General features: G+C 63.0%; 54 protein-coding genes and 1 pseudogene (1 of these 55 cut by a window edge). 32 read left to right on the top strand and 23 right to left on the bottom strand.

The genetic code is table 11. The annotated features are described in order from the left end of the window. The 9 genes and pseudogenes from IRZ77_RS09475 to dapA all read left to right on the top strand — a co-directional run. Positions 1-812, top strand: the 3' portion of a protein-coding gene (locus IRZ77_RS09475; protein ID WP_135002071.1) for a 5-oxoprolinase subunit B family protein. Its footprint begins 76 nt before the window's first position; 812 of the gene's 888 nt are visible here — the last part of the coding sequence; its start codon lies beyond the left edge, outside the window; its stop codon occupies positions 810-812. Continuing rightward, positions 809-1,780: a 5-oxoprolinase subunit C family protein gene (locus tag IRZ77_RS09470; protein ID WP_046613930.1), complete on the top strand. Its 972-nt coding sequence runs from the start codon at positions 809-811 to the stop codon at positions 1,778-1,780. Before IRZ77_RS09475 ends, IRZ77_RS09470 begins: the two co-directional genes overlap by 4 nt. A 220-nt stretch (positions 1,781-2,000) precedes the next feature. After that, on the top strand, positions 2,001-2,873 hold the full coding sequence (icmH, locus tag IRZ77_RS09465; protein ID WP_196173385.1) for a type IVB secretion system protein IcmH/DotU: 873 nt from the start codon (positions 2,001-2,003) through the stop codon (positions 2,871-2,873). A 14-nt stretch (positions 2,874-2,887) separates the two neighbouring features. Further along, a complete protein-coding gene (locus IRZ77_RS09460; protein WP_196173384.1) occupies positions 2,888-4,966 on the top strand; it encodes a type VI secretion system Vgr family protein in 2,079 nt (692 codons plus the stop codon). Beyond that, a complete protein-coding gene (locus IRZ77_RS09455) occupies positions 4,966-5,889 on the top strand; it encodes a hypothetical protein (RefSeq protein WP_108480497.1) in 924 nt (307 codons plus the stop codon). The genes IRZ77_RS09460 and IRZ77_RS09455 overlap by 1 nt, the downstream gene beginning before the upstream one ends. Then, a pseudogene (locus IRZ77_RS09450) lies at positions 5,886-6,179 on the top strand (toxin VasX); the annotation flags it as partial. The gene IRZ77_RS09455 and the pseudogene IRZ77_RS09450, both read left to right, overlap by 4 nt. A gap of 124 nt (positions 6,180-6,303) precedes the next feature. Then, positions 6,304-7,122, top strand: a complete 819-nt coding sequence (locus tag IRZ77_RS26925) for a DUF6708 domain-containing protein (RefSeq protein ID WP_230386316.1) — start codon at positions 6,304-6,306, stop codon at positions 7,120-7,122. Next, complete coding sequence (locus IRZ77_RS09440; RefSeq protein ID WP_196173383.1) at positions 7,119-7,376, top strand: PAAR domain-containing protein; 258 nt, start codon at positions 7,119-7,121, stop codon at positions 7,374-7,376. Before IRZ77_RS26925 ends, IRZ77_RS09440 begins: the two co-directional genes overlap by 4 nt. Positions 7,377-7,763: 387 nt before the next feature. Then, a complete protein-coding gene (dapA, locus tag IRZ77_RS09435; protein ID WP_108479772.1) occupies positions 7,764-8,630 on the top strand; it encodes a 4-hydroxy-tetrahydrodipicolinate synthase in 867 nt (288 codons plus the stop codon). A gap of 201 nt (positions 8,631-8,831) precedes the next feature. On the opposite strand, the gene IRZ77_RS09430 is transcribed toward dapA, so the two are convergent. Beyond that, complete coding sequence (locus tag IRZ77_RS09430) at positions 8,832-10,508, bottom strand: M24 family metallopeptidase (protein ID WP_196173382.1); 1,677 nt, start codon at positions 10,506-10,508, stop codon at positions 8,832-8,834. Between the two features lie 78 nt (positions 10,509-10,586). Here IRZ77_RS09430 and pdxR point away from each other — a divergent pair, with 78 nt between their 5' ends. Continuing rightward, positions 10,587-12,086: a MocR-like pyridoxine biosynthesis transcription factor PdxR gene (gene pdxR, locus IRZ77_RS09425; RefSeq protein ID WP_196173380.1), complete on the top strand. Its 1,500-nt coding sequence runs from the start codon at positions 10,587-10,589 to the stop codon at positions 12,084-12,086. A 275-nt stretch (positions 12,087-12,361) separates the two neighbouring features. Here pdxR and IRZ77_RS09420 read toward each other — a convergent pair whose 3' ends face one another. Then, complete coding sequence (locus tag IRZ77_RS09420) at positions 12,362-13,606, bottom strand: DUF1835 domain-containing protein (RefSeq protein ID WP_196173378.1); 1,245 nt, start codon at positions 13,604-13,606, stop codon at positions 12,362-12,364. A 189-nt stretch (positions 13,607-13,795) separates the two neighbouring features. Continuing rightward, positions 13,796-14,128, bottom strand: a complete 333-nt coding sequence (locus IRZ77_RS09415; RefSeq protein ID WP_230386317.1) for a tetratricopeptide repeat protein — start codon at positions 14,126-14,128, stop codon at positions 13,796-13,798. 321 nt (positions 14,129-14,449) lie between these two features. Between IRZ77_RS09415 and IRZ77_RS09410 the strand changes: the two genes are divergently transcribed. Further along, positions 14,450-16,075 carry a methyl-accepting chemotaxis protein gene (locus IRZ77_RS09410; RefSeq protein WP_046613919.1) on the top strand — a complete coding sequence of 542 codons (1,626 nt, stop codon included), beginning with the start codon at positions 14,450-14,452 and terminating at the stop codon, positions 16,073-16,075. A 112-nt stretch (positions 16,076-16,187) separates the two neighbouring features. Here IRZ77_RS09410 and IRZ77_RS09405 read toward each other — a convergent pair whose 3' ends face one another. The 5 genes from IRZ77_RS09405 to IRZ77_RS09385 all read right to left on the bottom strand — a co-directional run bounded on the left by IRZ77_RS09405 (position 16,188) and on the right by IRZ77_RS09385 (position 21,778). Next, entirely contained in the window at positions 16,188-16,508 is a 321-nt protein-coding gene (locus IRZ77_RS09405; RefSeq protein ID WP_015270018.1) for a hypothetical protein, read from the bottom strand. Positions 16,509-16,643: 135 nt separating this feature from the next. Next, entirely contained in the window at positions 16,644-17,135 is a 492-nt protein-coding gene (locus IRZ77_RS26920; protein WP_230386318.1) for a hypothetical protein, read from the bottom strand. A gap of 105 nt (positions 17,136-17,240) precedes the next feature. Next, a complete protein-coding gene (locus tag IRZ77_RS09395; RefSeq protein ID WP_230386324.1) occupies positions 17,241-19,082 on the bottom strand; it encodes a potassium transporter Kup in 1,842 nt (613 codons plus the stop codon). A gap of 316 nt (positions 19,083-19,398) precedes the next feature. Then, on the bottom strand, positions 19,399-20,625 hold the full coding sequence (locus IRZ77_RS09390; RefSeq protein ID WP_046613917.1) for an MFS transporter: 1,227 nt from the start codon (positions 20,623-20,625) through the stop codon (positions 19,399-19,401). Positions 20,626-20,902: 277 nt separating this feature from the next. After that, a complete protein-coding gene (locus tag IRZ77_RS09385; protein WP_153671024.1) occupies positions 20,903-21,778 on the bottom strand; it encodes a universal stress protein in 876 nt (291 codons plus the stop codon). Positions 21,779-21,816: 38 nt separating this feature from the next. On the opposite strand from IRZ77_RS09385, the gene IRZ77_RS09380 reads away from it, so the two are divergent. Beyond that, positions 21,817-22,254, top strand: coding sequence for an MAPEG family protein (locus IRZ77_RS09380; protein ID WP_230388096.1), 438 nt, complete (start codon positions 21,817-21,819; stop codon positions 22,252-22,254). 211 nt (positions 22,255-22,465) lie between these two features. Here the strand turns inward: IRZ77_RS09380 and IRZ77_RS09375 are convergent, their stop codons facing one another. Then, entirely contained in the window at positions 22,466-22,843 is a 378-nt protein-coding gene (locus IRZ77_RS09375; RefSeq protein WP_085598299.1) for a termination factor Rho, read from the bottom strand. Between the two features lie 289 nt (positions 22,844-23,132). Here IRZ77_RS09375 and pstS point away from each other — a divergent pair, with 289 nt between their 5' ends. The 11 genes from pstS (at position 23,133) to IRZ77_RS09320 (ending at position 33,498) form a co-directional block, all read left to right on the top strand. Beyond that, positions 23,133-24,164, top strand: coding sequence for a phosphate ABC transporter substrate-binding protein PstS (gene pstS / locus IRZ77_RS09370; protein ID WP_046613914.1), 1,032 nt, complete (start codon positions 23,133-23,135; stop codon positions 24,162-24,164). 72 nt (positions 24,165-24,236) lie between these two features. Then, the gene (pstC, locus tag IRZ77_RS09365) at positions 24,237-25,202 is read left to right on the top strand and encodes a phosphate ABC transporter permease subunit PstC (RefSeq protein WP_013972145.1); all 966 of its coding nucleotides are present in this window, start codon (positions 24,237-24,239) and stop codon (positions 25,200-25,202) included. Then, positions 25,202-26,095 carry a phosphate ABC transporter permease PstA gene (gene pstA / locus IRZ77_RS09360; protein ID WP_196173450.1) on the top strand — a complete coding sequence of 298 codons (894 nt, stop codon included), beginning with the start codon at positions 25,202-25,204 and terminating at the stop codon, positions 26,093-26,095. Before pstC ends, pstA begins: the two co-directional genes overlap by 1 nt. Before the next feature lie 75 nt (positions 26,096-26,170). Beyond that, complete coding sequence (gene pstB / locus IRZ77_RS09355; RefSeq protein ID WP_031324478.1) at positions 26,171-26,932, top strand: phosphate ABC transporter ATP-binding protein PstB; 762 nt, start codon at positions 26,171-26,173, stop codon at positions 26,930-26,932. A 93-nt stretch (positions 26,933-27,025) separates the two neighbouring features. After that, positions 27,026-27,724 carry a hypothetical protein gene (locus tag IRZ77_RS09350; RefSeq protein ID WP_196173372.1) on the top strand — a complete coding sequence of 233 codons (699 nt, stop codon included), beginning with the start codon at positions 27,026-27,028 and terminating at the stop codon, positions 27,722-27,724. Then, positions 27,724-28,323, top strand: coding sequence for a hypothetical protein (locus IRZ77_RS09345; protein WP_046613911.1), 600 nt, complete (start codon positions 27,724-27,726; stop codon positions 28,321-28,323). Before IRZ77_RS09350 ends, IRZ77_RS09345 begins: the two co-directional genes overlap by 1 nt. A 159-nt stretch (positions 28,324-28,482) precedes the next feature. Further along, positions 28,483-29,037 (top strand): helix-turn-helix domain-containing protein, encoded by a 555-nt coding sequence (locus tag IRZ77_RS09340; RefSeq protein WP_015270026.1) that lies wholly within the window; start codon positions 28,483-28,485, stop codon positions 29,035-29,037. A 27-nt stretch (positions 29,038-29,064) separates the two neighbouring features. Further along, entirely contained in the window at positions 29,065-30,411 is a 1,347-nt protein-coding gene (locus IRZ77_RS09335; RefSeq protein WP_046613910.1) for a glutamine synthetase family protein, read from the top strand. An 83-nt stretch (positions 30,412-30,494) separates the two neighbouring features. Further along, on the top strand, positions 30,495-31,268 hold the full coding sequence (locus tag IRZ77_RS09330; protein ID WP_196173369.1) for a gamma-glutamyl-gamma-aminobutyrate hydrolase family protein: 774 nt from the start codon (positions 30,495-30,497) through the stop codon (positions 31,266-31,268). A gap of 69 nt (positions 31,269-31,337) precedes the next feature. Next, positions 31,338-32,696: an aspartate aminotransferase family protein gene (locus tag IRZ77_RS09325; RefSeq protein ID WP_196173367.1), complete on the top strand. Its 1,359-nt coding sequence runs from the start codon at positions 31,338-31,340 to the stop codon at positions 32,694-32,696. Between the two features lie 247 nt (positions 32,697-32,943). Further along, on the top strand, positions 32,944-33,498 hold the full coding sequence (locus tag IRZ77_RS09320; protein ID WP_046613907.1) for a helix-turn-helix domain-containing protein: 555 nt from the start codon (positions 32,944-32,946) through the stop codon (positions 33,496-33,498). Positions 33,499-33,529: 31 nt separating this feature from the next. Here the strand turns inward: IRZ77_RS09320 and IRZ77_RS09315 are convergent, their stop codons facing one another. After that, the gene (locus tag IRZ77_RS09315; protein ID WP_196173448.1) at positions 33,530-34,300 is read right to left on the bottom strand and encodes an SDR family NAD(P)-dependent oxidoreductase; all 771 of its coding nucleotides are present in this window, start codon (positions 34,298-34,300) and stop codon (positions 33,530-33,532) included. Between the two features lie 158 nt (positions 34,301-34,458). Between IRZ77_RS09315 and IRZ77_RS09310 the strand changes: the two genes are divergently transcribed. Genes IRZ77_RS09310 through IRZ77_RS27085 form a run of 3 tightly spaced genes read left to right on the top strand, consistent with a single transcriptional unit; the run spans position 34,459 to position 36,730 of the window. Further along, positions 34,459-34,980 (top strand): chalcone isomerase family protein, encoded by a 522-nt coding sequence (locus IRZ77_RS09310; RefSeq protein ID WP_085598999.1) that lies wholly within the window; start codon positions 34,459-34,461, stop codon positions 34,978-34,980. A gap of 44 nt (positions 34,981-35,024) precedes the next feature. After that, a complete protein-coding gene (locus IRZ77_RS09305) occupies positions 35,025-36,551 on the top strand; it encodes a cryptochrome/photolyase family protein (protein WP_196173365.1) in 1,527 nt (508 codons plus the stop codon). Next, positions 36,548-36,730 (top strand): DUF2256 domain-containing protein, encoded by a 183-nt coding sequence (locus IRZ77_RS27085; protein WP_075045543.1) that lies wholly within the window; start codon positions 36,548-36,550, stop codon positions 36,728-36,730. The genes IRZ77_RS09305 and IRZ77_RS27085 overlap by 4 nt, the downstream gene beginning before the upstream one ends. Here the strand turns inward: IRZ77_RS27085 and IRZ77_RS09295 are convergent. From IRZ77_RS09295 to IRZ77_RS09265, 7 genes are all read right to left on the bottom strand, one after another. Further along, positions 36,668-37,156, bottom strand: coding sequence for a DUF2878 domain-containing protein (locus IRZ77_RS09295; protein WP_046613904.1), 489 nt, complete (start codon positions 37,154-37,156; stop codon positions 36,668-36,670). The genes IRZ77_RS27085 and IRZ77_RS09295 overlap by 63 nt on opposite strands. Further along, positions 37,156-38,418, bottom strand: a complete 1,263-nt coding sequence (locus IRZ77_RS09290) for an SAM-dependent methyltransferase (RefSeq protein WP_046613903.1) — start codon at positions 38,416-38,418, stop codon at positions 37,156-37,158. The genes IRZ77_RS09295 and IRZ77_RS09290 overlap by 1 nt, the downstream gene beginning before the upstream one ends. Further along, positions 38,393-39,202, bottom strand: a complete 810-nt coding sequence (locus IRZ77_RS09285) for a DUF1365 domain-containing protein (RefSeq protein ID WP_196173362.1) — start codon at positions 39,200-39,202, stop codon at positions 38,393-38,395. The genes IRZ77_RS09290 and IRZ77_RS09285 overlap by 26 nt, the downstream gene beginning before the upstream one ends. Continuing rightward, positions 39,199-40,446, bottom strand: coding sequence for an NAD(P)/FAD-dependent oxidoreductase (locus IRZ77_RS09280; RefSeq protein ID WP_196173360.1), 1,248 nt, complete (start codon positions 40,444-40,446; stop codon positions 39,199-39,201). The genes IRZ77_RS09285 and IRZ77_RS09280 overlap by 4 nt, the downstream gene beginning before the upstream one ends. Positions 40,447-40,452: 6 nt before the next feature. Then, positions 40,453-41,205, bottom strand: a complete 753-nt coding sequence (locus IRZ77_RS09275; RefSeq protein WP_046613900.1) for an SDR family NAD(P)-dependent oxidoreductase — start codon at positions 41,203-41,205, stop codon at positions 40,453-40,455. Then, positions 41,202-41,624 (bottom strand): nuclear transport factor 2 family protein, encoded by a 423-nt coding sequence (locus IRZ77_RS09270; protein ID WP_046613899.1) that lies wholly within the window; start codon positions 41,622-41,624, stop codon positions 41,202-41,204. Before IRZ77_RS09270 ends, IRZ77_RS09275 begins: the two co-directional genes overlap by 4 nt. A 102-nt stretch (positions 41,625-41,726) precedes the next feature. Further along, positions 41,727-42,173 carry a PAS domain S-box protein gene (locus tag IRZ77_RS09265; protein WP_046613898.1) on the bottom strand — a complete coding sequence of 149 codons (447 nt, stop codon included), beginning with the start codon at positions 42,171-42,173 and terminating at the stop codon, positions 41,727-41,729. 153 nt (positions 42,174-42,326) lie between these two features. Between IRZ77_RS09265 and IRZ77_RS09260 the strand changes: the two genes are divergently transcribed. The 4 genes from IRZ77_RS09260 (at position 42,327) to IRZ77_RS09245 (ending at position 47,921) form a co-directional block, all read left to right on the top strand. Beyond that, entirely contained in the window at positions 42,327-43,214 is an 888-nt protein-coding gene (locus tag IRZ77_RS09260; RefSeq protein ID WP_046613897.1) for a MerR family transcriptional regulator, read from the top strand. A 217-nt stretch (positions 43,215-43,431) separates the two neighbouring features. Next, positions 43,432-44,616, top strand: a complete 1,185-nt coding sequence (locus tag IRZ77_RS09255) for a porin (RefSeq protein ID WP_046613896.1) — start codon at positions 43,432-43,434, stop codon at positions 44,614-44,616. Positions 44,617-44,890: 274 nt separating this feature from the next. Beyond that, positions 44,891-46,054, top strand: coding sequence for a nitric oxide-sensing protein NosP (gene nosP / locus IRZ77_RS09250; RefSeq protein WP_046613895.1), 1,164 nt, complete (start codon positions 44,891-44,893; stop codon positions 46,052-46,054). Beyond that, positions 46,023-47,921 carry a PAS domain-containing hybrid sensor histidine kinase/response regulator gene (locus IRZ77_RS09245; protein ID WP_135002051.1) on the top strand — a complete coding sequence of 633 codons (1,899 nt, stop codon included), beginning with the start codon at positions 46,023-46,025 and terminating at the stop codon, positions 47,919-47,921. Before nosP ends, IRZ77_RS09245 begins: the two co-directional genes overlap by 32 nt. Positions 47,922-48,027: 106 nt before the next feature. Here the strand turns inward: IRZ77_RS09245 and IRZ77_RS09240 are convergent, their stop codons facing one another. From IRZ77_RS09240 to IRZ77_RS09215, 6 genes are all read right to left on the bottom strand, one after another. Continuing rightward, positions 48,028-48,693, bottom strand: a complete 666-nt coding sequence (locus tag IRZ77_RS09240) for a response regulator (RefSeq protein WP_196173358.1) — start codon at positions 48,691-48,693, stop codon at positions 48,028-48,030. A gap of 57 nt (positions 48,694-48,750) precedes the next feature. Next, on the bottom strand, positions 48,751-49,311 hold the full coding sequence (locus IRZ77_RS09235; RefSeq protein WP_196173356.1) for a PQQ-dependent catabolism-associated CXXCW motif protein: 561 nt from the start codon (positions 49,309-49,311) through the stop codon (positions 48,751-48,753). Between the two features lie 304 nt (positions 49,312-49,615). Then, entirely contained in the window at positions 49,616-50,407 is a 792-nt protein-coding gene (locus IRZ77_RS09230; protein ID WP_013972167.1) for an ABC transporter permease, read from the bottom strand. Further along, positions 50,404-51,144: an ABC transporter ATP-binding protein gene (locus IRZ77_RS09225; protein WP_046613891.1), complete on the bottom strand. Its 741-nt coding sequence runs from the start codon at positions 51,142-51,144 to the stop codon at positions 50,404-50,406. The genes IRZ77_RS09230 and IRZ77_RS09225 overlap by 4 nt, the downstream gene beginning before the upstream one ends. Continuing rightward, entirely contained in the window at positions 51,141-52,130 is a 990-nt protein-coding gene (locus IRZ77_RS09220; protein ID WP_196173354.1) for a YVTN family beta-propeller repeat protein, read from the bottom strand. Before IRZ77_RS09220 ends, IRZ77_RS09225 begins: the two co-directional genes overlap by 4 nt. 30 nt (positions 52,131-52,160) lie before the next feature. Continuing rightward, on the bottom strand, positions 52,161-53,354 hold the full coding sequence (locus IRZ77_RS09215; protein WP_108480988.1) for an ABC transporter substrate-binding protein: 1,194 nt from the start codon (positions 53,352-53,354) through the stop codon (positions 52,161-52,163). A 151-nt stretch (positions 53,355-53,505) separates the two neighbouring features. Between IRZ77_RS09215 and IRZ77_RS09210 the strand changes: the two genes are divergently transcribed. Together IRZ77_RS09210 and IRZ77_RS09205 are read left to right on the top strand one after the other, a co-directional pair. Then, on the top strand, positions 53,506-54,780 hold the full coding sequence (locus IRZ77_RS09210) for a HAMP domain-containing sensor histidine kinase (protein WP_046613888.1): 1,275 nt from the start codon (positions 53,506-53,508) through the stop codon (positions 54,778-54,780). Next, a complete protein-coding gene (locus IRZ77_RS09205) occupies positions 54,780-55,418 on the top strand; it encodes a response regulator (protein WP_196173353.1) in 639 nt (212 codons plus the stop codon). The genes IRZ77_RS09210 and IRZ77_RS09205 overlap by 1 nt, the downstream gene beginning before the upstream one ends. The last annotated feature ends 140 nt before the right edge of the window (positions 55,419-55,558 follow it).

The following is a 55,558-nucleotide window of genomic DNA, read 5'->3' as shown; positions in this document are numbered from 1 at the left end:
AGAGCATGTCGCTGCAGGCCTTTTTCAAGGGCATGGCCGTCACCCGCGCGGTGGAGCGGCTGGCCCTGGACGGGGTGCTGGATGTGTGCCTGGCCAACGCCTCGTTCCAGATCCGCTTCGACCCGGACCGTATCGCGCCGCAGGCGCTGCTGGAGGCGGTGCGCGGTGCCGAAGCGCAGGCGGTGGCCGAGCGCTCGTTGCAGACGCGGATCATCGAGATTCCAGTGCTGTACAACGACCCCTGGACCCATGAAACGCTGATGCGTTTTCGTGACCGCCATCAGGACCCGGGCAGCACCGACCTGGAGTACGCCGCGCGGATCAACGGCCTGACCGATGTCGAGGCGTTCATTGCCGCGCACAGCGGCGCGCCGTGGTTCGTGTCGATGGTCGGGTTCGTTGCCGGCCTGCCGTTCATGTTCCAGATGGTCGAGCGCGAGCGGCAACTGCAGGTGCCCAAGTACCTGCGCCCACGTACGGACACCCCCAAGCTCACCCTTGGCCATGGTGGCTGTTTCGGTTGCATCTATTCGGTGCGCGGGGCAGGCGGCTACCAGATGTTCGGCGTCACCCCGGCACCGATCTACGACCCGCAGCAGACACTGAACTACCTGAAGGAGCACATGGTGTTCTTCCGCCCGGGAGACATCGTGCAGTTCAAGCCAATCGACCGCCGCACCTACGACCAGGCGGTGGCGGATGTCGAGGAAGGCCGCTTCGACCTGCGCATTCGCCCGGTGGAATTCTCCCTGGATGCGTTCCTCGCCGACCCGGTCGGCTATCCACGGACCCTGCAGGAGGTGCTGGCATGATCAAGGTACTCAAACCCGGCCTGGCTACTTCGGTGCAGGACCTGGGCCGTGAAGGCTACTACCACCTGGGCATCCCGCCGTCCGGCGCCCTCGACCAGTACGCCCTGAGGGCGGCCAACCACCTGGTGGGCAACCCGGCCGGCGCCGCCGGCCTCGAATGTGCCCTGGTGGGGCCGGAGCTGGAGTTCCAGCAGGATACGCTGGTGGCGGTTTGCGGTGCGCAGATGCCGGCCTTGCTCGATGGCCGTGAGCAACGCCCGGATACGGCGTTTGCCGTACGTGCCGGGCAGGTGTTGCGTTTCGGCTTCCCTACCGCAGGTGCCCGGGCCTACCTGGCGGTGGCCGGCGGTATCGATGTACCCGAGGTGCTCGGCAGCCGTTCCACCTATGCGTTGGGTGCATTGGGTGGCTTGCATGGGCGCAAGCTGATGGCGGGTGACCTGTTGCCGGTCGGCGTACCCAGCGGCAAGACCCGTGCCGGCGCGAGCCTGCCCATGGCCCTGCGCCAGGCCTTGGGCGGCGAGGTGGTGCTACGGGTGGTGCCGGGGCTGTATTTTCACCGCCTGACCAAGGCTGCCGCGCAAAGCTTTTTCACCGAAGCCTGGACGGTAGGCTCCGAGGCCGACCGTATCGGCTATCGCTACAAGGGCGGCAGTGCCCTGAGCTTCCAGCCACGTGAGCAGCCGTTCGGGGCCGGCTCGGACCCGTCGAACATCGTCGACAGCTGCTACCCGATCGGTTCGATCCAGGTACCCGCGGGGTTGGAGCCGATCATCCTGCACCGTGACGCGGTGTCGGGTGGCGGCTACGCCATGATCGGCACGGTAATCAGTGCCGACCTGGACCTGATCGGGCAGATGCAGCCCAACCAGCAGGCGCGGTTCCTGGAAGTCAGTCTGGAGGACGCACTGGAAGCCCGGCGCTCCTACAAGAAGAAGCTGGGCTTTCTGGCCAGGTTGTTTGGCTGATTGATCTTTTGCAGCGCTGCGCCACCCACGCAAAGGCTGGCGCGGTCGTTGCGCGGGCGGCCTTGTATCGCGAAAGGGCCCCAGATACCGGCATCACAGCGTTCAGACAAGCCAAAAGGAGACAATTCCTACAGCGTTTTGGGACGCCCCACGCTCCTCGAAGAATTGATTCCCCGATAGTGTTCATGTCTTCAGCCTACTGGAAGACAAGGACCTCTTCATGCCCGGCCCATCTGCTGTTCATCCTGGAAAATTCCAGGCCGCCAACGCTGCCCATGACGTAACCGAAAGCAGCCTGCATGCCATGCTCGATGTCCCGGCGGGCTCCGATTCACTCTATCTGCCCGGTCAAGGCAGGCGCGCAGATCACGAGGGTTATCCGGCCGACCCGGGCTTCCAGCTACGCGGCGGCTTCGCCAACCTGATGCTCGACGCGGCCAACCCGCTGTTCGGCCTGGTCATTCGACTGCGTACGCTGGATGACCTGCCCAACATCGAACAGGTGCACAAGGCCCTGCAGACCCAGGTCAGCGCCATCCGCGAGGAAATACAGCAGCACGGTTATTCCGCCGTGCACCTGGAAGTCTATTCCTATGCCTTGTGCCTTTATCTGGACGAGGCCGTGATGAGCCGCCCCTGGGGGAACAATTCGTGCTGGAGCCACGAACCGCTGCTCAGCATCTTCCACGACGAAACCCAGGGCGGCGAGAAGATCTTCGTGTTGCTGGAGCGGTTGATGCAGTCGCCCGAGGAGTTCCAGGATGTGCTGGAGTTCCTGTACTTCTGCTTCTGTCTGGGCCTGAAGGGCAAGTACGCCCTGGACCCGAAGTGCGATGAAATCATCAATGCCCTGATTTCGCGCATGCACAAGGTCATTCGTGAACTGCGCGGCCCCACGCCGGAATTCCCGGGCGATCCCTATACCAACGTGGTCCACCGTCCCTACCGCATGCGGCGCCGGGAATGGCCCTGGTGGAGCCCGTTGGTGATCTCCGCCATCGCCATGGTCTGCGCCTACTGCTTCTACAGCTACCGCCTGAACTTGATCACCGCCGAGGTGCTGGAATCGCTCAACGGCATCTTGCAGCAGTAGCGGGAGGGATACGCATGCCTAGCCAATCCGACTTGCGCTTCACCTTCCAGCCGCTGGCTGGCCAGATTGACTTCGAGGTGGTTTCGTTCGAACTCGACGAAATGATCAGCTCACCGTTTCAGCTGAAACTGGAATTGATCAGTTTTGAAGACGAGGTCGACTTCGGCCAGTTGCTCGACAAACCGGTGCTGTTCACGATCTGGCGCGGTGAGCGCCCCCTGCGCTATGTGCACGGCCTGGTCAGCAGCTTCAGCCAGGGTGAGACAGGGTTCTGTCGCACCCGTTACCGCGCCTTGGTCGAGCCCGTGCTGGCCCGTGCCGGCTTGCGTTCGAACTGGCGCATCTTCCAGCACAAGACCGTGCCGCAGATCCTTGAATTGATGCTCAAGCGCCAGGGCATTGCCCGTTTCGAAATCAAGAGCATGGGCGAGCATCAGGTGCGCGAGTTCTGCGTACAGGCCGGTGAAACGGACCTCGACTTCATCGCCCGCCTGGCGGGTGAAGAGGGTTTTGTCTATCGCTTCGAACACACGCCGAAACACCACCAGCTGGTCATCACCGACCGACTTCTGGCACTGGGGCAGATCAGCCGAAGCGCGCTCAAGGCCGACGACGCAGATGAAGACTTCTTCGACGAAGACGACATCGGCCCCGATCAGGTGCTGTACCGCGCCAACAGCGGTGGCGACCAGGCCAGGCCTTGCCTGCGCCGCCTGCGCTACAGCGAGCAGGTGCGCACCGCACGCCAGGTGCAGCGGGACTACACCTTCACCAACCCGCAGTACCGGCAGGAACATCGCGCAGGTGACAGTAGCATCACCCATCAGTCCCGGGACTATGAGCGCTTCGACTACCCCGGCCGCTACAAGCGCGATGCGGTCGGAGTGCCCTTCACCGCCACCCGCCTGACGGGCCTGCGCCATGACGCCCGTATTGCCGAAGTCGAGGGTGACGATGTACGGCTGCAACCAGGCCTGAGCTTCACCCTTGTCGAACACCCGCGCAACGACCTCAACGCCCATTGGCGCGTGATGCGCGTGCATCACCAGGGCAGCCAGTTCACCAGCCTGCAAGAAGAAGCTGCCGAAGCTGCACAAGGAACGCGCTATTCGCAGGAAGCCGTGCTGGTGCCTGGCCGGATCGAATGGCGTCCGGCACCATTGCCCAAGCCACGCATCGACGGCCCGCACATGGCCACGGTCGTCGGGCCACCCGGGGAAGAGATCTACTGCGACGAGTGGGGCCGGGTCAAGGTGAGCTTCCCCTGGGACCGGGAGAGCGAGAACAACGAGTTCAGCTCCTGCTGGGTGCGCGTGTCGCAAGGTTGGGCAGGCGGCAGCTGGGGGGCGATGGCCATCCCGCGCATCGGCCAGGATGTGATCATCCAGTACGTCAACGCCGACCCCGACCAGCCGATGATCACCGGGCGTACCTATTGCGGCGACCAGCTGCCGCCCTACGACCTGCCCGAACACAAGACCCGTATGACCATCAAGAGCCAGACCCACAAGGGCGATGGTTTCAACGAGTTGCGTTTCGAGGACGAGCTTGGCAAGGAAGAAGTGTTCATCCATGCCCAGCGGGACCAGAACAATGTAGTCGGCAATGATGAGACCACGCGGGTGGGACGTAATCGTGTCGAGCAGGTCGGCAATGATGAGCACTTGAACATCGGCCATGACTTCCGCCAGGAAACCGGGGGTGACCATACCCAGCTCATTGGGCAAACCTGCAACGTAGACATCAAGCATGACTTTATCGAGAAAGTAGGCAACGACCGTAGCGAATCAACAGGGGCCAATCACCAGGCCGTTGTCGGAAAGGATGCCGAGCTTGTCGTCAAAGGTGCGCAAAAGGTCACCGTCGGGCAGGGCATTGAGCAACATACGACGATCTATCAGCTGCGCGCCAGTGAGCGCATCGAGTTCAGAACTGCGGGCGGCAGCATTGTGCTGGATGAGCAGGGCATCACCATCAACGGGCTCAAGCTCGACCTGCTAGGGCAAACCAGCGCGGCTGCGTCCGGGGCTGGAAACAGCCAGCCACTCTCGCTTGTGCCTGATACCAGCAAAAAGTGCGAGGCCAAGGTCTGATGCGCACTGACAACCTGGCCAGGCTCATCGAAAGCCATCATGGGGCGCACCTGTACTGCCATGTGCTGATAGACCCGCTTGCGACTGCTCACAATGGCGACCACGCCGTGCTTGCCCAGTTGCGCAATGCCCTGGGTGAGCATGCATTGACCCGTGTGCACCGGGACGACCTGGCCCATGCCCCTCAACTGCATCCCGTACTGGCCTGCCTGGCTTCGCCCGGCACGGTCCCCAGTCGCTGCCTGCTGGAACTCACGGCCCGAGCAGCGCAAAAGGCGTTGCTTCAGCAACGGCGTTACCTGTGTGGCTGGCTGTTCAGTGAGGCGCCTTCGGTCGCTGTCGCGTCCCATCTCACGGCCTTGTGTCGGCTACCCGATTCCCATCGGGAGTTTGGCTGCTACCCGGTCTACGAACCCGTCCGTCTGGAGTTGCTCGCAGCGGTGTTCGAGCGGCTCGAACAAGGCCCATGGTGGCCGATCAGTGACTGGTTGTTCCTGAGTAGCGGGGGGCGGTTGGCAAGCCTGAAAGGGCAGGGCGGGCAGCGACACCCTTTGCCGGCACCTGCGCGGCGAATTCAGGATGACGTGGGGCTGATCGAGCGTGTGCTGGCTATCTGGCGAGTGTTGCGGGCGGGTTCGCGCCGCGTCAATCAGTGCCAGATCCCACCTTTTGCAGCGGTGCGCGCTTCGAACCATATCGATGATGCACGCCGGTTGGGCTTGAGCGAGACGGAGGACATCGTGGCTTTCGCTCTCCATCACCTGTGCATTCACCCAAGGCTGCATACCGTACCTGTGGTCGGCGAAATGATCGACGCAGCGGCCAGAGGCCAGGCGCCTCTCGCCGCGTTGCTTGCCCGCTACTCCGAGGCGCAATGGCGCCACCTGATCGAATGCCTGCCGAAATCCGAGAGTCGCTCATGACCATCAGTCAACGTATCGCCCTCGCGATCGCCGAAGCCGGGCTCCCGCACGACCAGTGCATGTCCTGCGAGCGCCAGGGCCTGCCGATCCTGCCGCTGCGCCGCGCCCTGGTGCCGGATACCCGCCCCGAGTGTGTTTTCACCGTCGCGGATAACCGGCATATCTCGACAATGATCGGCTTGCGCACCTTGCGTATGGGCTACCTGTATGTCCTGCTCGACCAGCAGGTCTGGCATGCCTATGCCGTCAGCGAGCAGGGCCACCTGCGCCGCTTCAACCCTTACGAGCCGCCTCGGACGGTAATGACCGGTCCCAATTGGCTATCTCAGGCCTTATAGAACTCATGCCGACAATTGGAGCGCACTCCATTGTCGCAGCAACATTGCTGGTGATGTACATGTAACCGGAGGGCAAATGACGACGCATGAGCCAAGAGTGCTAATGAGACGTGCGCCAGCCTGGCGCTACGATCTACCGAGCGCCCACGAAGCACCCACATCTCTCTTGAATTTGAACGATATTAATCCGCCGCCAAACCATGCTGATGATGTATACATGGAGTTGCCTCGATCTACAGTCCGTCTACGAGGTGTATTGGCCTTGCTTGGCATTCCGACGCTGCTGTTCTTGTTTTTTGTAGCTGGACAAGTGTATTGGGGGCTCATTGATTACAGTCAGGCCTTCGATTGGATTATGAAGCTAATCTTGATACTCGGGCCTCTAATCTGCGTATGGGTCGTCTTTTCATTTGTCCGGCTAGACTTGGCACTTCCACGAGACGAACCAATACGTTTTAATCGCTTGCGTCGAAAGATCTATGTTTATCAATTCAGATGCAGCTACCTCTTCCTGTTCAGCCGCAAACACTGGGGCGTCAAACCTGTCGCCTACAATTGGGACGACGTAACCGCCGAAGTCTACCGAGTCTACGCCCCCGGCTACGGTGGGCTGATCGAAAACGTCATGCTGTCGGTTCGCAACCCGGACACCGACGAAGTCATCGACCGCGTGTTATTCACCCACGACCTCTACCACGGAGAAGCCTACTGGGCTATCGCCCGGCTATTCATGCAGCAAGGCCCCGAAGCCCTGCCGAAATTCGTGCACCCACCCCGCGACTGGAACGATGACGATGGCCTCAGCCACATGCACTGCCTGGCGCCGAAGGTTGATTGGCCTCAGGAAATGGACCGTGAATCGCGTACTGGGCCATCAGAAGGAGAAGCTCAATGAACCCTGTCGTACTTGTAGGTCATCGACATGTCTGCCCGCTACATGGCACCAACCAGGTAGAAAGCGGCAGTGCCACGTACACCTTCAATGGCAGGGCGGTTGCCAGGGTGGGGGATCGGACCACGTGCGGCGCCGTGATCGAAAGTGGGGCTGAGCATTTCCTGATCGAAGGCGCGGCCGTGGCGCGTAAAGGTGACAGGACGGATCACGGGGGGGGGCTGGACGAGGGCGATGCCGGGTGGCTGCTGGATTGATCAAATGCCTCTTGTGCAAGATCGGACCTGCAGGGTACGTGCACCGCTTGTGAATTCACTTCCCTGGGCAAAAGCGCAGCCCAATGGGTTGGCGATCTCGGTGTTGACACCGGGTACGCCGCGCCACCATTATCCAGCCATATCCACGCAACGGGCTTGCCGGCATGTCCATTTCCAACCACGCCATTTTCGCTTCGGGCTTCATCGCCCAGGCAGGCGCGTGCGTTGCCGTTGCCAAGAAATCCAAGAAACAGCCGCTCATCTGACCGAGGCGCGCTGTCTCGTCAGGTGGGCTGACGAGACAGAAGGCGCCAGGTATCCCTGCCAGACCACTTCGACTCTTCGCCCTGCTGACGCTGACTTTCGGTCAACATCAGGAGTTTTTGCATGTCGAATTTCCGTGGTATCTGGATCGCCCTCGTCACACCAATGCGCGCCAATGAAATCGACTTCGCCGCCCTGGAAAAGCTGGTGAAGAAGCTGCTCGAAGATGGTGTGGCCGGTTTTGTGGTATGCGGTACCACGGGCGAGGCTGCGGCGCTGTCCAAGGCCGAGCAACTGGCCATGCTGGATGCCGTGCTGGCCTGGGTGGAGCCGGGCAGGGTGGTGATGGGCCTGTCGGGCTACAACCTGCGCGAGCTGTTGGCCTTCCAGGCTGAAATCCAGCGGCGCGACATTGGCGGGCTGCTGGTCCCTGCACCGTGCTACATCCGGCCTTCGCAGGCCGGCATCGAGGCGTTCTTCAGCACCGTGGCGGATGCCGCCAGCGTGCCGGTGATCGTCTACGACATCCCCTACCGCACCGGGGTACGCATCGAGCGTGAAACCCTGCGCCGCATCGTGCGCCACCCGCGCATCGCGGCGGTGAAGGACTGCAGCGGCGACAGCGAGACCACCATGGCCCTGATCCAGGACGGCCACGCCCAGGTGCTGGCCGGTGAGGACGCGCAGATCTTCAACAACCTGTGCCTGGGTGGTGCAGGGGCCATTTCGGCTTCGGCGCATGTACGCGCCGCCCTGTACGTGCGCATGCTGCAGCAGGTCGACCATGGCGACTGGTTAGCCGCGCGCGGCACGTTCTACCAGTTGCTGCCGTGGATGAAGATGGCCTTTGCCGAGCCGAACCCGGCTGTGGTCAAGGCGGCCTTGCAGCTACAGGGGCTGATGAGCGACGAACTGCGCGAGCCCATGCAGCCGTGCACCGAGATGACCCGGGGCAAGCTGCAAGGCGTGCTGGATTCGCTCGGTGCTTGAGATAGAAGGGCATATGACTCATTGAATCAGCAGGGCCCCTGTGGGAGCGGCTTTAGCCGCGAACACCGGCGCAGCCGGTGCCATGCAGCGCGTTGAATTCTTCGCGGCTAAAGCCGCTCCCACAGGGTATGCGGATCGCTTGCGAATTCCGTTCTCTACTCGACAGCGCAGCCCAAAGGGCTAGCCAGGGCCTTGCTGAATCTATGAGAGCGGCCTGGCCTCGCCAATCAGGATGTCTTCGAAAAACGCTCCGACCGGCTCGCTAGGGTGGCACAGCTGGATCTCCAGCACCCACACCACTTCGCTCGGGACGATTTCCACCTCGGCCAGTTTGTCCTGCCCATACAGCACGTGCGGGAAGTCGGCGATGCGATGCCCGGCCAGATTGCGCTCCAGCTGCCAGCCTTTTGCCTGGGCACTGCGCTCGGCGAAGTCGTACAGCTCGCGCCCGGTCAGGCCATGGCCCCAGGCCTGGCGGGTTTCGTCGAACACTTCATGCAGTGCCTTGACGCAGGCGTGGTGCAGCTCGTGTTGGCCGAACACGAAGGTGTCGCCATAGTCGCCCTCATAGCCATCCCATACCGGGCCGACATCGACCACGACGATATCCGTGTTACGTAATACACGTTGCGGATCAATGCCTTGGCGTGGCGTGCGCACGGTGTCGTCGCCAAAGCGGATGTAGGTCGGGTGCCAGGTGTGCGATGCGCCCATCGCCTGCAAGGTTTGCGCGGCCATCTCCAGCGCCTGGGCGGTGGTCATGCCGACTTTCAGCTGGCTGGCGATAGCCGTCACGGCCCGTACCGACTGCTCGCGGGCAGCGAGCATGCCGTCCAGCGAGTAGCGCGGGCCGACTTTTTCCAGCTCCGGGTGCAATGGGCTGGCTGTTGACGCCTCGGGCGCCTGTGCGCCGCTGGCAACGAAAGCCTCCGCGACAAAACGATGGGGCTGCAGGCCTGCTGCTAGGCACTGCTCGCGAACCTGGCTGATCATCGTGACATTGCCGCAGGCATAGACCTGGGTGTCGGCCCAGCGATGGGCCTGGGCCAGCGCCACCTGCTGCACGCGCGCCTGGTCCGACAGCACCGGGTGCCAGCGAAAGTGAGCGTGTGCACGGCTGGCCTTCTCGAGAAACTCACGGTCATAGAAGTCGGCGTCCGATCTGCCGCCCCAGTACAACGTGACCTCGGCATCACCTGCCAGGGCGGTCAGCAGCAATGGCTTGATGCCGGCGTAACCTGTGCCAGTGGCGAACAGCACCAGGGGCCGCTGGTCCTCGTGCTGCCAGGTGCAGGCGCCCACCGGCCCTTCAAGTTTCAAGGTGTCACCTGCTTGCAGGGTTGGCAGCAGGCGTTCGGTAAACAGGCCGCCGCTTACCTTGCGGATGTGAAACACCAGTTGCCCTTGGTCCTGGGCAGGGAGGTTGGCTATGGAAAAACAGCGGCTATCACCGTTGTCGAGCCGAAAGCGTACGTACTGGCCAGCCCTTGCCGCCAACGGCTGTGCAGGCTGCAGCACCAGTTCGATGATATCGGCGCTCAGTTCGCGTTTGCCATGAACCTGCGCGTGGATTTCCAGCGCCTGGGTTTCCAGGGACCAGCCGGGGATCTCCAGGCGCATGTCGCTGCAGGCATGGCTCTGGCACAGCAACATTTCGTCGGCGGCGAGGGGGTAGCAGGGCGCGGGCATGTCTGCCGTCCGCTGCTTGTGCCGATACTGCCCTGCCACCACCTTGACCTTGCAAGACCCGCAGGCGCCGCGGCGGCAGGAGAAGGGCACCGGCAGGCCGCTGGCGAGCATGGCATCGAGCAGCAGCTCCTGGCTGGCGTCGAAGGTTTTGCCCGAGGGCGACAATTCAATCACGTGGCGGTTCTGCATGGGCACCTCGGGGCAAGTGGAGGTTCGATTGTTGCTATAGTCCAGGACCAGTAGAACCTCCAGTTTCGGTTAATTCACATGGTCCAGCTTCGCAAATGGCAGCCACTGCTCAAGCTCGACGGGGCGCAGCCGCAGGCTTCGTACAGGCAGATCGTCGAGGGTCTGGTAGCCGCGATCTCCGAGGGCCGCCTGCGCCCCGGCACGCCGTTGCCCGGCACGCGGGAAATGGCGCAACTGCTGAACGTCAACCGCAAGACGGTGATCCTCGCCTACGAGGAAGCCGAGACCAAAGGCTGGCTGGAAAGCGTGCAGCGCCGTGGCACCTTCGTCAGTCGGCAGCTGGCGGCTGGTACGCTGGCCGAGCCCGATGCAGCGCAGCCCTTTGCCCTGGTGCTACAGGAGGAGCCTGCCGTTGCCTACTTCGCGGCCAACGAACAGGCTGCCGCGCAGCAGAATCGGCCGGGTGCGCTGTTCTTCGACAACGGCGCCTGTGACCACCGCCTGCTGCCGCAGACCGTTCTGCACCGTTATTACCGTAATGCCTTGCGCAACAGCTTTGCCGCCAACACCGTGCGCCATGGCAGCGCGTGCAGCAGCCACTCCCTGCGCAGCGCCTTGGCCGACATGCTGCGGAACAATCGCAGCCTGAACGTTGGCGCCGAGCATATCTGCCTGACCCAGGGCGTGCAGATGTCGCTGTACCTGGTGGCCAGCGTGCTGCTCAAGCCCGGTGACGTTGTGCTGGTCGAACGCCTGAGCTATCCGCCCGCGTGGGAGATCTTCCGCCAGCTGGGCGCCCGGCTGGTGACTGTGGAGCTGGATGACGAGGGCTGCCGGGTCGAGCAGATCGATGCACTTTGCCGGCTGCACCAGGTGCGCATGCTGTACATCACTCCCCATCACCAGTTCCCGACCACGGTCAGCCTGCCTGCCGGGCGCCGGCAGCAGTTGCTGGAGCTGGCGCGGCAGCACGCCTTTTGCGTGGTCGAGGAAGACTACGACCATGAGTACCACTTCGCCGGTCGGCCTTACCTGCCGTTGGCCAGCGACCGTCAGCAGCGGCACGTGATCTACATTGGCTCATTGTCCAAGTCCCTGGGCAGTACGTTCCGTTGCAGTTTCATCGTGGCGCCGGCGGAGGTGGCCGCGGCGCTCGAACGCAGGGCGACGCTGACCCTGGGGCAGGGCGATGCGGTGATGCAGCAGATGCTGGCGGACTTGATCAATGATGGCGAGCTGAAGAAGCACTTGCGTCGGGTTAACCGGGAGTATCGCCGACGTCGAGATACCCTGTTGGCTTGCTTGCGCGATGCCTTTGGCGAGCAGGTAACCGTGCGCGAGCCGGAAGGTGGGCTGGCGCTGTGGGTGAGGTTTGCTGACGGAATCGATGTGGATCAGTTGGTTGGCAAGGCGTTGGAGTTGGATCTGGTGGTACGCAGTGGTCGGCAGTTTTCGCCGTTTGGTCATGCCGAAAATGCCTTGCGCCTTGGTTTCGCCTCGCTGGACATGGATGAAATCCGGCTGGCTACACAACGTTTGGCGCAAGCGGCGAAGGCAATTGCAACATCGGTCCCGTAGGCGCGACGGTGTTGCTCAAGCTCTGAAAGCTAGATCGCCCAGCCCTTTGGGCTGCACTGTCGAGTAAAGAACTGAATTCGCAAGCGGTCCGCGTACCCTGTGGGAGCGGCTTCAGCCGCGAAGAATCCAACGCGCTGCATGGCACCGGCTGCGCCGTTGTTCGCGGCTAAAGCCGCTCCCACAGGATCCCTGCTAATGCAATGAGTGATGGGCAGTTCCATGAGAGCTGACTTGCCGGTGCCATCCACCGCTTTACCTGATCAGGCTCGAGCGGGCTATTTGCGCTGCCATACTTCGCCCTGTTCGCTGACCACCCAGGGCTTGTCCGCGGCATTGATAAGCACTCCACCCACCCATCGCTGCGCAGGGTTGTGGTCAAGCCAATGCGCCTGCCCCGCGAGCAGCTGCTCGGCAAGAGCGGTCAGCCGCAACGGCCGTTGTGCCCAAGACTCGCCCGGGCCTTCCAGCAGCAGCGGGTGCGGTGCATGGATCAGGGGCTGCAGCAAAACATGGAACATCATGTCGCCCAGGTAAGGCAGGGGTTCATCCTGCATCATCAACTGGGCAAACACACGTCCGGCCGGCAGCTCGCCGCGTGACTCCAGAACGCGTAATAGCAGGCGCTCGGTGAGGCTCAAACCGTCGTTCGCCCCCGGCAGCTCCTGAAGTTGCCGCGCAAGGGCCCGGCCCAGCAACGGCAAGGCGGCATGCTGGATGTCCGCCAGGGCAGCCCAGGCCCTTGGGTCAGGCGCGGTATAGGCCGCCCATGTCTGCCGGGCCAGGGCCAGCACGTCCTCACCCAGCGCGCGACGTTGTGGCCATAGCCAGGCGAGCAGGTCCGGGGCCAGCTGGCCGATACCGATGAAGCGCTCGACGCCAGGTACTTGGGTGATTTCGATCAGCTCCAAGCGGCGCGGCAGGCTGGGCAGGCTGGCGAGTACGCGGATCAGGAACAGCTGGTCGTAAGCGTCACCCTCGCACCACAGCACGATCTTGCTGTCGCTGTTCAACCCGGCCAGGGCGGTGCGTTGCGCCGCTAGGCGTTGCTCGACGTCCTGGATGCTCAGGTTGAACGCCTGCTGTATGTAAGCGGCCCGAACCTGCCAATACTGTTCCTCGGGCAGTGCGCAGACGGGCCCCATGACCATGGGGTCGTCGAACATCTGGAACGCACCGGCAAAACCGGCCGTGCGCAAGCTTTGGGCGATGTCGTTGCCGCAGCGCCAATGCTGCACGGCTGCTTCGTCATCGGCGGTGAAGCCAGGGTGGCGTGCCGCGAAAGCGACGGCATCGGCATGGGCCTTGAGCTTGGGCCAGCTGGCAAAGCCGGCCTGGCGGGCCACCAGCCATTGGGTATCGGCAAGCCGGTAGTCAGGGCCGGACAGGCCGAGCGCGCGCAGCTGCTCGCGGGTGTCGTCGGCCTCGTCGTTTTTCAGGGCGGTGAGCAAGCGTTTGGCACGTTTGCGCAAGGCGGGCAGGTCGAGCAGGCCGTGGTGGCGGGATGCATTGATGGCGGGCATGCCAACTCCTCTGGGGCTCGGTCCGCCGACAAACCGGGAGCTGGTATGGAAATATGATGACGCATGGCTCGGGAAACCCCTTGGCGCGGACCGCAGGCGCAGCCAGCGCCCTGGCGCCGACTTTACCGGGTAATGCGCGTGGGTGCAAAGCAGGTCGATGGTGGGCTGACGCGCAGCGTCTGATCACCGTCAGTGTGCAGCCGTCGGCAGCATGCCGGAGCCTTGGGCCTTGTGCGCGGCTTCTATCAACTGCAGGTTGCGGCTGCGCAGGGCGTGATTGTTGCCCACCCGCAGGTTGGAGCGCAGCGCCAGCGTTTCGGCCTGTTCATACTGCCCTTGCTGCAGGCGCAAAACGCCAAGGTAGTGCAGCGTTGCCGGGTTGTTCGGCTGAATGTGCAGCGCGCGCTCCAGGGTGGCCGCCGCCTTGTCCAGTTGGCCGTCGGCATACTGTTGCGAGGCGGTTTCGATCAGCACGGTCGAGGCATTGTTGCTGCGTGCGGGCGCGTAGCGTTCACCAGCCAATGCGCCCTGTGCCGTGATTGTGCTGAATAACAGGAGCAAGGTCGACAGAACAGGTGTGCTGGGCATCGGCGGCAGACTCGGCAGGGCTTGGGCAAGCCCTTGGCTTGAGGGCGAGGGGATGTTATCGACCGAGTCCGAGCGTTGAAGTTCCCGCCTGGTCGATTTGTTGCCTGTAGCCCGGTCTTTGCCTCGACAACATCTGTTCGGTTACCGCCCAAAACCGCACTCCGGCGCCTCAAGCCTGGGGCAGTACCTCCGATAGCAGCACACCCACCGTCGAATCATCGACCAGAAGTGGTGCCAACAAGGAGTACTGCCCGCATGCTTGCCAACCTGAAGATCCGCACCGGAATGTTCTGGGTGCTGTCGCTGTTCAGCGTGACCCTGCTGTTTTCCACCGTCAGTGCCTGGCGGGCTGCGGTGGGTAGCGACCAGCAGATCAACGAACTGGACCAGACCGCGCACCAGTCGGACCGGTTGAACAATGCGTTGCTGATGGCGATTCGCGCCAGCGCCAATGTATCTTCAGGCTTCATCGAGCAGTTGGGTGGCCATGAGGAAAGTGCCAGCAAGCGCATGGCGATGTCGGTCGAGCTGAACGACAAGAGCCAGAAGCTGGTGGACGAGTTTGTCGAAAACGCCCGCGAGCCTGGGCTGCACGCGCTGGCAACCGCCCTGCAGGCCACCTATGGAGAGTACGCCAAGGCGGTCGCGGGGCAGCGTGAGGCAACCCGTCAACGTTCGCTCGAGCAGTATTTCAAGGTCAATACCGACGCCGGTAACGCCATGGGCCGGCTGCAGGCTTTGCGCCAGCAACTGGTAGGGGCATTGAGTGAGCGCGGTCAGCAGATCATGCTGGAATCCGACCGGCGCCTGGCGCGTGCGCAATTGCTGAGCCTGGGGCTGTTGGGCGTGACGCTGTTGTTGGCGGTGCTGTGCTGGGCCTTTGTTGCCCAGCGCGTGCTGCACCCGCTGCGCGAAGCAGGGCGGCACTTCCAGCGCATTGCCGGTGGCGACCTGAGCGTGCCGGTGCAGGGGCAGGGCGGTAACGAGATCGGCCAGCTGTTCCATGAACTTGAACGCATGCAGCAGAGCCAGCGCGACACCCTGGGGCAGATCAGCAGCTGTGCCAGGCAACTGGACGCAGCTGCCGCGGCGTTGAATACCGTCACCGAGGAAAGTGCCAACAACCTGCGCCAGCAGGGCCAGGAGCTTGAGCAGGCCGCCACCGCCGTCACCGAAATGACCACGGCCGTGGAGGAGGTCGCGCGCAATGCCATCACCACCTCGCAGACCACCAGCGAATCCAACCAGCTGGCAGCGCAAAGCCGGCGGCAAGTCAGCGACAACATCGACGGCACCGAGGCCATGACTCGGGAAATCCAGGCCAGCAGCGCTCATCTGGAGCAACTGGTCGGGCAGGTGCGGGATATCGGCAAGGTGCTGGAAGTGATTCGCTCGGTGTCCGAGCAAACCAACCTTCTGGCGCTCAATGCCGCCATCGAGGCCGCCCGTGCCGGCGAAGCCGGGCGCGGCTTTGCGGTGGTGGCCGATGAAGTGCGTACGTTGGCGTACCGCACGCAACAGTCGACCCAGGAAATCGAGCAGATGATCGGGCGCGTGCAGGCGGGTACCGAAGCGGCCGTGGCCTCGATGCAGGCCAGTACCAGCCGCGCCCAGTCGACACTGGACGTGACCCTGGCTTCGGGGCAGGTGCTGGAGGGTATCTACAGTGCGATCGGCGAGATCAACGAGCGTAACCTGGTGATTGCCAGCGCAGCCGAAGAGCAGGCCCAGGTGGCGCGAGAGGTGGACCGCAACCTGCTGAACATTCGCGAGCTGTCGACATCCTCGGCAGCGGGGGCGCAGCAGACCAGTGAGGCGAGCAAGGCGTTGTCGGGGTTGGTGGGGGAGATGACGGCGTTGGTAGGGCGGTTCAGGGTCTGAGGTCTGGCGGGCACCAGACTGCAGGCGCGGGCGAGCCCCCGAACACCGGCGCAGCCGGTGCCATCCACCAACCGCATCGTCCGGTTCGCGGGCACGCCATGTGCGCTTTCAGTTATCGATCATGCTTCGAAGAGGAGCGCCCGGCCTTGTTGTGTTCCTTGGAATGGGCAATACCGGACCGGGTAGTGCCACGGCCGTTGTCATCATTGCGCAGGCTGCCATAGTGATTGCCGCTCTCGCCATGGTTGCGGGTGGCCTTGCCGGCATGATCACTCTCGTAGCCGGCGCCATTACCATTGAACCCACCTTTGCCGCCGCCATTGCCATTACCTTTGGCATATGCGGAACCAATCGGCGAGACATCGGCAGGCAACAATGCAGTTGCGCCGAGCGCCAGGGCACAAGTAAAGACGGCTACCAGGGTTTTTTTCATGTTTGTTTCGCCTCCAGAAGGCGCAGGGGGGAGCTTGAGTGCGGATACGACATAAGGTTGCCTTTTAAGTTCCGCGGTGCGCAGCCGTTCGACGAAGCGGCTGCCAGGCCCATTCAGTACCTGGCAGCCTTCAGTTCATCGATCATTCTTGGAGGAGTTTTGTACCGCGCCGCTCAGCCCCTTGGCATTATGGTCACCGGGCGTAGTCCCCGAGATAGCGGTAGATTTCGTCAAGCCGCGAGTATCCTTGGACTGGGCAATACCTGAGGTGGTAGTCCCATGGCCGTTGTCCTGGTTACGTGAGCTCCCATAATGATTGCCGCTCACACCATGATCGCGCGTAGCCTTGCCGGCGTGGTCACCCGCGAGGCCCGCACCATTGCCAGTGCCATTGTGCCCACCCATGCCGGCGCCATGTCCACCGCCATTGCCGCCGCCGTGGCCACCACCACCGTGGCCGCCACCGCCACCGCCACCGCCACCGCCACCGCCACCGCCACCGCCACCACCACCGCCACCACCGCCCTTGGCATACGCAGACCCCATCGGCGAGATATCGGCAGGTAACAATGCCGTTGCGCCGAATGCCAGAGCACACGCAAAGACGGCCACCAGGGTTTTTCTCATGTTGTTTCGCCTCCAACGGCGCGGGTAGAGCTCAGGTGCTGGTAAGACATGCGGCGGCCTTGCAAGTTCTGTCGCCCTGACAGAAGGATCGTGGCTCCTGACTGCTCATATCTCGACCTGCGTGCCAAGCTCGATCACCCGGTTCAGTGGCAGCTTGAAGTACTTCAGGTTGCTGTTGGCATTCTTCAGCAAGAAGGCAAACAAGTGCTCCCGCCAGCGAGCCATGCCCATCTGCCTGCCTGCAATGACCGTTTCGCGGCTGAGGAAATAAGTGGTGCGCATGGGGCCGAACTCAAGGTCGGCACGTTGGCAGCGGCTTAACGCCAACGGCACATCGGGCTCCTCCATGAAACCGAAATGCAGGTTCACGCGGAAGAAACCGTCCCCAAAAGCCTCGACCCCAAAGCGCTTGCCAGCGCTGACCCGTGGCTCGTCCTCGAACACGACAGTCAACAGCACCACTTGTTCATGCAGTACCTGGTTATGCAGCAGGTTATGCAGCAAGGCGTGAGGCACCGCCTCGGGCCTGGCGGACAGGAACACGGCAGTGCCGCCCACGCGGTGAGGCGGCTGGGCTTTGAGGCTGGTAATGAACAGCTCCAGCGGTAGCGAGCTTTCGTCCAGCCGTTCGACGATCATCCGCCGCCCGCGCTTCCAGGTAGTCATCAGGGTGAACAGCGCCAGGCCCGCGATCACCGGAAATGCGCCGCCCTGTAGAATCTTCGGCGCATTGGCGGCGAAATACAGGCTGTCGACCAGCAGGAACGCCAGCAGCATCGGCACCGCCAGCCAGCGTGGTGCCTTCCACAGCAACAGCACCACTGCCGAGGCCAGCAGCGTGGTGATCAGCATCGTCCCGGTCACGGCTACGCCGTAGGCTGCCGCAAGCGCCCCGGACGACTCGAAGCCGACCACCAGCAGCACCACGCCAACCATCAGCGCCCAGTTCACCATGCCGATGTAGATCTGCCCTTGTTCCTCGCTGGAGGTGTGCTGGATGAACATGCGCGGTACGTAACCCAGCTGGATGGCTTGGCGCGTCAACGAGAACGCACCGGAGATCACGGCCTGGGAGGCGATGATGGTGGCCAGCGTGGCCAGCCCGACCATGGGCAGCAGGGCCCATTCGGGCGCCAGCAGGTAAAACGGGTTGCGCACTGCCTGCGGGTCGCCGAGGATCAGCGCGCCCTGGCCGAAGTAGTTCAGCACCAAGCCGGGCAGCACCAGCAGGAACCAGGCCCGGGCGATGGGTTTGCGGCCGAAGTGACCCATGTCTGCATAGAGTGCTTCGGCGCCGGTCAACGCCAGCACCACCGCGCCCAGAATCGCCACCCCCATGCCTGGGTGCAGCACGAAGAACTTTACCGCCCAGAGCGGGTTGAGTGCCTGCAGCACCTCCGGCCGCTGGACGATGCCGTGCAGGCCAAGCGCACCCAGCACGACGAACCACAGCACCATGATCGGCCCGAATAGAATGCCGATGCGCGCGGTGCCGTGCTTCTGGATCAGGAACAGCGCCACCAGCACCACCACCGACAGAGGAACGACCCAATGTTCGATACCGTCGAAGGCCAATTGCAGCCCCTCCACGGCCGATAGCACGGAAATCGCCGGCGTGATCATGCTGTCACCGTAGAACAGCGCAGCGCCGAACAGGCCGAGCAGCACCAGTATCCTGCCCAGTCGCTGGTAGGGAGCCGCTGCGCGATGCGCCAGGGCAGTCAGGGCCATGATGCCACCTTCGCCCTGGTTGTCGGCGCGCAGGATGAACAGTACGTACTTGAGCGATACCACCCAGAGCAACGACCAGAACACCAGTGACAGTACGCCGAGTACACCGGCAGTGTTGGCCTGCACACCGTAGTGCCCGGCGAACACTTCCTTGAGGGTGTACAGCGGGCTGGTGCCGATGTCGCCATACACTACGCCGACAGCGGCGACGAGCATGCCGATGGGGTTGGACTTGCCGGGAAGAGACTGATTTGCGATGACGGTGGACTGGCTCACGAAGGGCTTCTCTGGACTGGCGGGTAGAAAATGCATGCCATCCCTGAGCATCGCGCGCCCAGTATTCCTTCTGCGTGTTGGCTCAGCCGTAAAAAGAGCGTAAAAAAATCAGCCAGCGCCCCAATACCTGTCAGTCAAGCAATTCGGGAACCGCTTTGCCGCCCATCGTCGGCAAGCCAGCTCCCACAGGTACAGCGCAGACTTCAAGAGTACTTACGCGGGCTCTGTGGGAGCTGGCTTGCCGGCGATGGGGTACTCAGCCAGGTTGCGCCGCCAGGCTGTTGCTGACATTACGGCCCAACACCAGCACCGTAGCGAAACCGCAGCCCACCAGGGCCGTGGCCAGGCTCAACAGCACCGAGCTGCCCAGCTGGTCGACGATCCGCCCGCCGAAGAACGAGCCCAGCGCAATGATCACCTGGAACATTGCAACGAACAGCGGCATGCCACGTTCGACATCCTTGGGCGCGACGACGAACATCCAGATACTGGCGCAGGCCGGGAATGCGCCGAAGGCGAAGCCCCACAACCCGATCAGCATCGCCGCACCGGTCATGCCGGTAGCGAAGTGAGGGAACAGGGCGGTGCTGCTGCCAATCATCAACGCTACCAGCAGCAGGGTGTGACGTACGCTGCGGTTGGCGGCGAAACCGGCGAAGATATTGCCGAATACCCCGGCCACGCCATAAAGCAGCAGCAACGAGCCAATGGTCGGCCCATCGAAGCCGGAGCTTTGTTTGAAGAAAGGGGCGACATAGGTGTACGCGGCAAAGTGCGCCAGACCGATCAGCAACACGGCGATCAGGCCAACCCGCGCCTGTGGGTTGATGAACAGGGCTGGCAGGTCGCTGATGCGAATGGCCTTGTCCGGGTTGAGCCGCGGTAGCAACAGGATCTGCGCCAGCAGCACCGGTACGCCCAGCAGCGCGGTTACCAGGAAGGTCATGCGCCAGCCCAGCAGGCCGCTCAACCAGGTGCCTACCGGCACGCCCAGCACGGTGGCCAGGGTTACGCCGACCATGATGATGGAGGTGGCCTGGGCTACGCCCACGCCCCTGGGCGCCAGGCGACCGCTGAGGGCAATGGCTGTCGCCCAGAAACCGCCGATACTCACGCCCAGCAGCACGCGGCCGAACAGCAGCAGGTTGAAGTCACTGGCGTACGCCACTACCGCGTTGGCGATGATCATGATCAGTGTCAGCCCGATCAGCAGATAGCGACGGTCCAGAGCGCCAATCCCCACTGACAGCAGTGGGGCGGCGAGGGCGGCCATGATGCCGGGCAGGGTGACCATCAGGCCGGCGTGGCCTGCACTGATGCCCAGGTCGCTGGCGACATCGTTGAGTACGCCAACCGGCAGGAACTCGCTGGTCACCAGGGCGAAGGCGCCGACGGCGACCGAAAGGATTGCCAGCCACTGCTGGCTGACGCTTTGTTGATCATGTTCGGGGAGGCCGCTAGGGGCCTGGTTGGCACTTGGCATGGTATTGGATTCCAAGAGAGGGATGTCGCCTGAAGCAGGCGCAAGGAGCGGGGGAAATTTGCTGGCGATTATAGGGGGCGCTTTCGCCTGGCCAACATGCGGGTCGCTCGATAGTAATCATCAGCGTAATCGATGAAACGCCTTGTGCAGAGCGCCCATCGCCGCTCGAAGCTTCTTGCAGGAGCAGTACAAGGCTACTCCTGCAAAACCTCACTGAACCAATGAGTCATGTGTTGTCCGCGAAGGACACGCAAGCGTCCTCCACATCACCTGCATCCTATGGCGACACCAGCACATCGCACTGGGATTCGTTCAGCACATGCTTGGTGACGCTGCCTATCAGCAGCTCTTCAAGCGCGCTTTCCCCTTGCTTGCCGATCACGATCAGGTCGCATTCCAGCTGTTGTTCCTGCTCGGCAATCCGCCAGCCTGGGTCGCCATGCACCACGATTTGCCGAGCATCTGCCACTCCGGCGGTTTCGCTCAAGGCCGCGAGCTGCTTCAGCGCATCCTTGCGGATGACATTGCGGTAGTGCGTAAGCGTGTCATGGTCGATGTGGGCGAAGCGCATGCTGCCTTCGAACGGTGCCTCGTACACATGCAACAGAATGATCTCGGCCTGTGGAGCAACGGCCCTTGCCAGTTCGATGGAGCGCAGTGACGAAGGCGAAAAATCAACTGCAACCAGCAAGGTCCGGTAGGTATCGCGAGGCGCCTGCTTGACCACCAGCAAAGGGCAGGGCATGCAGTTCAGCATCTTCTGTACAGTGGAGCCCAGCAGCAGGCGCCGCGCCACGCTCTGGCCCTTCGCCCCACACACCAGCAGGTCGCTGCGCTTGTCCTGCACTACACGGGTGATCTCTGTGGTCACCGAACCATGCGCGACCTGCACGCCAGCGGCGATGTCATGGCGCTGGAACAGCATTGCAGCCAGTGCGCGAATTTTTTCGCCAGCGGTATCCAGTACGCGCTTCAGCAGATCGTCACCCGGTGCCACCAACTGCTTCAGGCGCTCGAAGGGGGCCGGATTGGCAACGTACAGCAGGTCCAGCGCTGCCTGCTGCTCCTTGCTCAGGTGCGCAGCGCGCTCTGCCGCGTTGCGGGCGGAGGTAGACAGGTCGGTGGCTACCAGTATGTGGTCCAGCGGGCTCATGTGGGGGGCTCCTTGTCCAAAGCCGCGCGCGGTGATCGATGGCGATGACCTTGAGCACGATGCGCATGGCGGTTGTCGATTCGTTCCTTGCTGACAGCCATCGTCGCGCGAACCGGGGCCGGCGGCTTGATTTGCATCAATGGAGTGGGGCACCGATCTCGAGCTCACCACTCGCCACCAGCATTCTCCTCTGCATTGGCCAAATGGTCCCCCAGGCCGCCAGGGTGTGGGCTAACGACATGGAAAATATCCCGGTATTCTTCGCGCTCTGCGGGCTCGCCATTGACCTCGAGACAGCGGCGGGGCCCAACGTCTGGTTGAGCATCGTGTTCACTGCGGCCAAGCTCTTGTATACGTGGGCCTACCTGGCGAGGGTGCAGCCGTTGCGTACCGTGCTTTATGGCATCGGGGTGATCTGCTTGCTGGGTTTTTGCGTGGTTGTCACAGCAAGGGTAGTGAGTTTTTTTGCCCTCTGAGGCAGTACCGCTGCCGGGCTCGTAGTGGCATCTACATGTCTGCATGAGTCGATTTTTTCAGGCGTGCTCGGTCCCTGTGGGAGCGGGTTCACCCGCGAACACCGGCGTAGCCGGTGCCATGCACCGCGTTGCATTCTCGCGGGCACGCCCGCTCCCACAAGATCGCGCCTGGCCCAGGCGGCGCTATTGCGCGGGTGGCCAAAGGCTTGCGTCATGCGTGCTTGAGCGCTTCCACCAATTGTGCCTTGGTCATGGTGGAGCGCCCCTTGATGTCTTTGCTGCGCGCTTCCTTCATCAGGCTTTGCTTGCTCTGGGTTTCCAGGGAACTGTCCGATGTACGGGAATGACCTTGACGTGACTTCGCCGCCCGTTTGGCCGAGTCCGAGCGGGCAGTCTTCTTCTCGCTGGAAGAGGTGGCCTTGCCCGAGCCGCCTTTCTTCTCACCACCCCCGGACTGTTTGTTTACGGTGGCCCAGGCGCGCGCTTCAGCCTGGTCTTTCGGTACGCCTTTGTGCTCGTAGCTTTCCTCGATATGTTCGGCTTTGCGCTTCTGCTTGTCGGTGTATTTGTCCTTGTCGCCGCGTGGCATGGCATTCGCTCCCGTCTGGTTTGCATGAGCGGTTGAATGCCGCAGCGACGCCCAAGTGCCCGGTATCCGACCAGCGGTGCCCGGAAACCGGTTGCCCACTGCAAACAGTCATTCAACCGACACATCGAGGCCTTAGGGTCGAGACAGGAACCCGTCCAGGGCTATGGTCACTGATGTTGCCGTGATGGCGCCGCCAGACGGCTCTACCGTGGGGCCTGCCATTCATTGGTCACAAAGCTGTAACATTGCTGCTGCAAAGTGTGCCGGCCATCACACGGAGCACTTTTCGATGATACGCCTGATGAAGTCTGCTGCACTCGCCGTTGCCGTTTCTGTTTGCGCCACCTCGGCATCCTTCGCCGCAGAGAACGTCCGCCTGACCGGTTCCGGCGCCAGCTTCCCGGCACCGATCTACCTGACCTGGTTCAAGGCCTTCAGCAAGGAAACCGACGGTGTCACCGTTGACTACCAGTCCAAGGGGAGCGGGGCGGGTGTCCAGGACTTTCTGAACAAGACCGTCGACTTCGCCGCCAGCGACTCGGCCATGAAAGCCGAAGAAATCGCCAAGGTCGGCGAGGGCGTGCAGTTGCTGCCGATGACCGCCGGTGAAATCGTCCTGGCTTACAACCTGCCAGGCAACCCTAAAGGGTTGAAGCTGCCACGCGATGTGTACTCCAACATCTTCCTCGGCAAGATCACCCAGTGGAACGACCCGCAGATCGTCGCGGCCAACCCTGAGCTGAAACTGCCAGCTACCCCGATCACCGTGGTCGTGCGTGCCGACTCCAGCGGTACCACTGCGGTATTCACCAAGCACCTGTCGGCCATCAACGCTGACTTCAAGCAAGCGCTGGGTGAAGGCAATACCGTCAACTGGCCGGCCAGCGACAAGTTCATCAAGTCGCCGAAAAACGACGGTGTAACCGCCACCGTCCGCCAGACCCCAGGTGCCATCGGCTACATCGAATACGGCTTCGCCAAGCTGGCCAAGGTCGACTTCGCCCAGCTGCAGAACAAGGCCGGCCAATACGTCGTGCCGAACGCCGAGAGCGGTGCCGAGGCTCTGGCGGCGGTGAAGATGCCGGAAAACCTGGTGGCCTGGCTGCCTGACCCGGACGGTGCCAAGTCCTACCCGATCACCTCCTACACCTGGATGATCTTCCGCAAGGACAACGGTAACCCGGCCAAGGCCAAGGCCATGCGCGAAATGGTCGAATACAGCCTGACCGAAGGCCAGAAGATCGCCGACTCGATGGGCTACATCCCGCTGCCACCGTCGGTTGTCGATCAGGTACGCAAAGCGTCCGCAAACATCCAGTAACACGCCCAGGCGCTCCCGGTGTGGTCTGGTGGCCATACCGGGTGTGTTTGCCCTCTGTCCCGGAACTTGCCAATGAACACTCCTTTCGCCATCCCGGCCAATCCCGACTCCGCGTGCCAGCCACCGTCTGCGAAAGACTTCCTGGTTGATCGCACCTTCCGTGCGCTTGCACGCATCGGTGTGGTGCTGGTGCTGGCGCTGGTCTTCGCGCTGGTCTACGAAGTGGGCCGCAAGGCACTGCCTGGCATCGAGAAGCACGGCTTTGACGTGCTGTTCGGTAGTGTCTGGGACGTCAACCAAGGCAAGTACGGAATTTTGCCAGCGATCTGGGGCACGCTCTACAGCGCCCTGATCGCCCTGTTGATCGCCGGTTTCTTCGGCGTCAGCATGGCCATCTTCCTGACCCAGGACTTCCTCCCGGCCAGGCTGGCGGCGGTGTTCCGCACCATCGTCGAACTGCTCGCAGCCATCCCCAGCGTCGTCTACGGCCTGTGGGGGATCTATGTGGTCATCCCGGCCATTCGCCCGCTGACCACCTGGCTGAACAGCGAGCTGGGCTGGATTCCCTTTTTCGGCACTTCCCTGAGCGGCCCCGGGCTGCTGCCTGCCGCGCTGGTGCTGGCGATCATGATCCTGCCGACCATCGCCGCCGTTTCGCAGGACGCCCTGACCAGCGTGCCGATGAAGACCAAGCAGGCCGCCTACGGCCTGGGCGCCACCCATTGGGAGGCCATCCTCAAGGTAATGGTGCCATCGGCAGCCACCGGCATCTTCGGTTCGCTGGTGCTCGGCCTGGGCCGTGCGCTGGGTGAAACCATGGCGCTGGCCATGCTGGTGGGCAATGCCAACAACATTTCCCTGTCCTTGTTCGCCCCGGCCAACACGCTGGCGGCCTTGCTGGCCCTGAACTTCCCGGAGGCCGGCCCGAACGAGGTCGAGGTGCTGATGTACGCCGCACTGGTACTGATGTTCATCACCCTGCTGGTGAACGTGCTCGGCTCGATGATCATGCTCTACGCCCAGCGGGGTAACAAATGATGACCAACCTCACCACCCCTGCAAACGCGTTGCCCAGCCTGCAGCGCAAGCTTGAAGGCCGTTCCCTGCGCAGCCTGTTGTTGACCACGCTGGCATGGTTCGCGGCACTGGTGGCCAGCGTGCCGCTGATTTCCGTGCTGTACATGCTGATCACTCGCGGCGGCGCACGCCTCAACCTGGAGGTGTTCACCGAGCTGCCACCCACCGGCTTCGAGATGGGCGGGGGCTTTGGCAACGCCATGGCCGGTACTTTCGTCATGGTCGGCATCGCTGCCGCCATCGCCGTGCCGGTCGGTATCCTTGCCGCGGTGTTCCTGGCCGAACTCGGCCCGGACAGCAAGCTGGCCAACGCCGCGCGCTTCGCCGCCAAGATGCTAACCGGCCTGCCGTCGATCCTGGCCGGCGTGTTCGCCTACGCCCTGGTGGTGATGACCACCGGCACCTACTCCGCGCCGGCAGGTGGTGTGGCCCTGGCGGTGCTGATGCTGCCCATCGTCGTGCTGACCGCTGAAGAGTCGATGAAGATGGTGCCCAAGATCATGAAGGATGCCGCCTACGGCATGGGCTGCACCCGTGCCCAGGTAATCTGGAAAATCGTTCTGCCCACCGGCCTGCCGGCCATCCTCACCGGTGTCATGCTGGCCGTGGCCCGTGCCGCCGGCGAGACCGCGCCGCTGCTGTTCACCGCGCTGTTCAGCAACTACTGGATCCTGCATGACGGCGACCTGGCGGTCATGAACCCGACGGCTTCACTGGCCGTACTGATCTACAACTTCTCCGGCATGCCATTCGACAACCAGCTCGAGCTCGCCTGGGCGGCCTCGCTGGTACTGGTGATGATCGTGCTGGTAATCAACATTCTGAGCCGAATATTCGGCAAGCCCAAGTATTGAGAAAGGGAGCATCCGACCTTGAACGTATCCACTGCGCCAAAAGCCGCTCCCGTGGTCAGCGAAGCCCCCATCGTCATGGACTGCAAGCTGGACAAGATCTTCTACGGCAATTTCATGGCCGTTCGCGACAGCCATGTGCCGATCCGCAAGAACGAGATCACCGGTTTCATCGGGCCGTCCGGCTGCGGCAAGAGCACCGTGCTGCGTAGCCTCAACCGCATGAACGACCTGGTGAAGGGCTTCCGCTTCGAAGGCCATGTGCACTTCCTGGGCCAGGATGTCTACGGCAAGGGCGTCGACCCTGTGGTGGTGCGCCGCTACATCGGCATGGTGTTCCAGCAGCCCAACCCGTTCTCCATGAGCATCTTCGACAACGTCGCCTTCGGCCTGCGCCTGAACCGCTACAAGGGCGACATCGGCGACCGCGTCAAGCACGCGCTGCAGGGCGCCGCGCTGTGGGACGAGGTGAAGGACAAGCTCAAGGTCAGCGGCCTGGCCCTGTCCGGCGGCCAGCAACAGCGTCTGTGCATCGCCCGCGCCATCGCCACCGAGCCGGAAGTGTTGTTGCTGGACGAACCCTGCTCGGCACTCGACCCGATTGCCACCCGCCGGGTGGAGGAGCTGATGGTCGAGTTGAAAAAGGACTACACCATTGCCCTGGTGACCCACAACATGCAGCAGGCGATTCGTGTGGCCGACACCACCGCGTTCTTCTCGGTCGACATCTCCAAAGGCACCCGTACCGGTTACCTGGTCGAAATGGGCCCGACCACGCAGATTTTCCAGAACCCGCGTGAGCAGCTGACCGCCGACTACATCAGCGGCAAGTTCAGCTGAGGCCGTACCTGCCAAGGTGGCCGGGTGTTGCAGTCAGGGAGGCTGCAACACCCGGCCGCGTTACCTTCCTTCAAGTGTTACCAGGGATTTCCAATGCCAGCGACGCGTCGTCTTGATCTGCCAGCGGTAGAGCGCGCACTGCGTGAGGTGCAGGCCCGCTTCGCCGAACTCAGCCAGCATTTCACCGAACCGCGGGATCCATTCACCGACGAGGTGCTGCTGAATGTGGTTGAAGGCTATGCCCTGATTGACGACTATGTCGCCCGGGGTGTCGACCTTTTCGACCTTCAGCAACTGAACCTGATGCTGGAGATCAATGCCACCGTGCTGTGCGGCAGCGACCCGGCACGCCGGCTGGAGTTCGCCCCGCACCTGGCGGCGACCGAGGCGCACTTTTTCAATAATGTGGAGGGCGGCATCAAGGACCTCTACAACTGGTATTGCTCGTATGGCAGCGACTCGATCTGGAAGCGCGCGGCGGGTGTCTACGTTCGAATTCTGAGCAAGCCGCAGCTGTTCATCGAAGGCAACAACCGCACCGGGTCGCTCATTGTCAGCTACTTGCTGATGCGCGCGGGGCTACCGCCATTCGTGCTGTCGCTGGACAACGCCGAGGGTTACTTCAACCCGTCCTCGGTCATACGCAACTCCGCCAAGCATGGTGTCAAGGCTTTGTACGAACTACCCAAGATCAAGAAAAAGTATGCAGCTTTCCTTGAAGCGCACGCGCCCGAGCCCGGCAAGTTCTTCCTCGGCGGCACATCCATGCCTGCGCACGAGAGGTGCCGCTGATGCAAAGCCCTTCTCTGTTCCAGCGCGGGCGGCAAGCCTTCGAGCGCGCGTTCAATCGCCCGCAGGTACGCATTTCGTTCGATATCGACGACACGCTCGCCTGCCAGGCCGACCACGCCGCCGCCGAGGACAGCAAGCTGCCGGCGTTCGTCCACCGCTGGTTGGGTGAACCCCTGCGCAGTGGCACGCGTGCGCTGATCCGCGACCTGCGCCGCCAGGGCTGCAGCATCTGGATCTACACCTCGTCGGGGCGCACCCCGGCCTATATCCGCCGTTGGCTGATGCTCTACGGCATCCGTGTCGATGGCGTGGTCAACAGTGACCGGCACCAGCATATCCTTGCCGTGAACGGGCTTGAGAATGCGCCCTCGAAGTTGCCGTCGGCCTTCGATATCGACCTGCATGTCGATGATTCCGAAGGCGTGCGGCTGGAAGGCGTCGACCACGGTTTTCGCGTGGTGGTGGTGTGCCCCAAGGATGAGAACTGGGCGCAGAAAGTGATGGATGCGGCGGTCGATGTCCAGGCACAGCTGGCCTGGCAGCAACCGCACCGCTATGAAATGCCGGTACGGCCGCGTTCGCAGGCCCTGGCTTCCTGAGGGCTTCAAGGTACTTTTCTCGTTACGCCTCTTCGCTGCTAGTTGCCCCCCACATCTCCATTCGCGGCTTCACATTTTCAGCTTCGGCTTGACTCGTGAAATTTTTCATGTAATTTTTCATGAAAAATAACTCTAAAAATTTCACGGCAGTCTCAAACGATGAAGATGCACGAAGAGGTTGAAGCCCTCGCGATCCTTATTCACGACCTGCGCAAATTCAAGAACCTGACCCTGGGCGAACTCGCCGAGCGCATCAACCGCTCGGTAGGCTTCCTGTCTCAGGTCGAGCGCGGTGTATCGCGCCCTACCGTGGCGGACCTCACCGCCATCAGCGAAGCGCTCGGCGTTTCCACCGCGTACTTCTACAACCTGAGCAAGCCACGCAGCGTCAGTTGGGTCACGCGCCCCCACGAGCGGCGCACGCTGTACCTCGAGTCGGGTATCACCGATGTGCTGGCTTCGCCCACCATCGGCGGCGCGTTCTCCATGCTCGACAGCCATCTCGAACCAGGCGCCAGCAGTGGCGAGCTGTACCTGACTGACCGTTCCGAGCAGGGTTGTTTCGTGCTCGAAGGCGAGCTCACGGTCTGGCTGGACCACGGTGACGCCGTGACCCTGCAGGCCAATGACTGCTTCCAGCTGCACCCCCACGCGCAGTTCCGTTACGCCAACCTGACGGAAAAAGCCACCCGCGTGCTCTGGGTCTTCAACTGAATTCGTTCACCTCACAAGGACAAGAAGATGAGTGTCGTCTTTCCGGATCTGCTGACTGAAGTGCGCTCGTTCCGAGCGCAGCACCCAGAAATACGCTATGTCGACCTGATTGCGCTGGATATCCCCGGGCACTTCTACGGCAAGCGCTACCCCATGGACATGCTGGAAAAAGTCGCAGCCGGCGCGCCACTGAAGTTGCCGCAGAACTGCGTGCTGCTCGGCACCCAAGGTGGCCTCTACCCGATCGGTGACTACTGCTTCGCCGATGGCGACCCGGATGCCGCCCGCCGCCTGGTGCCGGGTACCCTCAAGCCGGTGCGCTGGGAAAAGGAACCGATCGCGCAGATGCTCATCACCTCTGACGGCACCGCCAAGCCCATCGAGTTCGAGCCCCGTGAAGTGCTGGCCAGGGTGATCCAGCGCCTGGCCAGGCGCGGCATTCGCCCGGTGGTAGCCTTCGAGCTGGAGTTCTACCTGTTCGACCGCAAGCTCGACAACGGGCTGCCACAGTACCCTCGCGACAAGGCGACCGACGACCACGACGACCAGCCGAACATGCACATCGAGCGGCTGTCGCGCTTCGCACCGGTGCTGCACGAGATGGTCGATGGCGCCAACGAGCAGGGCGTGCCGGCGAACGTGATCACCGCGGAGCTGGGCCCGGGCCAGTTCGAGATCAACTTCTCGCACAGCGACGATGCCATGAGCGCGGCGGACTGGTCGGCGCTGTTCTGCCGCAGCACCCGCGGTATCGCGATGAAGCACGGCTACCGAGCCAGCTTCATGAGCAAGCCGTACCTCGACGCGCCGGGCAGCGGCATGCATGTGCACGTCAGCCTGTACGACAACGCCGGCAACAACATCCTGGCCGGCGATGACCAGCGCAAGCTGCGCCATGCGGTGGCAGGGTGCCTGGAGCTGCTGCCGCACTGCATGCCGATCTTCGCCCCCAACCACAATGCCTACCGCCGTTACGGCGCCATGGTCAACGCGGCGAGCAAGGCCAGCTGGGGTTTCGAAGACCGCGATGCGTGTATTCGCATCCCCGAGTCCGACCCGCGCAACCTGCGCATCGAACACCGCCTCGCCGGTGCCGACGCCAACCCGTACCTGGTGCTGGCGGCCATCCTGACCGGGATGGAGCATGGCCTGGAACGTGGCGTCGAGCCCATCGCCCCGCTGAACGACAACCGCCAGAGCGGCATCGAGTTCCCCAAGGATGCCTTCAGTGCCTTGGCCGCCATGCGTCACCACCCGGTGGTGAACGAGGGCCTGGGCAGTGAATTCGTGATGGTCTACTGCGAAAACAAATACCAGGAGCAACTGGACTTCATGCGCCACATCGATGCCCGCGAATACCGCTGGTTCCTGTAGGTGCGAGGTTGGGGCAGCCCCGCTGCCCCCTGCCTTTCTACCGTTTCAATACAACGCGCAATATGGATTTGCCGGAGGAAGATATGCCACGTGTGCCCGTTATCGGCATTACCGCATGCACCAGCATGATCGAGCTGCATGCAACCCAGACCATCAGCGAGAAGTACGCGCGCGCGGCGGCCCAGGCAGCGTGTGGGCTGCCCATCGTGATACCCAGCCTCGCAGACCTGATGGACAGCGCCGATATTCTCGACGTGGTGGATGGGCTGATCTTCACCGGTTCGCCGTCCAACATCGAACCGTTGCACTACAACGGCCCGGCCAGTGCAGCGGGCACCCATCACGACCCGCTGCGTGATGCCACCACTTTGCCGCTGATGCGTGCGGCCATCGCCGCCGGTGTGCCGGTGCTCGGCATCTGCCGTGGTTTCCAGGAAATGAACGTGGCGCTGGGCGGCACCTTGCACCAGAAGGTGCATGAGACCGGCAGGTTCATGGACCACCGCGAAAGCAAGGGTGAGCCCATCGAAAAGCAATATGGCCCGCGACACGCCCTGCATATAGAGCCCGGCGGCATGCTCGACCGCATGGGCTTGCCGGCGGTCATCGATGTCAATTCCATCCACGGCCAGGGCATCGATGTACTGGCCCCCGGGCTGAAAGTGGAGGCGCTGGCACCCGATGGCCTGGTGGAAGCGATTTCGGTCGAGAACAGCAAAGGTTTTGCCCTGGCCGTGCAATGGCACCCCGAGTATCAGGTCATGGACAACCCGCACTACCTGACCATCTTCCAGTCCTTTGGCAAGGCTTGCCGGCATCGCTCGGTATTGCGCCAGATGCTCTTGAAGTCCGCCTGACAGCGATCTTTACCAATTACAAAAAAGTACCTGCGCAGCACGGCTGCGCAACCTGATGGAGTGAAGTCAATGAGTGAGCAGAATTCGCAGACCCTTGCCTGGCAAGCCATGAGCCGCGACCACCACCTGGCCCCGTTCAGCGATGTTCGGCAACTGGCCGAGAAAGGCCCGCGCATCATCACCTCGGCCAAGGGCGTGTACCTCTGGGACAGCGAAGGCCACAAGATTCTCGATGGCATGGCAGGCCTGTGGTGCGTGGCGGTGGGCTATGGCCGCGATGAGCTGGCCGACGTCGCCAGCCAGCAGATGAAGCAGTTGCCGTACTACAACCTGTTCTTCCAGACCGCGCACCCGCCCGCGCTGGAACTGGCCAAGGCGATCGCCGATGTGGCCCCGCAAGGCATGAACCATGTGTTCTTCACCGGCTCCGGTTCCGAAGGCAACGACACCGTGCTGCGCATGGTCCGCCATTACTGGGCGCTCAAGGGCCAGAAGAACAAGAAGGTCATCATCGGCCGCATCAACGGCTACCACGGTTCAACCTTGGCCGGCGCGGGCCTGGGCGGCATGAGCGGCATGCACCAGCAGGGCGGGTTGATCCCGGATATCGTGCACATTCCGCAGCCATACTGGTATGGCGAAGGCGGCGACATGACCGAGGCCGACTTCGGCGTGTGGGCGGCCGAACAGCTGGAGAAGAAGATCCTCGAAGTCGGCGTGGACAATGTTGCCGCCTTCATTGCCGAACCGATCCAGGGTGCTGGCGGGGTGATCATTCCACCGCAGACATACTGGCCGAAGGTGAAGGAGATCCTGGCCAGGTACGACATCCTCTTCGTCGCCGACGAAGTGATCTGCGGTTTCGGCCGTACCGGTGAGTGGTTCGGTAGCGACTACTACGACCTCAAGCCCGACCTGATGACCATCGCCAAGGGCCTTACCTCCGGCTATATCCCCATGGGCGGCGTGATCGTGCGAGATGAAGTGGCCAAGGTCATCAGCGAAGGCGGTGACTTCAACCACGGTTTCACCTATTCCGGCCACCCGGTGGCGGCTGCGGTGGGCCTGGAGAACCTGCGGATCTTGCGTGACGAACAGGTCATCGAGCAGGTACACGACAAGACCGCTCCTTACCTGCAACAACGCCTGCGCGAGCTGGCCGACCACCCGCTGGTAGGTGAGGTACGTGGCCTGGGCATGCTCGGCGCGATCGAACTGGTGAAGGACAAGGCCACCCGCGCGCGTCATGAAGGCAAAGGTGTCGGCATGATCTGTCGCCAGTACTGCTTCGACAACGGCCTGATCATGCGTGCCGTGGGCGACACCATGATCATCGCGCCGCCGCTGGTGATCAGCATCGAGGAGATCGACGAACTGGTGGCAAAGGCCCGCAAGTGCCTGGACCTGACGTACGAGGCTGTTCGGTAAGGGAAGAGCCCTGTGGCTGGTGCCAGTCAGTTGAATGGTTTTGGGTCGCTTTGCGACCCTTCGCGGGCACGCCCGCTCCCACAGGTGCGGCGCCGGGTTCAGGAGAAGCGAGATCCCTGTGGGAGCGGGCGTGCCCGCGAAGGGCTGCAAAGCAGCCCCAATATCGCGATGAAGAATCTTGCTTTGTGAGTTGAATCATGTACTTTTCAGGGCATCAATTTTCCCATCCGAAAGTCGCGATTCAACCATGAAAGTGCACGAAGAGATCGAAAGCCTGGCCGTACTGATTCGCGACCTGCGCAAGTTCAAAGGCCTGACACTGGGCGAACTGGCCCAGCGCATCGGCCGTTCGGTGGGCTTTCTTTCCCAGGTCGAACGGGGCGTATCCCGCCCAACCGTGGCCGACCTCACGGCAATCAGCGAAGAGCTCGGTGTTTCCACGGCCTATTTCTACAAGCTGGACAAGCCACGCGAGCTCGACTGGGTCACCCGCCCTCACGAGCGCCGTACCCTTCACCTGGCCGGTGGCATCACCGATGTGCTGGCATCCCCGACCATAACGGGCGCGTTCTCCATGCTCGACAGCCACCTGGAGCCGGGGGCCAGCAGTGGCGAGGAGTACCTGGACGACAGCTCGGAACAGGGCTGCTTCGTGCTCGAAGGCGAACTGACCGTCTGGCTGGATGGCGGCGAGCCTGTAACGCTGCACGCCAGTGACAGTTTTCAGCTGCAACCCCACGCAAGCTTTCGTTACGCCAACCTCACCGACAAGCCCACCCGCGTGCTCTGGGTGTTCAGCTGACAAGAGAAGCCAAGCCATGCTGGCTCTGGCGTCACCAGGCAATCGGTGTGCCGTCCCACGCCCAGAATGTACCGCTCTGGTCGGGACCGTGTCGGCTCACCAGCGCCAGGATGCATGTCGCTGCAAATGCCGGTGAGAACAGTTTTCCCGGCGGTACATTGCCCTGAAAGGGCTGGGAAAGGCGGGTGTCGGTGGTCCCGGGATGCAGCAATAGTACCGTGGAAGCAGGGTTCAGTCGCTTGAGTTCGATGCTCGCAGTGTGCAGAAGCTGGTTGAGCGCGGCCTTGCTGGCGCGATAGCTGTACCACCCGCCAAGATGGTTGTCGCTGATCGACCCGACCCGCGCCGAAAGTGCCACATAGGTCATCGGTTGCTGTCGCAACAAGGGCAGCAAGTGCCTGAGCAGCAGGACAGGGGCGAAACAGTTGGTCGTGAAGCTGGCCAGCAGCCCAGCCATGTCCACCTGTGTCAGCGCTTTTTCGGCCCGTGCGGGTGCCTCTTGCAGCACGCCAAGCGTGCACAGTACAAGGTTCAGCTGGTCGCAGCAGGCGCTCACCCGCGCCGCCAGTGTTTGTAGTTCCGCTTCGGAACAGGCGTCGCAATCGATGCGAACCAACTGTCGCGGGTGCTCGGCGAACAAGGCTTCCAGCGCGGGGCTGCTGGTGGCATGTCGCGAGACGGCAAACACCCGCCCGATGTCGGCGCGCCCCAGCAACTGCGTGCACAGTGCAAGGCCAATCCCCTGGCTGGCTCCGCAGACCAGTACGTTGGCGGGAGAGTGAAGGTCATTGACAAGGCTCACTGAACTGCCTCCTTTTCCTGGCACCACCGTATGTCCGCCTGTTCACCACTTGCGCCGACATGTCGCTACGGGGTCGGCACGTAAAATTGTACAATACGGGTAAAAGCTGTACATAATTGCCAATATTGTACAGGTATTTTGGAGTGCTCGAGGTCACCATGGGGCGCACTGCTCGTTGGACCTGGCTTTGCCTGCTACTGACAGGCCTGTCCGAGGCGGCGGACTGGCGAGCGGAGCTCCCGGCGGCGCAACGGCTGGGCTCCGGTGAGTTCACCTGGTTTGGCCTGCGTCTTTACACCGCACAGCTATGGGCAGCAGGGCCGGTTCAGGACTGGAACCGGCCTTTTGCCCTTGAACTCGCCTATCACCGAAGGCTGTCCAGAGACATGCTGGTGAAGGCCAGCCTCGAGGAAATGTACCGCCTGGATCCTGTTGGCCTGACGCCGCAGCGACGCGCGGCGTGGTCCCAGGCCATGCAGCAGGCGTTCGTGGATGTACGCCCTGGGATGCGCATCACCGGCTTGTACATGCCGGGGCAGGGCTGCCGTTTCTACGTCGATGGCAAACTCAGCCGGGTGATCGCCGACGCGGACTTTGCCCGGGCGTTCTTCGCCATCTGGCTCGATCCACGGGCCAGGGATCAACAACTGCGTCAGCGTCTGCTGGAGGGTGTGCCATGAATCTGTATAGCGGTAACGTTTACCAGCCTGGGGTAACCTGAACGATGCGCCTGGGCCTGGTACTGGGTGACCAGCTTTCGTTCGACCTGGCAAGCCTGAAAGCCCTCGATCCTGCCCGCGATGCTGTGCTGATGGCAGAAGTGGAAGGGGAAGCCAGGTATGTGCCGCATCATCCATTGAAGATCGTCCTGATCTTCAGCGCCATGCGGCACTTCGCCCAGGCGCTGCGTGAGCGCGGTTGGCAAGTGCATTATGTGCAACTCGACGATGACGGCAACAGCTGTAGCATCGTTGGCGAGTTGCGGCGCTGGCAGCAAGCCCTGGGAGCCACGCACATTCACCTGACCGAATGCGGTGAGTGGCGCCTGGAGCAGGCGTTGCGCGATGCCGCACTGCCGCTTGTGTGGCATCGCGACACGCGATTTTTCTGTTCTCGCGAAGCCTTCGCGCGCTGGGCGCGGGAGCGCGGCCAACTGCGCATGGAGCACTTCTACCGTGGCATGCGCAAGCGTACCGGCCTGCTGCTGGAGCCTGATGGTAGCCCGGCAGGTGGAACCTGGAATCTCGATGGCGACAATCGCAAGGCCTTGCCCCGACAGCTGCGTGGCCCCTTCGCCGCGCATTTCGAGCAGGACCAGATCACGGCCGCGGTAATAGCCCTGGTACGCCAACGCTTCAGCGACCACTACGGACCCATCGACGGTTTCGACTACCCCGTGACCCATGCCGAGGCGCTGCAGCTCTGGCAACACTTTCTGGAGTTCGGCCTGGCGGCGTTCGGTGACTACCAGGACGCAATGGCCGAGGGCGAGCCGTACCTGTTCCATGCGCGCATCAGTGCGGCGCTGAACATCGGGCTTCTGGACGTACGTTGCCTGTGCGACGAGGTCGACAAGGCCTGGCGCGAGGGGCGAGTACCGCTCAATGCAGCAGAGGGCTTCATTCGCCAGTTGATCGGCTGGCGCGAATATGTGCGCGGCATCTACTGGCTGCGCATGCCGGAGTATGCGGCGCTCAACTACCTGGGCAACGAGCGAGCGTTGCCGGAATTCTACTGGACCGGGCGAACCCGCATGCGCTGCATGCAGCAGGCCATCGGCCAGACCCTTCGCCTGGGCTACGCTCACCATATCCAGCGGCTCATGGTCACCGGCAACTTCGCCTTGCTGGCCGGTATCGCCCCAGCCGCGATTTGTGAGTGGTACCTGGCGGTCTACATGGATGCCTTCGACTGGGTCGAGCTGCCCAACACGCTTGGTATGGTGATGTACGCCGACGGCGGCTACCTGGGGTCCAAGCCTTACTGCGCCAGTGGTCGTTATATCCAGCGCATGTCCGACCATTGCAAGGCGTGCAGTTACAGGGTTGACCACGTGACCGAGGAGGATGGCTGCCCGTTCAATGCCTTGTATTGGCATTTTCTGATTCGCCATCGCTCCGAACTTTCGGCTAACCCACGTCTGGCGCTGGTCTATCGAAGCCTGGATGGCATGGCGGCTGACCGTCGCGATGCCGTGTGGCAGCGTGGCCAGTCACTGCTGGCACAACTCGATGCGGCGCAGCCGATATGAAAAAGGGTCTTTTGCCCAGCAAGATCTGCGTGGTGTGTGGGCGGCCGTTCAACTGGCGCAAGCGCTGGGCGCGTTGCTGGGCGCAGGTGCGCTACTGCTCCGAACGATGCCGCAAGTCAGCACCGCACCGCGAGGCGCGCGAGCAGGGGCAGGGTAGCGGCCCATATCGGCACCAGTAACAGTCCGGTTTCCAGCGTGCCCATGGGCAAGTCGACATTTGCCAACCTCGCACCGCTCAGATAGGCCAGAGGGCCGCCAACTGCACCCACCAGCGCACCGAGCCGCCAGTGCCTGTCGGCCCATGCCAGGCTGTGGCGCATGCCGCTGGCCAGCACCAGCCACAGCAGCGCAAGCCACAGCGGCAGTGGCCAGGTGTCGAAACCGAACACGCCCAGCGCGCCCAGCACGCTGTCCAGCACACATCCCACCGGCGTTACGCGCAACAGCGCCTTGACCTCTGCGTGGACGTCCGGACACAGGCTCAGGTGCACGGCCAGGCCAGGAATCACAAGCAATGACAGGAAGGGTTTTTCGGCCCCCAATACGCACAGCCACCAGCCAGCCTGTAGCCACAAGGCATTGGCGAGCAGCCAGCGACGGCTCATCAGGCACTGCCAGGCAAGGGCGCGCGCCGTGCCTGGGGCGCTGCCCAGAGCAGATGCGCGACACCGATGGCGCGCTCCTCGAAACCGCCTTGGCAGTAACACAGGTAGAATTCCCACAGGCGCTGAAACATGTCGTCATAGCCCAGGTCCGTCAACGCAGCGCGTGCCTGGCGCAGGTTTTCTCGCCAGTGCCGCAGGGTGCGGGCATAGTCCTGACCGAAGTCTTCCATGTGCAAGAGGTTGAGTGCGGTGTGCCGGCTGGCAGTATCCAGCAACACGCTCAACGAAGGCAGTGCGCCACCGGGGAAGATGTAGCGCTGGATGAAATCGACCGACCGCCGCGCCTGTGCATAGCGCTGATCGCGGATGGTGATCGCCTGCAACAGCATCAGCCCGTCGGGCTTGAGTAGCGAGGCACACTGGCGGAAATACACCGGCAGGTAACGATGGCCCACGGCTTCGATCATTTCGATGGAGACCAGTTTGTCGAAGGTGCCTTGAAGGTCGCGGTAGTCTTCGCGAAGCACTTTCACGCGCTGCTCCAGCCCCAGCGCCTGAACGCGCTGCAGGGTGTGGCTGTATTGCGCCTCGGAGAGCGTCGTCGTGGTCACCTTGCAGCCATATCGGGTGGCGGCGTGGATCGCCAGGCTGCCCCACCCGCAGCCGATTTCCAGCAGGTGGTCGTCAGGGCACAGTTCCAGCTTCTGGCAGATGCGCTCCAGCTTGTGCAACTGAGCTTGTTCCAGCGTTTGTTCAGGGTGTTCGAACTGGGCTGCCGAATACATCATGGTGGGGTCCAGCAGCCGCTCGAACAGAGCATTGCCCAGATCGTAGTGCGCCAGGATATTGCGGCGGGCACCGCGCCGGCTGTTGCGGTTGAGTTTGTGCTGCAACCGCAGGGCAGGGCGGCCGAAGCGGGCCAGGCCACCCTCGAGGGTGTCAAGTACCTCAAGGTTTGCGACAAACAGGCGAGTCACCAGCGCCAGGTCGGGACTTCGCCAATAGCCGTGGATGTAGGCTTCGCCAGCACCGATCGAGCCATTGCCGGCTATCAGGCTCCAGGTGATGTCATCAAGGATTTCCACCTCGGCCTGCAGCGGGCTGTCGGCGTCACCGAAACTCCATTGCTGCCCGTGGCTGAGCAGGCGCAAATGGCCATGGCGCAGACTGCCCAGGCGGGCGAGCACGGCATTTCGTGCCAGGCCACCGAACAACGGCCCGAGGCCGGCGAACTTGCTAACGCTCAGGGTGGGGTTCGACATCATCAGGGGCCTCGCAGGAATGGCCGAGCGCCAGGTCACTCTGGCTGGGCGTGTGGTCATGGATGGGCGTGCGTTTGAACAACAGGCGCAGTGCCTGCCAGTAGATGGCCGCGACCGTGCGCAGGCTCATCCAGGGGAAGGCCAGTACGTATCGGTGCACGGCGGCTTTATCCAGCGGCTGGCGCTGCAGGGCCAGGTCGGCCTCGAAGACCTTGCGATCGGCTTGCCAGTTCTCCATGTGGATGCGCACACGCTCTGGGTCCAGGGCAAAGTGCAAGCGATAGTCCATGTGCAGTGGCATGAAAGGCGACACATGAAAGGCCTTGGTGACAGTGAAAGGCCTGGCAAGGTTTTCGCTGACCGGCAGCACGTAATGGAAGCGTTCGCGCCATGGCGTGTTTCGCACCTCCAGCAGGATTGCCGTCAGTCGTCCGTCGCGGTCATGGCAGAAATAGAAACTGACCGGGTTGAACGACAGCCCCCAGCAACGCAATTGCGTGAGCAGGTGCACCGGCCCCTCAGGCATCTCTCCCGTCGCGTTGTGCACCAGCGAACGTGCAGCCTGGGCCAGCGTCTCGCCGCGGCGGGTCCGAGCTGGCAGGTAATCTGCCGGGTGCCAGCTGAGCGGCGCCAGACGCCAGCGCCACAGCCAACGTGACAGGCCTGTCAGCCAGGCTTGCTCGTCCAGGTCCAGGTAGAACATGCCGATCCTGTAGCGGAAGGCGTGGGGGCGCGGCGCCAGGCGCCGGTGGCTGACCCAACCCACGCAAAGGCTGCTGTTCACAGGTGCTCTCCGAAAAGCGCGGCCACCTTCAACGCACTGACCACGCCATCCTCGTGAAAACCGTTGCCCCAGTAGGCGCCGCAGAAGTAACTGTGGCGATAGCCCTGCAGCTGTTCCTGGCGCGCCTGCGCGGCGCACGCCGCAAGGCTGTACTGCGGATGGTCGTACTGGAAGCGGGCAATGATCTGCGCCGGATCCACCAGCGCGGTCTGGTTGAGGCTCACGCAGAACGTCGTCGGTGCCTGGATGCCTTGCAGAATGTTCATGTTGTAAGTCAGCGCGGCAGGCGCCTGCTGTGGCCCGCCGAGCCGGTAGTTCCAGCTGGCCCAGGCGCGTTTGCGGCGGGGTAGCAGACGGGTATCGGTGTGCAGCACCACATCGTTGCTGGCATAGCCGATGGCGCCGAGCACTTCCCGCTCCTGCACGCTCGGCGCTTCCAGCAGCGCCAGGGCCTGGTCGCTGTGGCAGGCAAACACCACATTGTCGTAACGTTCGGTACCGGCAGCGCTCATCAAGGTGACGCCACCTTCGTCGCGGCTGACCCGGTAAACCTTGCAGCCGAGGCGGATGCGCCCGGCAAACGGTCGGCACAGCGGACCGACATAGCTGCGCGAGCCCCCTTCGATCACGCGCCACTGTGGGCGTTGGTTGACCGACAACAAGCCGTGGTTGCGACAGAACCGCACAAAGAACGCAAGCGGGAAGCCGAGCATGTCCGCGCGGGACATCGACCATATCGCCGAGCCCATCGGTACGATGTAATGATCGATGAAGCGCTGCCCATACCGCTGCATTTGGAGGTAGGCGCCCAGGGTAGCGTTGGCATCGATACGCTGGTTATCCAGGTCGGCGAGCGCCTGACGGTTGAAACGCAGAATGTCCCTTAGCATCCCCCAGAACCCCGGGGACACCAGGTTGCGGCGTTGGACAAACAGGGTGTTCAGGTCGTGCCCGTTGTATTCCAGGCCGGTGGCCGGATCATGCACGGAGAAACTCATTTCGGTCGGCTGCGAGGCGACTTTCAGGTGATCGAGCAAGCGGATGAAGTGCGGATAGGTCCAGTCATTGAATACGATGAAGCCGGTATCTATTGCATGGCGTTCACCCTGCCAGATCACATCGAGGGTATGCGTGTGGCCCCCGATCCATTGCTCGGCTTCGAAAACCGTAACCTCATGCCTGCGTGACAGCAGATGAGCGCAGGATAGCCCTGCGATGCCGCTGCCGATGATTGCTATACGCATGGATCATCATTCCTGTTCATGACGGGCAAGGTGTTGCCCTAGCGCCAGGCGCAGGCGTGCGGGCAGTGCGCCGAGCAGTCGCAATACCAGGGTGAAAAGCAGGGGGAAGTTGATTTCCAGCGGGCGCTCGGGAAGGCGTCTGGCGATATGGCTGGCTGCGCGCTGTGCCGACCATAGCTGGGGCATGGGGAAATCGTTGCGACGGGTCAATGGCGTATCTACAAAGCCAGGGCTGACGAGGGTGACGGCGATGCCTTCGCGGGCCAGGTCGATGCGCTGCGATTCCACCAGATAGCGCACGGCTGCCTTGGACGCGCCATAGGCACCGGCGCGGGGCAGGGCCAGCCAGGTTACCGAACTGCCCATCACTACCAGGTGAGGGTGCTGACCGGCGCGAAGCAAGGGCAGGGCCGCAGCCAGGCAGTAGCTGACGGCAAGGAAATTGGTACGCACCACGCGCTCGACAAGGGCTGGGTCGAAATGGCCCGGCTCCAGGTACTCGCAGGTGCCGGCATTGAGGATCACCCGGTCCAGCGCTCCCCAGGCCTGCTCGATACGGGTTGCGATCCCGGATACCTGTACAGGGTCGTCGAGGTCGCCAATGGCCAGCAGCACCTGCCCGGGAAAGTGTTCAGCCAACGGCGCGAGACGATCCGCATTGCGTCCGCCCAAGGCAACCTGGTGGCCTTGCTCCAGCAGGCATCGTGCAAGTGCGGCACCGATACCGCTGCTTGCGCCAGTCAGCCAGCAACGGCTCATGCGACCCTGCCTTTGAGCCATCGAATCGCACTGCCCATGACCGGAACGTGTTCGTAGAGCAGGGCTGCTGCGTCGAAATAGTCCTGGTGGAAATGGACCCGTTCATGCCATTGCAGGTAGCTGCATCCCTGCAAGGTGATCTGCTCACCACCGGCCAGGCGTGGATGGCGGAACTGCAGGGTCCAGCGCAGGTAACCTTGCCCGGGCGTCACTTCGTCGATGCTGGAAAAGGCATAGCGGATATCGTGAGCGTTGGCGTACAACTGCGCGAAATAGGCCCGCAGAGCCGGCAGCCCCTGGATCTGATGCAACGGATCGCGAAAGGTGACATCGTCGCTGTACAGCTTTTCAAGGGTGCCGAGGTTGCCCCCGTCGAGGCGGGTGAAATGCTCGGCGAATTGCTGCAGATACGCTGACATGCTGGGCTCCAGGAAATCCTGTACAGAAATGGCTTGCTGTACAGGTATAGCTGAAGTCTAAGCGTAAATCTATACAAGTCAACGACCTTGTATAGGTTTTGTTCAGCGCTCCGCCTGGCCCAGTTGCCGGCGCAATTCAGCTACCTCGGCCTCCAGCTCGCGCAGCTTTTCCTCGGCGAAAACCTGCGCTGTAACGTCGCGCTGGATGCCGATGTAGTACGTCAATTGGTCCGCTTCGTTGTGCACGGGCGTGATGGACAACTCGTTCCAGAACAGGCTCCCGTCCTTGCGGTAATTGCGCAGCACCTGGCAGCACGGGAGGCCTCCACGGATTGCCTCGCGGATGCTGTCGAGGCCCGCCTGGTCATGATCTTCGCCCTGCAGAAAACGGCAGTCCTGATACAGGATTTCCTCGGCGCGATAGCCGGTCAGGCGCTCGAAGGCGGGGTTGACGTAGATAAGGATGCTGTCGTCGCCTTCTTGCTCTGCGACGACGATGCCATCGTTTGAATGCTCGACCATCAGTTGCAGGAGTTTCGCGTTGATCATGGGGCCCACCTACAGGCATTTGTATGCGAAGTGCGCAGCCTGGCCTGCGTGCAGAAGGCCTCGGCGCCGTTTGTTGCATGATGAACCAACGAGGCTCGCCGCAGAAGGTGCATATGGGTTTAGAATGTGCCACCCCCCAGATAAACCCTCATCATGACTGACGCCACCCCAGCCGATTTGTTACCCATGCGCGATGTGGTCAGCCTGACCGGCATCAATCCGGTGACGTTGCGGGCCTGGGAGCGGCGCCATGGGTTGATAAGCCCGCAGCGCACCGAGGGTGGCCATCGCCTGTACACGGCCCGGGATGTCCAGCGCATACGCGACATCTTGCACTGGACCTGCAATGGCGTGCCCATCAGCAAGGTAGGCGACATCCTCGCAGGTCAGCCAGATGCGCCGGTGCAGCAGCACTCGGGCTTCGACGACTGGCGCGTCGCCGTGGAGCGCGCCACCAAGGCATTCGATACACAAGCGCTGGAAGCCATCCACGGGCAGTTGTTCACCATCCTGCCCAAGGCCAGCGTGCTGCGCGAAGTGCTTATGCCGGTCTGGCATGGCCTGGCTTCAGGCATTGCGCCGGGCCAGCGTAGCCAATGGCTGTTTCTGGACATGTTCCTGCGCGCCCGCCTGCTGCTGCGTCTGCAGATGAACCAGGCCGATGCGCCGCGCGTGCTGCTGGCAGGCACCGAGGGGCAAGCCGAACTGCAGGTATTGTGTACCGGGCTGTTGTTGAGCGGCGAGCAGCAACGCATCGAAGTACTCGGGTGCGGGCAGCCGCTGGAAGAACTCCCCATGCTATGTGCGGCGATGCAGCCTGCGGCACTGGTGATCAAGGTTCAGGTGCCGGTGGACCCTGCCTTGGCCAGGCGCCTGCGTTCGCTGCAAATGCGGATCGCTTGTCCGCTGGCCTTGATTGGCGAGGGGCTGGCCGATTCGCCACCCGCCTGGCAAGGCCTGCCGTTGTGTCTGCTGGACGAGCAACGGGCTGATGCCTCAAGCACGCTAGGCGCGTTGCTCAGTGGTGCACTGGACCTTTGACCGGGGCCCGCTCCAGTCTGCCGTATTGATCCTCGCCTGCTCCTGTGGGTTACGCCAGAAGTCTTGCCTCTGGGTGTAACCCGGTCCTGGGCCGGAATCATCACGCCCCATGCGCTGGCCCAAAGCACCTGGCAGCCCATTCCAAGGCAGCGTTTCTGGCTGTTTGCCTGCTTCTGATAATCGCCTCCGACATCCCGTCCCCGTTTCGGAGCGCGCCATGTACAACAATAAGAAACTGTCCCCACGCTTGCTGGCGGCTGTTACCGTCAGCCTGTCGACCCTTTGCCTGAGCAGCTTAGCCAAGGCCGAGATCATGCTGTACGACAAGGACCAGACGACGTTTTCCACCGACGGCTATATCAACGCCTTCTACGTCAACAGCGATGTCGACCGGCAGGGCGAGCAGTTCGATCGCCGCCAGTCTCGGGTGAAAATGGGCTTTCTGCCCAACTACCTGGGCTTCAACATGGGCAAGCAGGTGGATGACCTGAAGCTCGGCGCGCGTGCCTCGTTCTGGGTGACCATCAACGACAGCGAAACCAACGGTACCGACACCGCCATCGATGTGCGCCAGTTCTACGGTACCGTGGCCAACCCCGAGTGGGGCGAGGTGCTGATCGGCAAGGACTTCGGGTTGTTCGCCCGTTCCAACATCCTGCTCGACGAACTGCTGGCCGGTTATGGCCAGGTCAGCGACACCCTGGGGCTGGTGGACGGCGGCGGGGTATCGTTCGGCAACATCGGTAGCGGCTACCCGTACCCGTTCCCCACATCGCAGATCACCTACCGCACGCCAGTGATGGACGGCCTGCGGGTGGCGGTGGGCATCATGGACCCGGTGGACACCAACGACAGCAGCCCGACCGGCAAGGCCTACCAGGAAAACCCGCGTACCGAGAGCGAGATCACCTACCAGTTCGACCTGGGTGGGGCGCAGATCTACAGCTGGGTCAACGGCAGCTACCAGACCTCCGACAACACCGACCCGGCGGTGCAGTCGGTCACCTCCAAAGGGGTCGGCTACGGTGTGCAGGCGAAGATGGGAGGGCTGTCGCTGACCGGCTCGGGGTTCCAGGCCAAGGGTATCAACCCGTTCTTCACCAACAATGCTGGCGAACCGACCTTGCGCAATGTCGACAGCGATGGCTACTTGCTGCAGGGCTCCTACAAGGTCGGCAAGAACCGGGTGGCGCTGTCCTATGGCAAGACCAAGGACGATGGCAACGGCGCGGTGGGCAGCGGTGCGGATTACGAGACTCGTGGCGTGGCGCTGTTCCATGACGTCAACGACAACCTCAAGCTGGTTGCCGAGTACAACCAGTTCTCCATCGATGGGCATGAAACCAGTGACCAGAACGAAGACACCGATACCTTTGCGGTGGGGGCGGTGCTCACCTGGTAGCCCTCGGCCTCGGCTCAAGATTGCTGGGGCTGCTGTGCAGCCCTTTCGCGACGCAAGGCCGCTCCCACAATGTCCGCGCAGGGTTCGTGAATTGGGCTTGCGCGGTCGATGTGGGAGCGGCCTTGCGTCGCGAAAGGGCCGCGCAGCGGCCCCGGCAATCTTCAGGAAAGGCTATTACAACCATGGAACTGCCCACCCGCTACCCAAGTAGCATTCGTCCTCGATGATCGCCTTCGTACACTCATCACTCAGCCACCCCGCGCCGGAGACCACGATGCAGCAGGCTCACAACGACGGTGTGGTCAGCGCCATGTCCCAGGCAACCGACGCCCGGCAGGCAGCCGAGGAGCTGGCGGCGCAGTTGCTGCACCCGCACCTTGGGTTCGTGCTGTTCTTCTGCTCCGCCGAATACGACCTGCAAGCCTTGGGCGAAGCCTTGGAGCAGGGTTTTGGCGGCATCCGCCTGGTCGGTTGCACCAGCGCCGGCGAAATCACCCCGCTGGGCTACGGCCGCAATTGCATAACGGCAGTCGGGTTCGATCATCGGCACTTTTCCATCGCCACCGAGCTGATCGATGAAATGGAGCGCTTCAGCCTGATCGACGCCCAGCAGATGGTCGAGCGCCTGGTCGGCACCTGCCGCAGCAATACCCTGGCGCCGATCAAGGGCCACAGCTTCGCCCTGACCTTGCTTGACGGCTTGTCCAGCCGCGAGGAGATGGTGCTCGCCGCCCTCAGTGCGGCCTTGGGCGACATCCCGCATTTCGGCGGTTCGGCTGGCGACGACAACTACCTGACCCGCACCCACGTGTATTTCGGTGGCGCGTTCCACCACGGCGCGGCCGTGGTGGTGCTGGTCAACACCTGGCTCGACTTCGAAGTGTTCACCACCCACCACATCCTGCCGCGCCAGGAAAAGCTGGTGGTTACCGGCGCCGACAGTGCCCAGCGCCGGGTATACGAACTGAATGCCGAGCCTGCTGCCGAGGAATACGCCCGGCACATCGGCGTACCGGTGGCCGAGCTCGATCATCAAGTGTTCGCCGCCCATCCGCTGGCCGTGCGTATCCATGACCAGTATTACGTGCGGGCAATCCAGCAAGTGCACCCGGACCTGAGCCTGAGTTTCTACTGCGCCGTGGAAAACGGCATCGTGCTCACCGCGATGACCCCAGGCCCGCTGTTGCCGAACCTGCACCAGTTGTTCGACGGCTTGCAGCAGCGCCTCGGCCAGCTGCTGCTGACCATCGGTTGCGATTGCTTCCTGCGGCGGCTGGAGCTGGAAGCCCGGCACGGCCTGGAACCGATTGGCGCGTTCCTGCGCGAGCAGCGGGTGATCGGCTTCAACACCTACGGAGAACAGTTCAATGGCATGCACATCAACCAGACCTTCACCGGGGTCGCCATTGCCCGCAACCGGCCTCCTGTCGGTCGCTGAACTGCAGGCCGAGGTCGCCCGGCTGCAGCACCAGAACCACAAGCTGCAGCGTATCAACGGCGCGCTGATCGAGCGTATCGAGTCTGGCGTAACGCGTGGCAACGACCCTTATGCCGCATTCCAGCATTCGGTGGTGCTGGCCGAGCAGGTGCGCGAACGCACAGAAGCGCTGAACCAGGCCATGGCCGAGCTCAAGGCCGTCAACCACCTGCTCAGCGAGGCCCGGCAGCGGGCCGAGACGGCACACCAGCACCAGATTCGCCTGATCACCGACCATGTGCCGGCGCTGATCGCCTACCTGAATGCCGACCTGGTCTACGAATTCACCAACAAGGTCTATGAAGAATGGTACTGCTGGCCTCGCGGCGTGATGCTGGGCCAGAGCCTGCGCGATGCCCACAGCGAACAGCATTACCAGCGCCTGGAGGCCTACGTGGCGCGGGCGCTGGCGGGGGAGAGCGTAACCTTCGAGTTTGCCGAAACCAACATCAACGGCCAGGAACGCTACATGCTGCGCTCCTACGTGCCGAACCGCCTGGCCAATGGCGAAGTGGTGGGCATCTTCGTGTTGATCCGCGACATCACCGAGCGGCGCAATACCGCGCAGGCGCTGCACCAGGCGTATCAGCACCTTGAGCAACGGGTACGCGAGCGCACTGCCGAGCTGACCAGCCTCAACGAGCAGCTGCTGCGCGAAATCGAGGAGCGCAGCCGGGTGGAATCGCGCCTGCGCGAGGCCAAGCGCGAGGCCGAACAGGCCAACCTGTCGAAAACCAAGTTCCTGGCCGCCGTCAGCCATGACCTGCTGCAGCCACTGAACGCGGCGCGGCTGTTCACCAGTGCCTTGCTCGAACACCGCGAGCCGCACAACAGTGCTCACCTGGTGCGTAATGTCAGCAATTCGCTGGAGGATGTGGAGAACCTGCTAGGTACACTGGTGGATATTTCCAAGCTCGATGCCGGCGTGATCAAGGCCGATGTCGCCCCGTTCGCCCTGCGCGAACTGATGGAAAACCTCGCTGCCGAATACGCCCAGGTGGCACGCAGCGAAGGGCTTGAGCTGCATTTCGTGGGCTGTTCCGCCGTGGTGCGCAGTGATATCCAGCTGCTGGCGCGGATCCTGCGCAACCTGCTCAGCAATGCCATCCGCTACACCCGCAGTGGCCGTGTGGTGCTGGGCTGCCGGCGCCTGCGTGGCGGCTTGCGGATCGAGGTATGGGACAGCGGGATCGGCATTGCCGAGGAGCACCTGGAAGAAATGTTCCAGGAGTTCAGGCGCGGTGATGTGCAGCGCCCGGACCAGGACCGCGGCTTGGGCCTGGGCCTGGCGATCGTGGAAAAGATCGCCGGCATCCTCGGCCACCGGATTCGGGTGCGTTCATGGCTTGGCAAAGGCTCGGTATTCGCGGTCGAAGTGCCGCTGAGCGCCACCGCGCCGAAGGCCCAGCCCAGCCTGGCGATCAGCGAGCCGATGCTCGAGCGCCTGCGCGGGGCGCGGGTGTGGGTGCTGGATAACGACGCGGCTATTTGCGCCGGCATGCGCACCCTGCTGGAGGGTTGGGGCTGCCGGGTGGTCACCGCGCTGTCAGAGGAGGACCTGGCGCGCCAGGTGGACAACTACCATGCCGAGGCCGACCTGCTGATCGCCGACTACCATCTGGACAACGACTGCAATGGCGTCGACGCCGTGGCGCGGATAAATGCCCGCCGCGCCCAGCCGCTACCGGCGATGATGATCACCGCCAACTACAGCAACGAGCTCAAGCAACAGATCCGCGAGCTGGGCCACACCCTGATGCACAAGCCGGTGCGGCCGATGAAGCTGAAGGCGGCGATGAGCCATTTGCTGGGCAGCAGCGTGGCATAGCCGCCGGCCTCTTCGCGGGCTTGCCCGCTCCCACAGGATTCCCGCAGGTTTCAGTGTTGCGCAATACCTGTGGGAGCGGGCAAGCCCGCGAAGAGGCCGGAACAGGTCAACGCCGCAGGTAATCACCGAAATCGATATCACCGGCACTGAGGATGGCCTGCACCCGGTTGTGCACGTTGAGTTTGCGCAGGATCGCCGAAACGTGGGCCTTGACCGTGGTCTCGGCGATATCCAGGGTGTAGGCGATCTGTTTGTTCGACTCGCCCTTGGTCATGCGCTCGAGTACCAGCAGCTGCTTGCGGGTCAAGGCCTGGAGCATCTCCGGCGGGACGCTCGGGGCATCGTTCAGGCGCCGGCTGGTGCTGCTTTTCTGGGCTCGGATGATGTCGGGCGGCAGGTAGACGTTGCCGTTGAGGATCTGCTCGATCGCTTCGATCATCTGTGAGCGTGGCGAGGACTTGGTGATGAAGCCCACCGCACCATAAGTGATGGCCTGCAGCACGATCTGCTTTTCCTGCTCGGCCGAGACAATCACCACCGGTGTGGTCGGTGCCTCGTTGCGCAGGGTGATCAGGCCATTGAGGCCATGCATGCCGGGCATGTTCAGGTCGAGCAGGATCAGGTCGAGGTCGTCGTGCTCGTGGGTCAGCGCCAAGGCGCTGTCCAGGTCGGCGGTTTCCATGACTTCGCTGCCCTGGAAGCCATCGCTGATAACGTTGTGGATGGCTTCGCGAAACAGGGGGTGATCGTCGGCAATCAGAATTTTGTACATGGCCTTTTCACCTCGTTTTTATTGGATGGAGCGGGCACGCGTTTGCAGGCGATGAACTCAGGGGAAGGGTTCTGGCTGCGCTGGCTGCAGCGGCAGGTTGGCCTGCTGCCAGGCGTCCAGGCCATCGCGGTACCAATACAGGTTCTTATAGCCCAGGGCTTTCGCGCGTTTTACCGCGTTCCAGCTTAACCAGCAATCGGAGCGGCAGTAAAAGACCAGCGGTTGCTCCGGGCGCCCGGCGGTGGCTTGTTGCAGGTTGCGCACGAAGTAATCGTGCCACGCCGGGCTCAGCTCGCCATCGCCGGTGTTGGCCAGCCAGCGGCTGCCGGGAATGTTGGCGTGGGGCTCATCTTCGATGAAGCGGCCTTGCAGCCATTGGCGGCGATAGACGTCGATCAGTACCGGCCTTGGGGTGTGCCCCAGCAGGGCTTGCAGGGTGGCAGTGTCGATGACCTGGCCGCCCTCGACCTGTTGTGGGGTCGGGCTGCGGTAGAGGGTGGTGCGATAGCCGTCGGCGGAGAATAGCGGCGTGGTGTCGGCCTGGGCGATGCCCAGCGTCAGGCTCAGGGAAAGCGCCACCAGCAATGGGCGTGGCAGCCGGGGCAGGGCACGTGGCATGGGGCTTATCCTTTTTGTTATGGACCCATTACATGCCAGTGGCGGTGCATTGTGAATGCGACGATCAGACAGCAAAGGCAGTACCAAAGTAGTAGAAAGCCGTGCGCGCAAACCTGTGGGAGATTGCCCAACCCTTTGGGCTACGCTGTCGCACAGGGAACAATGTTCGAGAGCGTGTCACCTTCCCTTGTGGGAGCGGGCGTGCCCGCGAACACCGGCGAAGCCGGTGCCATACACCGCGTCGCCTGTTTCGCGGGCGCGCCCGCTCCCACAGGGTTCGCGCTAAGCGATGGATCGCTGCCGCTCAGCGCGGCTTGCGCAGCGCCGCATGCTGGGGGTTGAAGGTAAGGATCGCCAGCAGGGTGAACAGCACGGTCAGCCCCAGGCATACCGCCAGTGCCAGCGGGTTGAAGCGCTCATACAAGGCAAAGCGCACCAGCTCCACGGCATGGGTGAACGGGTTCACTGCACACAGCCAGTACAGCCACTGGCTGGCCTCGCGCATTTTCCACAACGGGTACAGCGCCGAGGACAGGAAGAACAGCGGGAATATCACGAAGTTCATCACCCCGGCAAAGTTCTCCAGCTGGCGGATCGCATTCGACAGCAACAGCCCCAGGGCGCTGAGCATCAGCGCCACCAGCAGCAACGCGGGCAGCGCCAGCAACAGGCCCGCAGCCGGTGGCTGCACGCCATACAACCAGGCGATGGCAAGGAAGGCGTACACCTGCAGCAGGGAAATCAACGAGGTTGCCAGCAGCTTGCTGCCGAGCAGGAAGGGCCGTGGCAACGGGCTGGTCAGCAATACGCGCATGCTGCCCATCTCCCGGTCATAAACCATCGACAGCGAGCCCTGCATGCCGTTGAACAGCAGGATCATGCAGGCAAGGCCCGGAATGATGTACACCTCGTAGGGAATGTAGGTGTCGTAGGGCTCGATGATCGCGATACCCAGGGCCGCGCGGAAACCGGCGGCGAACACCAGCAACCACAGTAACGGACGTACCAGGGCGCTGAGAAAACGGGTGCGCTGCAGGACGAAACGCAGGCATTCGCGCAGGAGAATGCCGTTGAAGCACTGCCAGTAAGCATTCATCGGGCATTGACTCCTGTGGGGGCGCTGGTCAGGTGGGCAAAGGCATGGTCGAGGTCACCGCCGTGCTGCAGGCTCAGGGCATCGGCCGTGCCACTGGCCACCAGGCGCCCCTGATGCAGAATCAGCAGGTCGTCGCTGGGCTGCACTTCGTCCAGCAAATGGGTGGTCCACAGCACACTGAGGCGCTGCTCGCGGCACAGCAGCCGCAGGTGCTGGTTGAGCGCCAGGCGGCTGGCCGGGTCAAGGCCGACACTGGCCTCGTCGAGCAACAGCAAGCGCGGTTCATGCAGCAGCGCGCGGGCAATCTCCACCCGGCGCCGATGGCCGATGTTCAGCGCCCGAACCGGCTCGCGCCGCCGTTCATCGAGGCCTTGGCGGGCCAGCTCGGCATCGACTCGAAGACTGCCCTGGCGCCGCGACAGGCCATGCAGCGAGGCGTGGTAACGCAGGTTCTGCTCCACGCTCAGGTCCAGGTCCAGGGTGCTTTGCTGGAACACCACACCCAGCTGGCGCAAGGCCGGGCGCGCCGCGTTGCGCAGCGAGCAGCCGCACACGCGGATGTCGCCCTGCTGCAGGTCGTACAGCCGGGTGAGCAGGGCGATCAAGGTCGACTTGCCGGCACCATTGGGGCCCAGCAAGGCGGCGAAGCGCCCGGGGGCCAGGCTGAAGCCGACCTGCCTGAGCGCCTCGCGCTGGCCGTAGGCAAAGCTCACGTCACTGACATCGAGGGTATTCATGGCGTCACCACCACGCCCCAGGGGTAGCGCCCGACCTTCACCGACTTGAGCACCTTGAGGTTTTTGGCATCGATCACCGAAACGTCACCGCTGACCCCGTTGGTGGCCAGCAACTGGCTCTGGTCCGGGGTGAACGCCAGCTGCCAGACCCGCCGGCCCACCAGCAGGTAGTCGAGTACTTCATAGGTCTTGGCATCGACTACCGCCACATGGTTGGCCGGGCCCAGGGCGACGAACGCGTACTTGCCGTCGTCGCTGAGCTTGATGCCCACTGGCTGGACTTTGTCCGGGTGCACGCCCTTGATCTGGAAGTTCAGGGTTTTCAGCACCTGGCGGCTGGCCACGTCGAGGATGGTCACCGTGCCGCCGATTTCCGCCGAGGCCCACAGCCGCGAGCCGTCCTGGCTGAACTCGACGAAGCGTGGTCGCTGGTCCACCGGGATACTGTCCGCCAGGGTCTGGGTGCTGGTATCGATCCAGTGCAGCATGTTGGTGGTTTCACTGGTATTGACCGCCCACTTGCCATCCGGGCTCACCGCCATGCCTTCGGGCTCGATGCCGACGTCGATCTGCCCGAGCACCTTGTCGGTCTGGGTGTCGATCACTGTCACCAGTGCGTCGTCTTCGTTGGACACGTACAACCAGCGGTCGTTGGGGTGCAGGGCGAACTGCTCCGGGTCCTTGCCGGAGGGCAGTTCCTTGATGATCTTGCGGGTGGCCACGTCCATCACCTGCACCCGGTCCGAATCGCTGGCGCAGATGTACAGCAGCCTGTTGTCGTGGGACAGCAGCAGGCCGCGCGGACGCTGGCCCACCGGCAGGGTCTCGGTGACTTGCAGGGTCTGCATGTCGATCAGGCTGAGGCTGTTGTCCTTCTCGTTCGACACCCAGGCGGTGGCGGCCACCGCATGCCCGCCGGCAAGCGCCAGGGCGCCCGACAGCAGGCTGGGGTAAAGCAGTGCCCGGTGAAACGGGGAGCGACGCATGGCGAAATCCTTTTTGTTGTGGTTATCGGGTCAGGGGTAGCCGCAGGTCACTTCGGGCTTGTCGTAGCCCAGGCTGTCCATTTCGTTGAACGGGTGCAGGAAGCCCTCCTGCGGCGAAGTGCTGACCAGGGCCCGCGGCTGCACCAGCGGGATCGGCTGGCGCAGCTCGCCGTTCCACGGGCGGTAGCTGAGCTTGCGGCCCTTGAAACCGTCCAGCGGCAACTGCTCGCTGAGCAGCAGTTGCTGCAGGGCGCGGGGCTCGGCCTGGCGCAGTTTGCTTGCTGCGCTGGCGATGCTGCGCACGGCCATCCAGGCGGCGAAGTCGCGGTCGTTCATCCAGCGCCCGGCCTGGGCTTCGAAGCGCTTTTGCAACTGCGCCGCGCCGAAGGTTTCCACGGTCCTGTGCCAGCCGGTAGGGGTCAGGCCCTGGGTGCCGGCCACCGGGCGCGGGTACCAGGTCTGGTAGGGCAGGTACTCGCCGAAGTCGCCGCGCTCGTCGGCCACCAGCACCACGTCGTACTCGGCGGTTTGGGTGAATAGCGGCATGTCGGCCTGGGCGCTGCGGCGCTGGTCGTTGTCGAATGTCCAGGCTTTCTCCGCGACCAGCTGCATGCCGAAGCGCTTCATGGCGCGGCGCAGGGCTGCCGCATAGGCGCGGTCGTCGTCGGTCTGGCCGACGACCAACAGCGCCCGCTGCCATTTGCGCAGCACCAGGAATTGCGCCAGGGCATCGGCCAGCATGGCGCGGCTTGGCAGGCTGTGCAGCACATTGCCCAGGCACTGGTTGCTGCGCAGGCTGTCGTCCGGGCTGCCGGCGTTGAACAGCAGGCTGTCGGGCAGGGCGGCAGACAGCGCGCGCAAGCTGGCGGCGGGGGCATTTACCACGAACAGCCGCAGGCCCTGGTCATGCTGGGCCTTGGCAGCTTGCAGCAGGGCTTCGGGGCTTTCGACGGTGGCATTGGCCAGGTGGAATTCCTGTTTGAGAAAACGCCCGCTGCTGTTGCTGTCGACAATCGCCAGTTCGGCGCCCTGCAGCCCGGCATCGGTGGGTTCGGGAATGATGTTGGACAGCAGCGGGCCGGGATCGGGGCGATAGCCGAGATAGCCGATGCGCACCTGCAACGGTTCCCCGCCTTGGGCCTGCGCGGCGGGAGCCGGGCTTGCAGCAAGCGTCGCGGCCAGGGCCAGCAGGCAGGTCATGGCAAGGTGGGCAGGCAGGCGCATAAGGCAACTCCACGGCAGATGGCGCCAGCATAGGAAGCCCGCCGGGAGCGGGAAATATGCAGAAAGTAGCGCTCGCCCGGTACCAAGGTAGTAATTCACCACATGGGCGCGGGTTTTACGATGGCCGCAGCAACCCCGAGGAGAACTGCCCATGCGCCTTGTCAACCTTTCGGCCCTGTGGCGGATCAACCTCTGGGTCACTTGTTGCTTCGCGATGTTGACGCTGGCCTGTGCCGGGGTGCTGTTGCACCAGGCGGTGGCTGATGTGGAGCGGGAGTTGCAGTCGGCGCAAGCCGTGGTGGCATACCTCGGCGACACTGCCGAGCGCGACCCGCAGAGCCTGCAACCACGGCTGACGCAAAGCCTGCGCCATGTGCGGGTGCACTGGCTGGCGGCGGATGAACCTGCGCGGCTGCCGCAAGAAACCGGCCTGGATGCCTGGCTGGGCCGCCAACTGCTTGGCCAGCGCCACGACAGCAGCCGGCTGCTGGAGCTGGGGGATGGCCGCCGGGTAATGATCACCGTGGATGCACGGGATGAGATAGACGAGGTGCGTGATTCCCTGCAGCAGTTGTTGATCCTGTGCGGTCTGGCGTTGCTGCTGAGCTTGTTGACCATCCGTTGGGCGGTGCGGCGGGGCATGGGCTTGCTGGACGATCTGCTGCAGGCCTTGCGCCAGGTCTCGGGTGGGCAATTGACCACACGCCTGCGCGAGGCCGGCCTGCCAGAGGCGCGCCAACTGGCGGAGCACTTCAACCGCATGACCGCGTCTCTGGAGCAGGCCCGCTGCGACAATACCCAACTTACCCAGGCCCTGCTGGCGGTGCAGGAGCAGGAGCGCACCCAGCTGGCGCAGACCCTGCACGACGACCTTGGACAATACCTGGCGGGTATTCGGGCCCAGCTCTGCCTGCTGCGCATGGTGGCCGACCAGCCAACCGCGGTGGCGCAGACGACCCGCACCCTGGAGCTCGATTGCGAACGCCTGCAGCAAGGTTTCCGCGCCCTGGTACACAACCTGTACCCGCTGGCGCTGCAGCACATGCCACTGGCCGAAGCCTTTGGCCTGCTGGTTAGCCAATGGCAGGCCAGCCAGGGTATCGATTGCCGCCTGAGGGTCGGCGAGCGGCTGCCGGCGTTGCCCGGGCCGAGCCGCACGCATCTGTATCGCTTGCTGCAGGAGGCATTGACCAACGTCGCCCGGCACGCTGGCGCCAGCCAGGTACGGGTGCGCCTGCAACGCAGCGCCAAGGGCTTGCGCCTGTTGGTTCGCGACAACGGTTGCGGTGCGAGCCAGCCTCAGCGCCCCGGTGTAGGCCTGCATTCGATGGCCGAGCGCGCCCGCAGCCTTGGCGGCGAACTGCGCATTCTCAGCCGCCCGGGTGCCGGCTGGGCGCTGGACCTGAACATTCCCATGGAGGTGTGATGAATATCGTGTTGGTCGATGACCACGCCGTGGTCCGCCAGGGCTATGCCAGCCTGTTGCGTGCGGTGCTGCCGACAGTACAGGTGCGTGAGGCTGCCAGTGGCGAAGAGGCGCTGGCCCGGGTTCAGGAGCAAGTGCCCAACCTGGTGATCATGGATTTCGGCCTGCCAGGTATCAGCGGCCTGGAAACCACCCGGCGCCTGCGTCAGCGCCTGCCGCAACTGCGGGTGCTGTTCTTCAGCATGCATGACGAACTGCCGTTGGTACGCCAGGCGCTGGATGCCGGGGCTTCGGGATACCTGACCAAGAACTCGGCGCCCGAAGTGCTGATCGAGGCGGTGCAACGGGTGTTGGCCGGGCATGCCTATATCGAACAGCCCCTGGCCACCCAGCTGGCCTGCACCTCACAGTACAATGCCAGCGACCCGCGCCTGCAGCGCATGACCCAGCGTGAGCTGGAGATTTTCGTGATGTTGGCCAAGGGCACACCGGTGCGGGGGATTGCCGAGCAGCTGTGCATCAGCGCCAAGACCGTGTCCAACCACCTGACTTTGCTCAAGAGCAAGTTGCAGGTCAGCTCCCATGCCGAGCTGGTGCATCTGGGGATTGATCTGGGGGTGGTGCGGGTGGCGGGGTGAGGCATTCTGCTATCTGGACTTTGCGCAGAGCCTTGTAGGAGCGGCCTTGTGTCGCGATGGGCCGCAAAGCGGCCCCCAGGGGCTTCAGCGTCAACGCAGCAATCGTCGGGGCTGCTTTGCAGCCCATCGCGACACAAGGC

It is taken from the genome of Pseudomonas pudica, from assembly GCF_015680405.1.
Taxonomy (GTDB): Bacteria; Pseudomonadota; Gammaproteobacteria; order Pseudomonadales; family Pseudomonadaceae; genus Aquipseudomonas; species Aquipseudomonas pudica.
Note: the sequence above shows the minus strand (reverse complement) of the source record. Positions and strands in the feature narration are given on the sequence as shown.

Bases quoted from the DNA above. Each gene is read 5' to 3' on its own strand.
- IRZ77_RS09380 (WP_230388096.1), top strand. From the start codon at position 21,817: ATGGCGATGACCTTGAGCACGATGCGCATGGCGGTTGTCGATTCGTTC.
- dapA (WP_108479772.1), top strand. From the start codon at position 7,764: ATGTCGAATTTCCGTGGTATCTGGATCGCCCTCGTCACACCAATGCGC.
- IRZ77_RS09430 (WP_196173382.1), bottom strand. From the start codon at position 10,508: ATGCAGAACCGCCACGTGATTGAATTGTCGCCCTCGGGCAAAACCTTC.
- IRZ77_RS09390 (WP_046613917.1), bottom strand. From the start codon at position 20,625: ATGCCAAGTGCCAACCAGGCCCCTAGCGGCCTCCCCGAACATGATCAA.
- IRZ77_RS09290 (WP_046613903.1), bottom strand. From the start codon at position 38,418: ATGTCGAACCCCACCCTGAGCGTTAGCAAGTTCGCCGGCCTCGGGCCG.
- IRZ77_RS09255 (WP_046613896.1), top strand. From the start codon at position 43,432: ATGTACAACAATAAGAAACTGTCCCCACGCTTGCTGGCGGCTGTTACC.
- IRZ77_RS09310 (WP_085598999.1), top strand. From the start codon at position 34,459: ATGGGGCGCACTGCTCGTTGGACCTGGCTTTGCCTGCTACTGACAGGC.
- IRZ77_RS27085 (WP_075045543.1), top strand. From the start codon at position 36,548: ATGAAAAAGGGTCTTTTGCCCAGCAAGATCTGCGTGGTGTGTGGGCGG.
- pdxR (WP_196173380.1), top strand. From the start codon at position 10,587: ATGGTCCAGCTTCGCAAATGGCAGCCACTGCTCAAGCTCGACGGGGCG.
- nosP (WP_046613895.1), top strand. From the start codon at position 44,891: ATGCAGCAGGCTCACAACGACGGTGTGGTCAGCGCCATGTCCCAGGCA.
- IRZ77_RS09320 (WP_046613907.1), top strand. From the start codon at position 32,944: ATGAAAGTGCACGAAGAGATCGAAAGCCTGGCCGTACTGATTCGCGAC.
- IRZ77_RS09230 (WP_013972167.1), bottom strand. From the start codon at position 50,407: ATGAATGCTTACTGGCAGTGCTTCAACGGCATTCTCCTGCGCGAATGC.
- IRZ77_RS09405 (WP_015270018.1), bottom strand. From the start codon at position 16,508: ATGAAAAAAACCCTGGTAGCCGTCTTTACTTGTGCCCTGGCGCTCGGC.
- icmH (WP_196173385.1), top strand. From the start codon at position 2,001: ATGCCCGGCCCATCTGCTGTTCATCCTGGAAAATTCCAGGCCGCCAAC.
- IRZ77_RS09225 (WP_046613891.1), bottom strand. From the start codon at position 51,144: ATGAATACCCTCGATGTCAGTGACGTGAGCTTTGCCTACGGCCAGCGC.
- IRZ77_RS09325 (WP_196173367.1), top strand. From the start codon at position 31,338: ATGAGTGAGCAGAATTCGCAGACCCTTGCCTGGCAAGCCATGAGCCGC.
- IRZ77_RS09385 (WP_153671024.1), bottom strand. From the start codon at position 21,778: ATGAGCCCGCTGGACCACATACTGGTAGCCACCGACCTGTCTACCTCC.
- IRZ77_RS09455 (WP_108480497.1), top strand. From the start codon at position 4,966: ATGCGCACTGACAACCTGGCCAGGCTCATCGAAAGCCATCATGGGGCG.
- IRZ77_RS09410 (WP_046613919.1), top strand. From the start codon at position 14,450: ATGCTTGCCAACCTGAAGATCCGCACCGGAATGTTCTGGGTGCTGTCG.
- IRZ77_RS09275 (WP_046613900.1), bottom strand. From the start codon at position 41,205: ATGAGCCGTTGCTGGCTGACTGGCGCAAGCAGCGGTATCGGTGCCGCA.
- pstB (WP_031324478.1), top strand. From the start codon at position 26,171: ATGGACTGCAAGCTGGACAAGATCTTCTACGGCAATTTCATGGCCGTT.
- pstS (WP_046613914.1), top strand. From the start codon at position 23,133: ATGATACGCCTGATGAAGTCTGCTGCACTCGCCGTTGCCGTTTCTGTT.
- IRZ77_RS09420 (WP_196173378.1), bottom strand. From the start codon at position 13,606: ATGCCCGCCATCAATGCATCCCGCCACCACGGCCTGCTCGACCTGCCC.
- IRZ77_RS09210 (WP_046613888.1), top strand. From the start codon at position 53,506: ATGCGCCTTGTCAACCTTTCGGCCCTGTGGCGGATCAACCTCTGGGTC.
- IRZ77_RS09395 (WP_230386324.1), bottom strand. From the start codon at position 19,082: ATGCTCGTCGCCGCTGTCGGCGTAGTGTATGGCGACATCGGCACCAGC.
- IRZ77_RS09335 (WP_046613910.1), top strand. From the start codon at position 29,065: ATGAGTGTCGTCTTTCCGGATCTGCTGACTGAAGTGCGCTCGTTCCGA.
- IRZ77_RS09305 (WP_196173365.1), top strand. From the start codon at position 35,025: ATGCGCCTGGGCCTGGTACTGGGTGACCAGCTTTCGTTCGACCTGGCA.
- IRZ77_RS09345 (WP_046613911.1), top strand. From the start codon at position 27,724: ATGCAAAGCCCTTCTCTGTTCCAGCGCGGGCGGCAAGCCTTCGAGCGC.
- pstC (WP_013972145.1), top strand. From the start codon at position 24,237: ATGAACACTCCTTTCGCCATCCCGGCCAATCCCGACTCCGCGTGCCAG.
- IRZ77_RS09205 (WP_196173353.1), top strand. From the start codon at position 54,780: ATGAATATCGTGTTGGTCGATGACCACGCCGTGGTCCGCCAGGGCTAT.
- pstA (WP_196173450.1), top strand. From the start codon at position 25,202: ATGACCAACCTCACCACCCCTGCAAACGCGTTGCCCAGCCTGCAGCGC.
- IRZ77_RS09240 (WP_196173358.1), bottom strand. From the start codon at position 48,693: ATGTACAAAATTCTGATTGCCGACGATCACCCCCTGTTTCGCGAAGCC.
- IRZ77_RS09280 (WP_196173360.1), bottom strand. From the start codon at position 40,446: ATGCGTATAGCAATCATCGGCAGCGGCATCGCAGGGCTATCCTGCGCT.
- IRZ77_RS09265 (WP_046613898.1), bottom strand. From the start codon at position 42,173: ATGATCAACGCGAAACTCCTGCAACTGATGGTCGAGCATTCAAACGAT.
- IRZ77_RS26925 (WP_230386316.1), top strand. From the start codon at position 6,304: ATGACGACGCATGAGCCAAGAGTGCTAATGAGACGTGCGCCAGCCTGG.
- IRZ77_RS09235 (WP_196173356.1), bottom strand. From the start codon at position 49,311: ATGCCACGTGCCCTGCCCCGGCTGCCACGCCCATTGCTGGTGGCGCTT.
- IRZ77_RS09220 (WP_196173354.1), bottom strand. From the start codon at position 52,130: ATGCGTCGCTCCCCGTTTCACCGGGCACTGCTTTACCCCAGCCTGCTG.
- IRZ77_RS09330 (WP_196173369.1), top strand. From the start codon at position 30,495: ATGCCACGTGTGCCCGTTATCGGCATTACCGCATGCACCAGCATGATC.
- IRZ77_RS09260 (WP_046613897.1), top strand. From the start codon at position 42,327: ATGACTGACGCCACCCCAGCCGATTTGTTACCCATGCGCGATGTGGTC.
- IRZ77_RS09270 (WP_046613899.1), bottom strand. From the start codon at position 41,624: ATGTCAGCGTATCTGCAGCAATTCGCCGAGCATTTCACCCGCCTCGAC.
- IRZ77_RS09295 (WP_046613904.1), bottom strand. From the start codon at position 37,156: ATGAGCCGTCGCTGGCTGCTCGCCAATGCCTTGTGGCTACAGGCTGGC.
- IRZ77_RS09375 (WP_085598299.1), bottom strand. From the start codon at position 22,843: ATGCCACGCGGCGACAAGGACAAATACACCGACAAGCAGAAGCGCAAA.
- IRZ77_RS09340 (WP_015270026.1), top strand. From the start codon at position 28,483: ATGAAGATGCACGAAGAGGTTGAAGCCCTCGCGATCCTTATTCACGAC.
- IRZ77_RS26920 (WP_230386318.1), bottom strand. From the start codon at position 17,135: ATGAGAAAAACCCTGGTGGCCGTCTTTGCGTGTGCTCTGGCATTCGGC.
- IRZ77_RS09215 (WP_108480988.1), bottom strand. From the start codon at position 53,354: ATGCGCCTGCCTGCCCACCTTGCCATGACCTGCCTGCTGGCCCTGGCC.
- IRZ77_RS09460 (WP_196173384.1), top strand. From the start codon at position 2,888: ATGCCTAGCCAATCCGACTTGCGCTTCACCTTCCAGCCGCTGGCTGGC.
- IRZ77_RS09440 (WP_196173383.1), top strand. From the start codon at position 7,119: ATGAACCCTGTCGTACTTGTAGGTCATCGACATGTCTGCCCGCTACAT.
- IRZ77_RS09350 (WP_196173372.1), top strand. From the start codon at position 27,026: ATGCCAGCGACGCGTCGTCTTGATCTGCCAGCGGTAGAGCGCGCACTG.
- IRZ77_RS09470 (WP_046613930.1), top strand. From the start codon at position 809: ATGATCAAGGTACTCAAACCCGGCCTGGCTACTTCGGTGCAGGACCTG.